General features: G+C 60.7%; 48 protein-coding genes (2 of these 48 only partly in view). 28 read left to right on the top strand and 20 right to left on the bottom strand.

Going from position 1 to position 57671, the window contains the following annotated elements:
* The 4 genes from ACZ5U1_RS17510 to ACZ5U1_RS17495 form a co-directional block, all read right to left on the bottom strand.
* Positions 1–604: the beginning of an FAD-dependent oxidoreductase gene (locus ACZ5U1_RS17510; RefSeq protein ID WP_464780406.1), read on the bottom strand. Its footprint begins 1025 nt before the window's first position; the window shows 604 of its 1629 coding nt (coding positions 1–604); it begins with the start codon at positions 602–604; the stop codon falls past the left edge of the window.
* A gap of 67 nt (positions 605–671) precedes the next feature.
* Positions 672–1535, bottom strand: coding sequence for a sugar phosphate isomerase/epimerase family protein (locus ACZ5U1_RS17505; protein ID WP_464780405.1), 864 nt, complete (start codon positions 1533–1535; stop codon positions 672–674).
* A gap of 60 nt (positions 1536–1595) precedes the next feature.
* Positions 1596–3221 carry an FAD-dependent oxidoreductase gene (locus ACZ5U1_RS17500; RefSeq protein ID WP_464780404.1) on the bottom strand — a complete coding sequence of 542 codons (1626 nt, stop codon included), beginning with the start codon at positions 3219–3221 and terminating at the stop codon, positions 1596–1598.
* 142 nt (positions 3222–3363) lie between these two features.
* On the bottom strand, positions 3364–4986 hold the full coding sequence (locus ACZ5U1_RS17495) for a GMC family oxidoreductase (protein ID WP_464780403.1): 1623 nt from the start codon (positions 4984–4986) through the stop codon (positions 3364–3366).
* Between the two features lie 235 nt (positions 4987–5221).
* Between ACZ5U1_RS17495 and ACZ5U1_RS17490 the strand changes: the two genes are divergently transcribed.
* The 4 genes from ACZ5U1_RS17490 to ACZ5U1_RS17475 all read left to right on the top strand — a co-directional run bounded on the left by ACZ5U1_RS17490 (position 5222) and on the right by ACZ5U1_RS17475 (position 9015).
* Positions 5222–5971, top strand: a complete 750-nt coding sequence (locus ACZ5U1_RS17490; RefSeq protein WP_464780402.1) for an SDR family NAD(P)-dependent oxidoreductase — start codon at positions 5222–5224, stop codon at positions 5969–5971.
* Between the two features lie 57 nt (positions 5972–6028).
* Entirely contained in the window at positions 6029–7714 is a 1686-nt protein-coding gene (locus tag ACZ5U1_RS17485; protein WP_464780401.1) for an FAD-binding protein, read from the top strand.
* Positions 7715–7846: 132 nt separating this feature from the next.
* On the top strand, positions 7847–8230 hold the full coding sequence (locus tag ACZ5U1_RS17480) for a VOC family protein (RefSeq protein ID WP_464780400.1): 384 nt from the start codon (positions 7847–7849) through the stop codon (positions 8228–8230).
* Between the two features lie 122 nt (positions 8231–8352).
* Positions 8353–9015: a TetR/AcrR family transcriptional regulator gene (locus ACZ5U1_RS17475; protein WP_464780399.1), complete on the top strand. Its 663-nt coding sequence runs from the start codon at positions 8353–8355 to the stop codon at positions 9013–9015.
* Positions 9016–9156: 141 nt separating this feature from the next.
* Here the strand turns inward: ACZ5U1_RS17475 and ACZ5U1_RS17470 are convergent, their stop codons facing one another.
* The 6 genes from ACZ5U1_RS17470 to ACZ5U1_RS17445 form a co-directional block, all read right to left on the bottom strand.
* Positions 9157–10611: an acyl-CoA reductase gene (locus ACZ5U1_RS17470; RefSeq protein WP_464780398.1), complete on the bottom strand. Its 1455-nt coding sequence runs from the start codon at positions 10609–10611 to the stop codon at positions 9157–9159.
* A gap of 25 nt (positions 10612–10636) precedes the next feature.
* On the bottom strand, positions 10637–12067 hold the full coding sequence (locus tag ACZ5U1_RS17465; protein ID WP_464780397.1) for a long-chain-fatty-acid--protein ligase: 1431 nt from the start codon (positions 12065–12067) through the stop codon (positions 10637–10639).
* Positions 12068–12121: 54 nt separating this feature from the next.
* On the bottom strand, positions 12122–13639 hold the full coding sequence (locus ACZ5U1_RS17460) for an FAD-dependent oxidoreductase (protein WP_464780396.1): 1518 nt from the start codon (positions 13637–13639) through the stop codon (positions 12122–12124).
* Positions 13636–14214, bottom strand: a complete 579-nt coding sequence (locus ACZ5U1_RS17455; protein WP_464780395.1) for a VOC family protein — start codon at positions 14212–14214, stop codon at positions 13636–13638. Before ACZ5U1_RS17455 ends, ACZ5U1_RS17460 begins: the two co-directional genes overlap by 4 nt.
* Positions 14214–16562 carry a TonB-dependent receptor gene (locus tag ACZ5U1_RS17450; protein ID WP_464780394.1) on the bottom strand — a complete coding sequence of 783 codons (2349 nt, stop codon included), beginning with the start codon at positions 16560–16562 and terminating at the stop codon, positions 14214–14216. Before ACZ5U1_RS17450 ends, ACZ5U1_RS17455 begins: the two co-directional genes overlap by 1 nt.
* 430 nt (positions 16563–16992) lie before the next feature.
* The gene (locus ACZ5U1_RS17445) at positions 16993–17841 is read right to left on the bottom strand and encodes a TetR/AcrR family transcriptional regulator (protein WP_464780393.1); all 849 of its coding nucleotides are present in this window, start codon (positions 17839–17841) and stop codon (positions 16993–16995) included.
* A gap of 288 nt (positions 17842–18129) precedes the next feature.
* Here ACZ5U1_RS17445 and ACZ5U1_RS17440 point away from each other — a divergent pair, with 288 nt between their 5' ends.
* From ACZ5U1_RS17440 to ACZ5U1_RS17405, 8 genes are all read left to right on the top strand, one after another.
* Entirely contained in the window at positions 18130–18894 is a 765-nt protein-coding gene (locus ACZ5U1_RS17440; protein ID WP_464780392.1) for an SDR family NAD(P)-dependent oxidoreductase, read from the top strand.
* Positions 18891–19217 carry a Rieske (2Fe-2S) protein gene (locus ACZ5U1_RS17435; protein WP_196227127.1) on the top strand — a complete coding sequence of 109 codons (327 nt, stop codon included), beginning with the start codon at positions 18891–18893 and terminating at the stop codon, positions 19215–19217. Before ACZ5U1_RS17440 ends, ACZ5U1_RS17435 begins: the two co-directional genes overlap by 4 nt.
* 209 nt (positions 19218–19426) lie before the next feature.
* Entirely contained in the window at positions 19427–21031 is a 1605-nt protein-coding gene (locus tag ACZ5U1_RS17430) for a GMC family oxidoreductase (protein ID WP_464780391.1), read from the top strand.
* A gap of 54 nt (positions 21032–21085) precedes the next feature.
* On the top strand, positions 21086–22708 hold the full coding sequence (locus tag ACZ5U1_RS17425; RefSeq protein WP_464780390.1) for an FAD-dependent oxidoreductase: 1623 nt from the start codon (positions 21086–21088) through the stop codon (positions 22706–22708).
* Between the two features lie 14 nt (positions 22709–22722).
* Entirely contained in the window at positions 22723–23331 is a 609-nt protein-coding gene (locus ACZ5U1_RS17420) for a CoxG family protein (RefSeq protein WP_464780389.1), read from the top strand.
* Between the two features lie 209 nt (positions 23332–23540).
* Positions 23541–24869 (top strand): aromatic ring-hydroxylating oxygenase subunit alpha, encoded by a 1329-nt coding sequence (locus tag ACZ5U1_RS17415; RefSeq protein ID WP_464780388.1) that lies wholly within the window; start codon positions 23541–23543, stop codon positions 24867–24869.
* A gap of 125 nt (positions 24870–24994) precedes the next feature.
* The gene (locus ACZ5U1_RS17410) at positions 24995–25555 is read left to right on the top strand and encodes a VOC family protein (protein ID WP_464780387.1); all 561 of its coding nucleotides are present in this window, start codon (positions 24995–24997) and stop codon (positions 25553–25555) included.
* Positions 25556–25571: 16 nt separating this feature from the next.
* Entirely contained in the window at positions 25572–26507 is a 936-nt protein-coding gene (locus tag ACZ5U1_RS17405) for an aldo/keto reductase (RefSeq protein WP_464780386.1), read from the top strand.
* A gap of 94 nt (positions 26508–26601) precedes the next feature.
* Here the strand turns inward: ACZ5U1_RS17405 and ACZ5U1_RS17400 are convergent, their stop codons facing one another.
* Positions 26602–26916: an NIPSNAP family protein gene (locus tag ACZ5U1_RS17400; protein ID WP_196227133.1), complete on the bottom strand. Its 315-nt coding sequence runs from the start codon at positions 26914–26916 to the stop codon at positions 26602–26604.
* A gap of 297 nt (positions 26917–27213) precedes the next feature.
* Between ACZ5U1_RS17400 and ACZ5U1_RS17395 the strand changes: the two genes are divergently transcribed.
* On the top strand, positions 27214–29598 hold the full coding sequence (locus tag ACZ5U1_RS17395; RefSeq protein WP_464780385.1) for a TonB-dependent receptor: 2385 nt from the start codon (positions 27214–27216) through the stop codon (positions 29596–29598).
* Positions 29599–29698: 100 nt separating this feature from the next.
* Positions 29699–30493, top strand: coding sequence for an SDR family oxidoreductase (locus ACZ5U1_RS17390; protein ID WP_464780384.1), 795 nt, complete (start codon positions 29699–29701; stop codon positions 30491–30493).
* A 460-nt stretch (positions 30494–30953) separates the two neighbouring features.
* On the opposite strand, the gene ACZ5U1_RS17385 is transcribed toward ACZ5U1_RS17390, so the two are convergent.
* Positions 30954–31505, bottom strand: coding sequence for a VOC family protein (locus ACZ5U1_RS17385; RefSeq protein ID WP_449468953.1), 552 nt, complete (start codon positions 31503–31505; stop codon positions 30954–30956).
* A 489-nt stretch (positions 31506–31994) separates the two neighbouring features.
* On the opposite strand from ACZ5U1_RS17385, the gene ACZ5U1_RS17380 reads away from it, so the two are divergent.
* The 6 genes from ACZ5U1_RS17380 (at position 31995) to ACZ5U1_RS17355 (ending at position 37785) form a co-directional block, all read left to right on the top strand.
* Positions 31995–32813, top strand: coding sequence for an SDR family NAD(P)-dependent oxidoreductase (locus ACZ5U1_RS17380; protein WP_460988924.1), 819 nt, complete (start codon positions 31995–31997; stop codon positions 32811–32813).
* A gap of 210 nt (positions 32814–33023) precedes the next feature.
* Complete coding sequence (locus tag ACZ5U1_RS17375) at positions 33024–34169, top strand: NAD(P) transhydrogenase subunit alpha (RefSeq protein WP_464780383.1); 1146 nt, start codon at positions 33024–33026, stop codon at positions 34167–34169.
* A 17-nt stretch (positions 34170–34186) separates the two neighbouring features.
* Positions 34187–34477, top strand: coding sequence for an NAD(P) transhydrogenase subunit alpha part 2 (locus ACZ5U1_RS17370; protein ID WP_196227069.1), 291 nt, complete (start codon positions 34187–34189; stop codon positions 34475–34477).
* Positions 34478–34480: 3 nt separating this feature from the next.
* Complete coding sequence (locus tag ACZ5U1_RS17365) at positions 34481–35875, top strand: NAD(P)(+) transhydrogenase (Re/Si-specific) subunit beta (protein WP_464780382.1); 1395 nt, start codon at positions 34481–34483, stop codon at positions 35873–35875.
* Positions 35876–36026: 151 nt separating this feature from the next.
* Positions 36027–36626, top strand: coding sequence for a hypothetical protein (locus tag ACZ5U1_RS17360; protein WP_464780381.1), 600 nt, complete (start codon positions 36027–36029; stop codon positions 36624–36626).
* Positions 36627–37065: 439 nt separating this feature from the next.
* Positions 37066–37785 (top strand): Crp/Fnr family transcriptional regulator, encoded by a 720-nt coding sequence (locus tag ACZ5U1_RS17355; RefSeq protein ID WP_464780380.1) that lies wholly within the window; start codon positions 37066–37068, stop codon positions 37783–37785.
* A 63-nt stretch (positions 37786–37848) separates the two neighbouring features.
* Here the strand turns inward: ACZ5U1_RS17355 and ACZ5U1_RS17350 are convergent, their stop codons facing one another.
* The 4 genes from ACZ5U1_RS17350 to ACZ5U1_RS17335 form a co-directional block, all read right to left on the bottom strand.
* Positions 37849–38523 carry a Ros/MucR family transcriptional regulator gene (locus ACZ5U1_RS17350; RefSeq protein ID WP_464780379.1) on the bottom strand — a complete coding sequence of 225 codons (675 nt, stop codon included), beginning with the start codon at positions 38521–38523 and terminating at the stop codon, positions 37849–37851.
* A 512-nt stretch (positions 38524–39035) separates the two neighbouring features.
* A complete protein-coding gene (locus ACZ5U1_RS17345) occupies positions 39036–39311 on the bottom strand; it encodes an HU family DNA-binding protein (RefSeq protein ID WP_097093579.1) in 276 nt (91 codons plus the stop codon).
* 200 nt (positions 39312–39511) lie between these two features.
* Entirely contained in the window at positions 39512–41128 is a 1617-nt protein-coding gene (locus tag ACZ5U1_RS17340) for a phytoene desaturase family protein (protein WP_464780378.1), read from the bottom strand.
* Between the two features lie 37 nt (positions 41129–41165).
* Complete coding sequence (locus ACZ5U1_RS17335; RefSeq protein WP_464780377.1) at positions 41166–42146, bottom strand: bile acid:sodium symporter family protein; 981 nt, start codon at positions 42144–42146, stop codon at positions 41166–41168.
* An 86-nt stretch (positions 42147–42232) separates the two neighbouring features.
* Between ACZ5U1_RS17335 and ACZ5U1_RS17330 the strand changes: the two genes are divergently transcribed.
* The 6 genes from ACZ5U1_RS17330 to ACZ5U1_RS17305 all read left to right on the top strand — a co-directional run bounded on the left by ACZ5U1_RS17330 (position 42233) and on the right by ACZ5U1_RS17305 (position 49392).
* Positions 42233–42991: an enoyl-CoA hydratase gene (locus tag ACZ5U1_RS17330; protein ID WP_464780376.1), complete on the top strand. Its 759-nt coding sequence runs from the start codon at positions 42233–42235 to the stop codon at positions 42989–42991.
* A 165-nt stretch (positions 42992–43156) separates the two neighbouring features.
* Complete coding sequence (locus ACZ5U1_RS17325; RefSeq protein ID WP_464780375.1) at positions 43157–44824, top strand: MFS transporter; 1668 nt, start codon at positions 43157–43159, stop codon at positions 44822–44824.
* 110 nt (positions 44825–44934) lie between these two features.
* Entirely contained in the window at positions 44935–45534 is a 600-nt protein-coding gene (locus ACZ5U1_RS17320; protein ID WP_464780374.1) for a TetR family transcriptional regulator, read from the top strand.
* Between the two features lie 133 nt (positions 45535–45667).
* Positions 45668–46579, top strand: a complete 912-nt coding sequence (gene cysD / locus ACZ5U1_RS17315; protein ID WP_464780373.1) for a sulfate adenylyltransferase subunit CysD — start codon at positions 45668–45670, stop codon at positions 46577–46579.
* 129 nt (positions 46580–46708) lie between these two features.
* A complete protein-coding gene (cysN, locus tag ACZ5U1_RS17310) occupies positions 46709–48622 on the top strand; it encodes a sulfate adenylyltransferase subunit CysN (RefSeq protein ID WP_464780372.1) in 1914 nt (637 codons plus the stop codon).
* An 8-nt stretch (positions 48623–48630) separates the two neighbouring features.
* The gene (locus ACZ5U1_RS17305) at positions 48631–49392 is read left to right on the top strand and encodes a 3'(2'),5'-bisphosphate nucleotidase CysQ (protein WP_464780371.1); all 762 of its coding nucleotides are present in this window, start codon (positions 48631–48633) and stop codon (positions 49390–49392) included.
* A gap of 218 nt (positions 49393–49610) precedes the next feature.
* Here ACZ5U1_RS17305 and ACZ5U1_RS17300 read toward each other — a convergent pair whose 3' ends face one another.
* Genes ACZ5U1_RS17300 through ACZ5U1_RS17290 form a run of 3 tightly spaced genes read right to left on the bottom strand, consistent with a single transcriptional unit; the run spans position 49611 to position 55257 of the window.
* Complete coding sequence (locus ACZ5U1_RS17300) at positions 49611–50975, bottom strand: efflux transporter outer membrane subunit (RefSeq protein WP_464780370.1); 1365 nt, start codon at positions 50973–50975, stop codon at positions 49611–49613.
* Positions 50972–54109, bottom strand: coding sequence for an efflux RND transporter permease subunit (locus ACZ5U1_RS17295; RefSeq protein WP_464780369.1), 3138 nt, complete (start codon positions 54107–54109; stop codon positions 50972–50974). Before ACZ5U1_RS17295 ends, ACZ5U1_RS17300 begins: the two co-directional genes overlap by 4 nt.
* Before the next feature lie 8 nt (positions 54110–54117).
* Complete coding sequence (locus tag ACZ5U1_RS17290; RefSeq protein ID WP_464780368.1) at positions 54118–55257, bottom strand: efflux RND transporter periplasmic adaptor subunit; 1140 nt, start codon at positions 55255–55257, stop codon at positions 54118–54120.
* A gap of 248 nt (positions 55258–55505) precedes the next feature.
* Here ACZ5U1_RS17290 and ACZ5U1_RS17285 point away from each other — a divergent pair, with 248 nt between their 5' ends.
* Positions 55506–56240 carry a response regulator transcription factor gene (locus ACZ5U1_RS17285; protein ID WP_464780367.1) on the top strand — a complete coding sequence of 245 codons (735 nt, stop codon included), beginning with the start codon at positions 55506–55508 and terminating at the stop codon, positions 56238–56240.
* Positions 56237–57607, top strand: a complete 1371-nt coding sequence (locus ACZ5U1_RS17280) for an ATP-binding protein (RefSeq protein WP_464780366.1) — start codon at positions 56237–56239, stop codon at positions 57605–57607. The genes ACZ5U1_RS17285 and ACZ5U1_RS17280 overlap by 4 nt, the downstream gene beginning before the upstream one ends.
* Here the strand turns inward: ACZ5U1_RS17280 and ACZ5U1_RS17275 are convergent.
* Positions 57588–57671, bottom strand: partial view of an ATP-binding cassette domain-containing protein gene (locus ACZ5U1_RS17275; RefSeq protein WP_464780365.1) — the end only. 552 nt of this gene lie beyond the right edge of the window; only the last 84 of its 636 coding nucleotides appear in the window; the start codon falls outside the window, past its right edge; the stop codon is at positions 57588–57590. The two genes, ACZ5U1_RS17280 and ACZ5U1_RS17275, sit on opposite strands and share 20 nt — an antisense overlap.

Here is a 57671-nt window from a genome sequence, read left to right as displayed (position 1 = left end):
CGCTGGCGGTTAGCCCCGCCACAAGCGCGTTACCGACGCCCACTAGGCCCTTTTCCAGCCGATCGCCGATTATGGCAGGGTCGAAGATATCGACGCCATCCTCAAGGTCGTTGCTCGACACCGGAATGGGAAAGGTCAGGCTGCTCCGTAATCTCGGCCGTAACTCCCCCAACTTGTTGCCAGGAAACAGCCCTGCCGACAGGGATCGTCCGAATGTTCCGCCGGGAAGCTCGGGATGATAGTCGGGCCATTTCAGCGCCCGAAATCGAATGTCCGTCTGCGCTTCGATGAACTTGATGACGTCCGCGCCCTGATCGACATAGGTTTCGATCATCTCGTCATCCATGCGGCCCAAGGACTGGCGGCGCATGTAGGTGAGGGCCGCCTCGCGGCTGTCGCTGGTTCCGACTTCATGCATATGGTGATTGCACGGAATCCAGGGAACGCCCCCTGACATCGCGGTGGTCCCGCCGAGTTTTTCCGAACGTTCCAGAATGACGACATCTGCTCCCGCATGACGGGCACTCAGCGCCGCAGCGAGTCCCGCAGCGCCCGAGCCGATCACGATGACGTCGGTTTCTTCAATCCCATCCTGCTCGGGCACCCTGTCCTCCTGAAACTGTCATATGGTCCTTGCAGCGGCGCCCGATTGAAGGCGCTGCCACGGCCGATCAGGCATTTTCCCGTGCCAGCGCGAACTGGCGCGCGATGGCGTCGAAGGAACGCTTCGCCGCTTCCTCCGGCTCAAGGGCGCGGAATTCGTGCGACAATATCTCGATCCCGTAGCAGCCGTCATATCCGGTCGCCGCGATGGCTCGCAGAAATGCCGGTACATCGAAGCTGCCTTCGCCCGGCAGCAGCCGATTGTCCGTCGAATCGTCGAAAAGACCGCCAACGACTTCGGCCGCCGCGTCGTCCAACTCGACATGCTTGATATAGCTGGCAGGAAGGGCAGCTACCTCTTCATACGGTATACCCGGACGCGTCATGTGCCAGATGTCGATCAATAGCCCGCCATTATCCGTCCCGGCCATTTCGATAAGTTGCCGCCCCGACTTGAGGTCGCGGATATTCGCCAGGGGAAAGACCTCGATCGATACATGGGCGCCCACCTCCGCAGCCTGGTCGCAGAGCAGCCGGAAGTCGGCGGCCATGGTTTCCATCGATACGCCGCTGTCGCCCATGTCCCCGACGATCTTGATATGCTTGGTCCCGATCTCGACGGCGGTGTCCAGCCATAGGCGACGCATCTTGTCAGAAGCGGCCCGGGCCTCCCCTTGAGCAAACCAGTCAGTCAGGCACTCAATTTCCAGGAACTGGATACCGGCGTCGTCCAGGATGCGGCGAATTCCCGCCGTACCATGCAAAGCGACGTTCGTGGCCAGATCATCGCCTGACAGGCCCATGCCGTAATAGCCCGCAGCAACCGCCGCCGCAGCGCGCCGTTCCAGCGGAAAAGGGCTGGCGACCGGCGCACCGGGATAAGCATCGCCCGCGATCGTGTAATAGGTTGCTACAATTTTCGGATCATTCATGATGGAATTCCTTCGTCAACATCGCAGGAAGAGGGAGGCCGCTTCCGCTCGACAGGGTGTTCAAAAGCGGTTTGATCCGCGCGCGGCTTCACGGCCAGCAATGTGGCCAAAGGTCAGCGCGGGGCCGAGCGTCGCACCGCCGCCCGGATATGCCATGCCCATGATGCTGGCCATGGCATTGCCCGCCGCGTAAAGGCCGGGGATGATGCCGCCCGACAGGCTCATCACTTCGGCCCGCTCGTTGGTGCGCGGGCCGCCCTTCGTTCCAATCGTTCCGATCTTGGTTTCGACCGCATAATAGGGACCGCGTTCGAGTGGCCCCAGCGTCTTCGCGGCGCCCTCTGCGCTCGCATCGCCCCAATACAGTTCATAGACGCTTTCACCGCGATGGAAGTCGGGATCGACGCCTTTGCGGGCATTATCATTGAAACGCGCGACTTCCGCCTCCAGCCCGGCAGGATCGACCCCGATCTTGCCCGCCAGTTCGGCCAGCGTGTCCGCACTCACCATCCAGGACGGAACCGGATCGCCCGGATAGCGCGTCAGGAAGGGGAAGCGATCCATATAATCCTGGCTGACGATGTGCCAGGCGGGCAGGTTGGGATAGTCGAAGTTGACTGGATCGAAGGCCTGGAACACGCGCCCGATATCATTGTAGTTGCAGGCTTCGTTGACGAAGCGGCGACCTGTCCGGTTGACGATGATCGATCCGGGACCGCAGCGTTCGATGCCCGTCAGCCGGACGAGCGGCCGTCCGTCATATTCTTCGCCCGGTATCGTCACTGATGGCTGCCACCATGCCTCGGACATGTTGCCGAGCGACGCGCCAGCCTGGATCGCCATCTTCAGCCCATCGCCTTCGTTCCAGGGCGGGCTGTGCGGACCATGCATCGGGCCGCGCAGGAACTGCCGGGTCATGTCCTCGTTCCACTCATACCCCCCGCAGGCCAGGATCACCCCTTTGCGCGCGCCGATGCGCAGGGGCTTGCCGTCATTGTCCGCCTCGATGCCGATCACGACGTCGCCTTCCTGCACAAGCCGCAGCACGCGAATATTACGCCTGATCTGGACGCCATGATCCATCGCGCCCTTGAGCAGGCCCGCCATCAACGCGCCGCCCATGCCGACCATATCTTCGTTGAGGCGGCCGCCGATAATCTCGGAATCCAGCACGTTGATGCCGTCTTCCACATCGGCGATGGAAATGGGAATAGGGAAATGCGCGCTCGCCCGCAGCGCAGGCCGCAATTCGCCAAGCTGCCCAGCGGGGAAAATGCCTGCGGTCACCGAACGGCCGATATTGCCGCCGGGAAATTCAGGATGATAATCGGGCATCTGGAGCGCGCGGAAGCGAAGATCGGTCTCCTTTTCGAGGAACAGCAGCATCTGCGGCGCCGTGTCCACGAAGGTTTCGATCATGACGTCGTCCATCTTGCCCAGCGATATGCGGCGAAGATAGGTGAGGGCCTGCTCGCGGGAATCGCTGCGGCCGATCTCCTGCATATGATGGTTGTTGGGTATCCACGGTACGCCGCCTGAAACGGCGCTCGTGCCCCCCAGCTTGTCCGTGCGTTCGAGCAGCAGCACCTCTGCGCCCGCCGTCCGGGCGGCCAGCGCCGCAGAGCAACCGGCGGCGCCGGAGCCTACCACCAGAACATCTGTTTCCTCATCCCATTGGGTCGTCACGATTATCTCTCCTGCATTCTATCCTATGGCTGGCCGCGCACGCCCTTTGCGGGTCTTGCTCGCGGCTGCCCTACGTCGCCCTAACCCTTTGTTTGCCGCGATTTCTTAACCAGCGATCGATCTCGATCGCTTGGAAATCGCTCTAGCGCGCGTCTTCCAGGATCAGCGAAGACGCATGCCAGGCCATTGCCATCACCGGTGCGTTGGTGTTGCCCGAGGTCAGGTTGGGCATGATCGAACAGTCGATCACCCGCAGGCCGTCCACTCCGCGAACGCGCGTGCGCGGATCGACCACGGATTCATCATCGCTGCCCATCCGGCACGTTGCGACGGCATGGGTTCCGCAGCTCAGATGACGGCGTACGGCGGTCAATATCTGGTCGTCGCTATCATTACCGTTCAGCCCCGGCGCGATTTCGCGCGTCACGAAGGGCGCGATGGCAGGCTGGGTCATCAACTTGCGCACGAAACGCACCATCGCGACCGCCGTCTCGCAATCCTCCTGCGTCGTCAGCCAGTTGGGATGGATGCGCAAAGGATCGTCGGCATTGGGCGACGTAATAGTAAGACAACCCTCGCTGGTGGCTCGCAGCATCGCCGTGGCGATCATCATGCCAGGCGTCTTGTTGACGCCGTTGGTCGGAACCGCAACATCCGCCTCGCCCTGCGCCAGAGTGACGCCACCAACGAAGCACTGGAGGTCCGGGCGGGTTACGCTTGGACGGCTGCGGGCAAAGATGCCGACCTCCTGCGGGACCGTCGCCATCGGGCCGCCCTTGAACAGGAAATATTCGGCCAGGCTACGGGCCAGACCTAGGCCACGATAGCGATGGTTCAGGCCCTTCTCGCCCTGCAAGTCGTAGTTGATGCCGTAAATGGGATGCTCCTGCATCCGTCGGCCTACGTCCGGGCTGTCCACGATGACATCGACGCCTGCGGCTTTCAAATCCTCCGCTGGCCCGATCCCCGAAAGCTGGAGCAGCTTGGGGGATGCGATGGCGCCTGCCGACACGATGACTTCGCCCCGGCACCGGAACTCCGTCTTGCGCCCGCCGATCCTGCACAGGACGCCCTTGGCCCTGTGCTGTTCGATGATGATGCGGTCCACCTGTACGCCCGTCCGGATCACCAGATTGGGCCGATGGCGTATCGGGTCCAGAAAAGCGACCGCCGCGCTCTGCCTGCGCCCGTTCTTGATATTATAATGATAATAGCCGACGCCTTCCCGGCTTCCGGCGTTGAAATCATCGTTGCGCGGCAGGCCCATTTGCTTGCCCGCCTCGATCATCCGGTCTGCAAGCGGGTAATGGAATTTCGCGGTCGATACATGCACCGGACCACCCGCGCCATGCTCGCCTGACGCGCCGAGTTCATGATCCTCGATGGCGTTGAACGCGCGCAGCATGGTGTTCCAGCCCCATCCCTTCGCGCCGCGCTCTTCCCATTGCTCGAAATCCTCGGGCTGGCCCCGGATATAGATCATTCCGTTAATGGCGGAAGATCCGCCCAGGCCTCTGCCCCGCAGCCAGATCTCGCTCGCGTCCAGTCCTTCTTCACGTGGCTGTTGGACCGGGAAATATTGCGCGAATGTCGGGTCGCCGACCAGCTTCGCCACGCCTTTTGGCATGCGAACGAACATGTGCTTGTTCTCGCCACCGGCCTCCAGAAGCAGCACCCGATTCGATGGATTTTCGGACAGCTTGTTGGCAAGTACGCAACCGGCGCTGCCTGCGCCCACAATGATGAAGTCGAACTCCTCAGCCATGACCTCTCCAGAAATTAAATGACATTCGTCTTATATACGCTTCTATGACACGGCGGATTGGCAGACACAATGGCCTTTCCCCCCTCTGTCAGCCCGACCGCATATCAAGGACATATGCGGGCAGTATTGACAGTTTGTCAGACATTAGTCACGTAATGACACCGTAAGACGCCGTCTTGTGAAGACGGCTGGCTCGGCCTCAAGCGTCGGGCAATTGATTGGGAGAGGTGTGAAGATGGCTGTATTGAACGGGAAGGTTGCGCTGGTGACCGGCGCCTCGGGCGGCATTGGTCGGCAGATCGCCGTTGCCTTGGCGCAAAGCGGCGCACGGATCGTCGCGCACTATTCTTCCCGACGTGAAAGCGCCGAACAGACGGCAGCCGCAGTGCGCGAAGCAGGCGGTGATGCAGTGATTGTGCAGGCGGACCTAAGCCATTCCGAAGGAGTCAGGCAGCTGTTCCAGCAATTTGACGAACAGGCTGGAGGGCATCTTGATATTCTGGTCAATAATGCTGGCGCGGGACGAACCTCTCCAATCACCACGATCGATGAAGAAGAAATCGACAGCATGTACCGGGTCAACTTCAAGTCGCCGATACTGGTCACTCAACAGGCGTTGAAAAGACTCAATGATGGTGGCGCGATCGTCAATATCTCGTCGATGAGCGGACTGATGGCGCAGCCGCCCGGCTTCGCCTACGCGATGAGCAAGGCGGCGGTGAATTCGTTCACGGTTTCGATGGCGGTAGAGCTTGCGCCGCGCAATATTCGGGTCAATGCTGTCGCCCCTGGACCGGTCGATACCGACCTCATCAACGGCTATCGGGACAGTGAGGAGGCAATGCGCATGTTCAAAAGCATGGCCGCGCTTGGTCGCATCGGCACCGCCGATGACATTGCGCAGATCGTCCTCTTCCTCGCATCCCCGGCCTCCGGCTGGCTCACCGGGCAGATTATTCAGGCGAGCGGCGGCATGAGATTGTAGTCGAACGCGGACAGATAAGGGATGGCCGGAGAAAATATTTTCGAAGGAAATGATGGCGTGAGAGATGAAATGATTTCCCAAGATGGTCAGCCGGTGATTTCCATCGAAAATGCGGACATGTTCCAATGGGACGACACGGCTGACGTCGTCGTGGTCGGCTATGGCGGCGCGGGAATTTGTGCCGCGCTGGAACTGGTGGAAAACGGCGCCAGCGTGATTGCCATAGACCGCTTCAATGGCGGCGGCGCAACGGCCTTCAGCGGCGGCGTCGTCTATGCGGCCGGGACCGACATTCAACGGCAAAACGGCGTTGAGGACGATCCCGACAACATGCTGAAATATCTGCGGCTGGAAGTCGGCGATGTCGTTCAGCCGGAAACACTGAAACGCTTTTGCGATCAAAGTGCAGGCAATCTGCAATGGTTGCAGTCGCATGGCGTTGTGTTCGGGACAAAGCTTTACACCGGAAAGACGACCTATCCGCCGGAAGGCTATTTCCTGCAATATTCCGGCAATGAGAAAGTAGAGGCCTATTGCCGCGACGCCAAACCCGCACCGCGAGGGCACCGGACGCTGGGGCGCGGCTTCACAGGCAACAAGCTGTATCGCGCCTTGCGCGAGACCGCCGATCGGTCAGCCATTCGCAAGAAGCTGCATACGATCGTGCAGAGCCTGATTGTCGATGGTGATGGGCGCGTCGTCGGCGTCGCTGCGCTGGAGCTTCCGGCCGCCAAGCATGCCGAGCATCAGAAATATTACGACAAGTTCCCGCCTACCGCTCCCTTCAAGGAGAGCAAGGCCGAAGCCGCGAGCGGTGCAGCGCGCGTCATGGAGCGAGAGCATGGCCAGCTACGCTATGTAAGAGCGAAGACCGGCGTCATCCTTTCGACGGGCGGTTTCGTCTTCAACCTCGACATGCTCGGCCAACATGCGCCCATGCTGAGCAAGCATTACAAGACCATGATGCGCCTCGGCACCCTGGGTGACGATGGCACGGCCGTGCAGCTCGGCACGGCGCTGGGCGCGGATACCGTGGGCATGGACGCGATGTTCGTTGGGCGGGTCCAATCTCCTCCCGCCGCGCTGCTGGATGGCATTCTTGTCAATCAGACAGGGGACCGGTTCGCCAACGAAGCCGTCTATGTCGGCACTCTGGGCCGCGCCATTGCCGATCAACCGGAGGGCAAGGCGTGGCTGATCATGTCCACCAAGGACATTCGCAAGGCGATGCGCCAGGTGGCAACGGACGGTCTGGACGCGTTCATGCGTTTTGGCGCACCCGCCATGCTGAATCTCATGCTCGGCGGCACCAAGCGCGCGAGGGACCTGGACGTGCTTGCGGAAAAATGCGGCATCAACCCCAATCGCCTGCGCCAGACTGTACGGCGCTATGAAGACATGGTCCGCAACCGGCATGACGATGACTTTTCGAAGCTGAAGGATCATCTCAAGTCGCTCGGCAACGGTCCCTATGTCGCAATGAACGTGTCCCTCGCCAACCGCTATAGCTTCATCACCTTCCATACTTTGGGAGGGTTGGCGCTCGAAGAGGCGACAGGCGCGGTGCGGCGCGCCGATGGCAGCACCATAGCGGGCCTTTATGCTGCGGGCCGGGCTACCGGAAGCATACCATCGCGCACTTATATCAGCGGCCTTTCCCTGGCGGATTGCGTGTTCACAGGGCGCAGGGCCGCTCAGTCCTGCTTGCGAGAGGCGGAGCAGGACGCGCTCGCTCCCGCCTGAACAACGGATTGACGGACATCTGTCAATCTACAGTCCGTGCTGTTATTGACATATGTCGTTTATTTCGAAATATACCCAGCTCCCATCTGCACATTCCCGCCCGCAAGGGTGATATTTTATGGAGAGAGTTTCATGTTTTCGCACATCGTGCTTGGCAGCAATGACATAGAAAAATCAAAGCGTTTCTATGACGCGACGCTTGGGGCGCTGGGCGGCGCGCAGGCCTTCGTCGATGATAACAGACGGCTGATCTACATGCACAACGGTCTGTCGCTGCTGATTACCAAGCCCATTGACGGCCAGCCCGCGACGCATGCCAATGGCGGCACGATCGGTTTCGCCGTTCAGGGACCTGAGCAGGCGGACGCATGGCATGCGGCAGGGGTAGCCAATGGCGGCGTTTCCATTGAGGACGCTCCGGGCGTGCGCGAGGGGCCGATGGGGGCTCTGTACCTTGCCTATCTGCGCGATCCGGACGGTAACAAGCTCTGCGCGCTGCACCAGATCGCTCAGTAAGACAAATCGATCCATGAGTGAGGCGCGCCGCTGCCACCTTCCGTAGCGGTTGCGCCTCTCTTCCTTTCATGGGACAATGTCGGCGGGAGTGACTGCATCGATACAGTGATGGAGAGATACCCATGACGAACGCAGGCGACGCCCGCCCTGACGCAGCTTCTGCGCGTGGTCGGCCGACGGTCTCCGACCACCGCGAAGTGTCGAACGAACTGCTCCATGCGATGGAGCATGGCTTGCGGAACAAGAGTCATCTGGATCTGACGACGCGGGAAATCGCGTCCGCCGCCGGGACCAATGCCGGCATGATCCACTATTATTATCACGGCAAGAACGGCCTGATCGACGCGGCACTGGATAATCTGAGCAGCGACATCGCGCAGATACTCAACGATCTCAATAGTTTGTTCCTGACTGACTGTCAGGATGCCACGCGCAAGATTGTCAGTGCCTGGATGAAGGTGTTGGAAACTCACCGGGGCACGGCCAGCGTGGTCCTGATCGAAAGTTTCCGCCCCTACTCGACCGTATGGAATTCCTATCGGCAGAAGAAATCGCAGGGCAGCTTCATCCGGATGCAGGAATTGGTCCGGACATTGGTGAGTCAGGGATATTATCGGGCGGATACCGATCCGCAAGTTGCTGCTTTTTCAATCACTTCCATTGTCCTTTCCCCGATGCTGGTGGGCCAGATCATGTCAGAGATCGGCCACCAGATCAGTCACATATTGGACAATTGGGAAGAAGAGGCCGTCAAGCTTATCGACGAGCGCTACCGCCAAATCTAATGCGGGGCGCTGCCTCGCCGGGTGCCAAAAAAAGGAAGGGGAGCTTTGACCGGAGCCGCCCGATCGGGGAAGATCGTAACATTGAGCGGCCAATCGGAGAATCTATGATCCCGCTCCCCTTCATGCAATGTGACCGCCTCGTCAGGCGGCGCACATCATCCCGGCGCCCGCTTCCGCAATGGCTGCGTCAAATTGCTCGCGAACACCCCAGCGGGCGAGCCTGCGCATGATTTCCATGGCGTCATGCGGATAGCCCAGTCCTTCATAAGCGATGCAGCCGAGCGGTGAGAGGCGTTGCGCGCCCCGCAACATGCATCGGTCGGCAATTTCCGCCTGCGCCGCATTGGGATAGATGCCGATGGTCTGCGTGTGGATGGTAACGGCGGCCACTGCGGCGTCGAGGTCCGGCACGGGAATGATATTGATGACGCGCCCACCGATCCGGTCACTGAATTCGACCGCCTCGGCCTGCTGCGACACGATGACGCCGCCTTCATTCGCTTTGACGCCGAACACGCGAAAATCGTCGGAATAGCGGATGCCCTCTATCTCGTCGCGCAACACGGGGTCGAACGCGGGGTGGGGGGAGCTATAGGCCGCGGGCAGGGCCTGCAACGCGTCATGCACCATTCGGCCGAAGCTGTTCAGCTTGTCGAGCGAGCGATCGTCGTCGCCGCACACGACATAGGCGAGGCGGCTGTTGCCGCAGCCTTCCTGATTGAAATAGCCGAAATCCTTGGCCAATTGCTGCGCAACCCAGCCCATCTGCTCCTCCGATTCCAACGCCTCCGCGCCAATGATCGAGGCGCTGACCTTGGGATCGAGCGCGATCAGGTCGAGGCCGGAGGTCAGATGCTGGCGGATGTGGTTCATCGACGCAGGGCCACCCCACGCAACGATCTTGTCGATGTTGCGCGTGTCATACAGCTTCTTCTCAAAGCCCAGGTCGCCGCCCTTCCAATAGGCGACCGTCATGTGGCGGGTGATGGGATGATCGGGGTCCATCGCGATCATCGTCTTGGCGATCGCGACGGCGGTGAAGGGGTCGTTCGACGGGCTTTTGACGATATTGTCACAGCGCAGCACCGCCCCGTTGATCACCGCGTGCAAGGCCACATTGGGCGCGTTGCCTGCGTTCAGGTGAACGATGCGCGATCCAAAGGCGCGCACCATCGCGTCGCGGTCATGCAGTGGCCTCGCCTTCCAGCCTTCCAGATAGTCGCGGCCGATATTCTGATCGACGGCTTCCTCGACGATGGTCCGCCGCAGGTTCGCGGCAAAGGAAACATAGGCGGTGCGCAATATATCGGGCGACTGGCCCGACGACTGCATATTCATTTCCAGCGCCAACCGAATGTCGGGATTGGTGTCCGGGTGCAGCCTGCGGCCCAATTCCTCCAGGAAGTCGAGGATATTGTCCAGGCTTACGGAATAATAATCCTGAAGGTCAGCGCCATTGCGCAGGACGATCTGGTCCAGATATTTGTTCACGTCGGGGGTCAGGAACGCGATTTCGCCCCGGCGTCCTTCAAAGCGGACCAGGTCATCTTCTATGATGCGGCCCCGGATGATGAGCGGGATAGTATATTCTTTCATCTTCGATACTCCGAGACAGATTGGGTCAGGACGCCTTGGCCAGGAAATCTTCCAGGCTCTGGAAGGCCTGCGGCGTGCGGGCGCACACGATCTTGTCGTCGCCGCCATTCAGTTCCGAAATGCGGTTGATGTCGTTGTCCATGAACGGACCCTTGCGCCCGCATGCGCATCCGCCGTCGAAATGGACCGTCACCTGATCCCCCGTGATGACCCCGGCCCAGAAGGTGGTTGGCATGGGATCGAACACCACCATGCGCCCCGTCTGCGTGCCCGTGCGCGGCAGTGATTGGCCGGTTGCCGGGTCCATCAGGTGCGTGATGCCCCAGGGCAGGGGATGCAGCTTGTCATGGGGGCAACAGACCGCCGTCGAGCTGGATTCGGTCATGCCATAGACTTCCTTGACGCGCCCCGGCACATGGTGCGGGAAGCGTTCGGCGACGACATCGCGCCATCCTTCGGGAAAGCTGAATCCTTTAGTACCGCCACCGGTCATGATCATGGAATCGGGATGCCATTCGACGAAGATGTCCATTTTCCGGCAGGCTTCGGCCATGAGATAGAGATTCATGCTGGCCCCGTAGAACATGACCTTTTGGCCCTTTAGGCCAATCACGGCATTTTCGATGAAGCGGGTCCACCGTTCGTCCGCATTGGCCGCGCGGGTTGAGAGCGCAGTGGCGATCGCCTGCTCGGCGGGGCTCAGTTCCAGCTCCTCACCCAGCGCCTGTGCGCGTTGAAGCCGTCCGTTCAGCCACATTTCGTCTGCGGTCAGCGTGCCATCGTCCAGCGTGATGAACATGTCCTCCCGGCCGTCGTAGCAATTTTCCTTCAGGACACGCATGATGAGCGGGATGTTGTGGCGGCCGTAGCGGGACGGCCACGGACAGACGAAAACATATTCTCCGCTTTTTGCGTTGATCCCCGGCTCGTCACGATAAGGTTCGACGATATAGGTGTTCTTGTCGACAAAAAGAGTTTCCTCGACCGTGCTCAGGGGGAAGAGCGAAATCTTGCCGCTGGTCCCTGACGAGGTGACGGGCCGCAATGGCGTCACCCGCTCGACTTCCAGCAGCCATTGTTCGATCGATTCACAATGTTCGGCATGGACCGCCGACAGGTCGTGCGTGGTAAGCGCCTGAAGCCAGCGGGTCAGCTTGTCGAAGCGCGCTTTCTGCACGTCCAGCGCGGAATAGGATTTGAACATGGTGTGCGGCATTGCCAGACGCGTCAGGTCATCGAACCCGCTGATTTCCTCTAGCCCCACTTCTTCGGCCAGACGCTGGAGCGCGCGCAACTTGGGCTTCAAATCCCGGAACCGCCGCTGGAACAGGGCAAGCTGGATCTTTTCGACTTCGGCATAATCCAGGTCGAACAGTTCCTCCTGGCTCAGTTCCAGGAAGCGCCAGGGATCTTCTTCCAATCTATCGTAGAGATTGGCCGTCGGGGTGGATGTCATGAAATGCTCCTGAAATGATAGGTATATGAGGGGCGGCCGATCACTCGCGCGTGATCAGGCGACATCTGCCGGTAATTCGGGGTGCTTCGATCCGGGATCGAGAGCGTGGCGGACAGGTTCGGCGGCGGCAGCCTTGCCTGCTCTGCGCCCGAAAAAGGTCGCGCCGCCGATCAACAGACCGCTCGCATAGCCCCAGCCTTCGACCGACAGATTGGGGGCGACCTGACCGACCGCGTAAAGGCCGGGAACAGGCGTGCCATCGGCTTTCAGCGCGCGGCCATCGACGTCAGTATCAACGCCGCCCAGGCTGATGCAGCAGAAATAGGCCGAACCTACCGAACAATCGATCGCGGCATAGGGTATCTCCGAAATCGGGGCGAGCCATTTGGGGTTCTTGCGGAATTCCTCGTCATAGCCCGTCGCGGCATAGCGATTATAATTGCCGATCGTCTCCACCAGCGCCCCTTCAGGCATGCCAAGGTCGGCTTCCATTTCGGGTATGTTGTCCCAGGCATCGACGACCTCATGCTTGCGCTCGGACCTGATGTCGCCCAGCTCTGGCCGCCCGAAATTGACATTGTCGCAGATCAGGTAAGCCTTGCCCTCGGGCTGGTTCAAAATCGCGTCGGTGGACCAGGCGTGATAGACATCCTCCGCCACGAAACGGCGGCCTTCGCTGTTCACCAATATGCCTTTGACCAGGCTGGCGGGGGGATAGAAGGGCGATGTGATCATGCTCTGATCCAGCCCGACGGTCGCCGCGTCCATGCTCTGGCCCAGCGCTATGCCCGATCCGTCAGCAGTCGGCACGCCCAGTGGAGCGATGCCCTCCCGCCCAGCTTTCGATCCATGAGCAAGGCCGAGTTCCCGGTCCCACTCGCAACCGCCGGTCGCCAGCACCACGCCCTTGCGCGCTGCCACCGCCATGTTGCGGCCTTCCTGCCGATACTGGACGCCGACGACCGCGCCTGCCTCGTCCCGAACCAGCGCGTTGACCGCTGCATCGTAGACGACGCGCACCTTGAGTTCATGCAGGCGCTGGAGCAACCGGTCGAACAGCAGGTGCCCGACAAATCCGCCGCCCGGCTTGTGACCACGCGGGAAAGGCTCTGCCGCTTCAGACAATGGCCAGCAGGCTTCGCTTCCGGTCCACACCAGCGTTTCATCGCTATGGGGGTGGAAATGCTTGCCGTCGAAATAGCGTTCGTTGAACGTGACGCCCAGCGACATCAGCCAGTCATAATGGCCGACGCTCCCCTCGCAATAGGCTTCGATCTTGTCCACGGCCGCCTTCGGCTGCGTGGCCTTTAAAAACCGGGCCATATTCTCCGGCGTATCGGCAAAGCCATTGGCCTTTTGCGGAGGCGTGCCGCCGCCCAGATAGATGAACCCACCGGACATAGCGGTGGAGCCTCCCCCGCCAGAGGTTCTTTCGATGACCAGAACCTCTGCGCCCGCTTCGGCCGCAGCAATCGCGGCGGAAGCGCCAGCCCCTCCCAGCCCCGCGATTACAACATCCGCCGTCGTCGCGAACGTAACTTCGTCCAGCGCCTTGGCTGCCTCTGTCTTCACTGTAATCCTCCCACTTGTGCGGCCGCGCCGTCTTTGAGTTCCAGCATGCGGACGGGATCGTGCCCGTCCCAATCTTGCGCAGCTTCGGCCACGTCGCGGAACAGGTTGATCAACACCGGCTCTGCGGGCACCAGTTCCAGCATGCAGCCCAGCTCGTTGCGGGTGTCGGCATAGGCGACCTGCGCTCCGCCGACCGACCGGAACTCGCTCGCCATCTCTATGCCTCGCGCTCTCAGGCGCCCGATTTCCTCGCCGACATTGTGCACTATCCGGCACATGTGATGAAAGCCGGTCTGGCCTTCGGGAACCATGTCGCGATAGGCGGATGGCCCCTTGCTCGTCTGCTGGATCAGTTCGATCTGAACCGGCCCCGCCTGCGCCAGCGCCGCCTTGAAAGCGAGCGGCTCGGGCCGCCCGCGATACAATGCGTCAGGATAGTCGGAGTCGCGCCGGAAAAACGGCCCGACCCCCATGGACAGCCACCGCTCCATCGCATCGTCCAGGTCCGCCACGACCCAGCAATTCTGCAACAGCGCCATCCTCTCATTGCGCGGGATGAGTTCTTCCAATCCCATCAGAAGTCTGCCGCCAGAGACACGCCCCAGGTCCTGCCGACCGACGGGATCGCGAAGTCAATGAACGACCCGATCGTGTTGCTGGACGTGAACCCGTCATAAGTGGTGTTGTTCGTCACATTCTTGACGAAGCCAGTCAGCGTCAGGTCGAGTTTGTCATGCACCGGGAACTGGTAACGCATGGCAAGGTCGATCTTGGTCACAGGGGGAATGGACCCGCGCGGGTCATTGAGAACGCTCGTCTCATAACGCGACGTATGATAGAGGGCGGCGTTCAGCCCCGCTCGCCCTGACCCCAGGTCGAAAGCATAGTCGGAGATCAGACCCGCAGTCCATTTGGGCGTGCGGCGCAGCTTCAGGTCCGATAGGTCCGCAAGGCCCTGACCGGCGAGATTGCCGACAAAGCTCAGATATTTCGCGTCCAGATAGCCCGCCGATCCCGTGATCGTCCATCCGGCGACAGGGACCACTGCCAGTTCGGCCTCCACGCCCTTGTACCGCGCCTTGGCGGCATTCACCGTTGCCGTAACAATGCCCCCACCGGCTGCGACCGTCAGGACATCTTCCTGCTTGTCCTTCAGCGTATTGTGGAACGCCGCGACGTTCAGGCGAACCCGCTTGTTGAACCATTCGCTCTTGAAGCCGACTTCATAAGCATCCATGATTTCAGGACGATAGGGAATGACGGCGTTGACGATGCTTCCTGCGCGACCATTAAACCCGCCCGCATTATAGCCCCGGCTCCAATTGGCGTAGACGAGCAGGTCGGGCTGAACCTCATATTGCAACCCGATGCGCGGCGTCAGTTCGTCGAACTTGACCGTAGCGCTCACCGGACCTTGCTGCGGGCCAAGTACGAACTGATCGCGGATCGGCTGCTGTAGCCTTCCCCAAAGCGTGAAGTTCGTCTGCTTGCGATCCCACGTTTGCCGCGCACCGGCCGTCAGGCGCAGCTTGTCCGTGATGTCCCAGTCACCCTGAAAGAAGACCGCGAAGGAACGGCTTTTCTGCCGGATGCGATAGGCGTTGAGCGAGTTGAAGTAGGCCGTGCCCGGCGCGGTAGTCGCCGACAGCCCGGCAAAATCGACCGACGGGAACTGGCGCGCCGTGAACGCATATTCGATGAAGAAAGCACCCGCCACGAAGTTGATCGGGCCATCGAACTGCGTTTCCGCACGCAACTCCTGCGAAAACTGCCAGGAACTTTCCCGCTTGTCGTTACGCTGTATCGCAAATCGGGTCGCGTCGAAGTCGCCGAGCTGATCTTCTTCGTCCTCACGATAGCCCGACAGGCTGACCAACTTGACGCCATCGAGTTCGTGCGCGACTTCCAGCGTTACTGCATTAAGATTGTAATAGGCCGGAAACTGCGTCGTCTCGACATCATTACGCTTCTTGCTGAGCGGCCTGCAAACGATCGAGGTCGCAGGATTGAGACATTGTATGTTTTGTCCCGACACATAAGTCGGATATCCCAGCGTGCCCAGACCATTGGCCGTCAGCAGCTTGGGGCCGGTCAGTGGAATGAGGTCGGGGGTAAGGACCGGCACATAGGGCGGCACTTCGCTGTCATCTTCCATCCGCTCGAGCGAAAGGTAGATGCTCGTCCGGTCTGAAGGGGTAGCGACCAGCGACAGCATGTAATCCCGCATATCGCGTTTGCCTTCGCGATCGCCGGTGATGCTGTTGCGGAACTCGCCCTTATGCTTCTTGATCGCGATCGCGCCCTTGACCGCCAACAGGCCGGGGATGATCGGCGCCATCACGACACCTTCAAAGTCCGTTCGTCCGAAACTGCCCACCGTCGCGCGCAGCCTGCCGCTTGTGGGAGCGTCGGGATCGGGACGGGAGCGGATGACGTTCACCGTTCCGCCCGTCGTGTTGCGGCCAAAGAGCAGGCCCTGCGGACCACGCAAAATCTCCAGTCGTTCGATGTCGAACGCATCGAGCAGCGTACCCCGCTGAAATGCCAGCGGAATGCCGTCAATGGTGAAGCCGATGCCGGATTCGACGGCGCGGTTGGGATCTTGAAGCGAGATGCCGCGCAAGCTGATCTGCGGCGTGTTGAGCGCAGCGCCAGAGCGTGAGATCGTCATGCCCGGCACCATGCCGCGCAGCCCGGTCAATGCATCCAGGTTGGACGCGCGCATGGCCTCGCCGGTGAAAGCCGTCACGGCGACGGGGACATCCTGCAACGGCACGGCCCGTTTCTGGGCGGTGACGATGATGTCCGCCAGTTCAGCCGACGAGGACTGTTTTGAGTCCGCCGAAGCTTGCGCTAGGGCGCTGCCGGGTGCCATCACGCCCAAACTGAGCGCCAATAGCGAAGTTCCTGTAAAGGTCCGCATGTTATCCCCTCCATTTATGTCTGTTGTCGGTCTTCCGTTTGTCGCGTCATTTTTCGCGCGACTATAAATCTGATTACCGATGGCTCGTCCTGGGACAGCCACGGATCATATGAAAACCCATTCCGGACATAATGGAAAGTTGGATAATAGGCCGTAGGACCAAGCCGGTGATCGCCAACCAATATCTGACGCCTGTCGGACGTTGAAAAGCAAGAACAAAGGGGGGTGACAGGGGAACCGCGCCGCCGCTCACCGCGTCGGCGTCATGGGCGCGGAACAATGCCGTAATCGGACGAAGGCCGGGTTACGGAAATGCGGAGGTGATGGGGAGGCGAACGACTCGTCCTTCCCCGCCACCCGCCCAGCAGTCGTGTACGCTGGGCCGGGGAGCTTCAGCGAAAGTGCCGACGCAGCGTCGGCATTGCCCAGTTCAAGCTTTCTTGCGACGCCTCGCCGCTGGCTTGGCCGCCAATTTGGTGACCGTGGACGCGAGCAATTCGATCTGCGCCGTGGCCATCTCAATGAGCGCCGGGTCGTCATGCGCGGCCAGGGTTCTGGCGGCCGCCATTATCCTGTCTTCCAGCGTGGGTTCTGCGGGTGTGGCTTCTTCCGGCGCTGCACCGTAACGCGCTTCGGCCCGAGCGAGAAAATCCAGCGCGACTTCTGTCGCCTGCTTTACCGCAAGATCCGTGATCTTCCCCTGCTGCTGGATGCTTGCTTCGAAAATGGCTGACTGGATGATGACAAGCGTGCGGAACGGGTCTTCTTCCGACAGCGGTTCGATCGCCCAGCCCGTATGCCACAAGGTATGGTAGGGCAGGGCAGCAACTTTGTCGAAATCCCGCACCAAATGGCGGGACTCGAACGGAATGTGACGGGCCAGGGCGCCCGGCTTCGCTGGATTGGGTTGGTTGAAATAATCCTGGATTCCCTTGATCATCAACGTGACCAGTTGCTCCAGGCTTTCCGGCTTGCGTCGCCGAACATAGCGTTCCACTTCGACGCCAGTCTGCTGGACAAACCGGATCGCGATCTGGCCCAATATCTCCTCGACGCTGGCGAAGTGGGAATAGATGGATGTCCGGGTGATGCCGCCATGGTCGGCGATCATGGCGATGGAGATGTCAGCTGGCTTATGCGCCTTGAGCAGTTCAATCGTCGCTTCGATGATCCGATCGACGCGGGCTCTGCCCGGCGCACGCTGCCCCAGCTTCTCCCGTTCGGAAAGCAACTCGCTTTGAAGAAACTGAAGGGTATTGGGCTCGGAATCTGTTTTCAAACTGTGAGGTTTGATCTTCGCCGATATTTTCTCCGCTTTACCTTTGAGCGGCGCCAGTCCCTGTTTTTTCATCGTTGAACCATATCATAGCGGGGTGAGGTTTCAAGTGAAGTCGGTTCGACAATGGCTGTCAACTCCGATGTCGCAAAAATAGTATCCTAGCGCACGATATCGCTTTACAGCTTTCCGTCGGCGCGATAGATGGTCCTTATATGACATTTGTCTGTCTCTGAAAGGCCGTGGTGGTCGATCACGCCGGGTATGGAGCAGGCTGTAGGGAGAGGTGCGTTGGGCGGTCGACTGTCTGGCAAGACGGCAATTATCACAGGCGCTGGCTCGATGCACGGCATGGGCGCGGCAACCGCCCGTCTGTTTGCTCGGGAAGGCGCGTCGGTGATCCTGACGGACCTTGACGAAACGGGCGCTGCGGCGGTGGCGGCTTCCATCACGCAGGAAGGCGGCGTTGCGTCGTCCCGATCACAGGATGTCCGTCAGGAAGAGGGATGGCAGGAACTCGCCGCCGACGTCCTCAAACGGTTCGGGCGCATCGACATTCTTGTGAACAATGCGGGCATCTATCATGCGGCATATGTTTCTGACACACCCGTCGCCATGCTCGACCGCCTTTTCGAAATCAATTTACGGGGCGCTTTCCTGGGCTGCCAGGTGGTGATCCCTCACATGCGCGCCAATAGCGGCGGCGCCATCGTCAATATCTCGTCAATCGCCGCATTGACGGGCGTTCACAGAAGCGCTGCTTATGCTGCTACCAAGGGGGCTGTTCGTTCGCTGACCAAAAGTGTCGCGCTCGATGAAGCGCCCTACGGCATCCGGTGCAATTCGGTGCATCCCGGCACGATCGAAACGCCGATGGTCGATCAATTGCTTCAGGGCGATCCGGCCGCTATCGACGCGGCGACTGCGCCGATCCCGCTCGGTCGCTTGGGTCGGCCGGAAGATGTCGCGAACATGTCGCTGTTCCTGGCATCGCAAGAAGCGTCCTATGTGACGGGTGCCGAATTTGTCGTTGATGGAGGCTTGACCATAGCATGAGCGCCGATTTCCTTCCCGTCGCGGCGGCAGCCGACCTGCCGAACAACAGCAGCAAGCCGATAACAGTCAACGGTTTGGACCTTCTGTTGTGTCATGCGGACGGAGAATTTTTCTGTGTGCAGAATGAATGCACGCATCGCGCATTTTCCCTGGCGGCCGGACGCATCAGGCGCTGCATGGTGCTGTGTCCCGAACATGGCATGCCCTTCGACCTGCGCACCGGAAATCCCAAGGGTCAGCTGACGGACAAGCCGCTCCGCACGTTCGAAACACGTGTCGTGGATGGCCAGGTAGAGGTCGCGGTGCCTGCGGAGGTAAGTTGAGACAGCTGCGATCGGCCGCCATTGCGTAATGTGACAAGGGTCGCATAAGGTGCGGCAGGGCGCATAAGGGCGCCAGTGGAGAAATTGGGGCGGAACAAGCGCCTTGAAGGAGTAGGATCGTTGCAAGCTCATTTGCATTTCCGCCACTGCGCGCTGGTCAGCCATTGCAGCGGGACCTCCGCTGATAATGCGCAGGCCTCATTCCCGGAGTGCGGCCATTGAACGCGGACTATATCGTTGTGGGCGCGGGAGCGGCGGGCTGCGCCGTCGCCAACCGTCTGTCGGAAGACAGCCGCCACAAAGTGATCCTGCTTGAGGCGGGGGGCACTGACCGTGATCCCCTCATCCATGCGCCCGGCGGGCTGATGCCGCTTTTGACGTCGGGCAAGCATAGCTGGAACTACAGGAGCGCGCCGCAGGAAGAGCTGAACGACCGCGTCCTTTTCCTGCCCCGTGGCAAGGTTCTGGGCGGCGGCAGCTCGATCAACGGCATGATCTATGATCGAGGCACGCCGAGCGATTACGATCGGTGGGCGGCGCTGGGCAATTCCGGCTGGTCCTATGAGGACGTGCTACCCTATTTCAAGCGGGCCGAAAGTTACGAGCCGGGCGGCGATGCGCGGTGGCACGGTCACTCCGGGCCGGTCAGGATCAGCCGCCCCGGCGTCCACAATCCACTCGCCAAGGCGTTCCTGCAAGCCTGCGAAGAAGCTGGCTACCCTTATAATGACGACACCAACGGCGCGGTTCGCGATGGCGCCGGTCCCGTCGACATGTTTGTCAGCCGGGGCCGCCGGTGGAGCGCGGCGACCGCCTACATAAAGCCGTTCCGCTCGCGCTCGAACCTGGAGGTGCGTCTGGGCGCGCAAGTGCTCAAGATACTGGTCGAAAATGGCCGCGCTGTTGGTGTTCGCATCCGTGAAAAAGGGCAGGAACTGGACCTTCGTGCAGGAGGCGAGGTGATCCTCTGCGGCGGCGGCATCAATTCGCCCCAGCTTCTGATGCTGTCCGGCATCGGTGACGCTTCGGCCCTGTCGCAGGTCGGCGTCGACCCGGTCCATAATCTGCCCGGCGTCGGTCAGAATCTTCAGGACCATCTGTCCACCTATGTGAAGCAGGCGGTGACGCAGCCAGTATCCCATTATCAATATGTCAGCCCGCTGAAGGGGGCGCTGGCCTTTGCGCAATATCTGGCTTTCCGCACGGGGCCGCTCGCCAGCACCGGCATGGAAGCGGTCGCCTATGTGCGATCGCAACCGGACCTCGCTGAGCCGGACATAAAGCTGTCGCTCGTGCTGGCGCTGATGAATGACACGCTGACAGGCCTGATGCCGCGTCATGGCTTCATGGCGCATGTCTGCGTCGTCCGGCCCCACAGCCGTGGCCATGTGACGCTGGCCTCGCCCGACCCGCAGGCCGCGCCGGTCGTGGATCACTGCTACCTCAGCGATGCCCGCGACATGGTCGATTTCCGCAATGGCATCCGCGTGTGCCGCCAGATTTTCGGACAGGCCGCCTTCGATCCCTATCGCGGCGATGAATTGTCGCCGGGCGCGTCCGTACAGACCGACAGCCAGATCGACGCCTTCATCCGTGCCAACGCAAGTGCGGATTATCACACGGCCGGTACGTGCAAGATGGGATCGGACGATGATAGCGTCGTCGATGCCCGCCTGCGGGTCCGGGGCATTGGCGGGCTAAGGGTCGCCGACACGTCGGTGATGCCGACGCTCGTCGGCGGGAACACTAATATGCCCGCCATCATGATCGGCGAAAAGGCCGCGGACCTGATCAAGGGACGCAGCCATGCGTGACAAGTGCAAACGACATAGGAAGCGGCGCGAACCGCGAGCGACTGGAGAGCTATAATGCCGGTATGGGATGAGGTTTTCGACGTGGTGGTCATGGGCTCCGGCGCGGCGGGCGTGTCGGCGGCGATCGCGGCACAGCATCGCGGCTGCAGGACGCTGGTGCTGGAGCGCAGCGACAAGCTGGGCGGGACGAGCGCCGTGTCGGGCGGCGTGCCGTGGATCCCCAACAATCACCACATGCACGAGGTTGGAACGACCGACTCGCGCGAACAGGCGCTCACCTATCTTCGCAGCCTTTCGCTCGGCAAAATGGACATCGAACTGGCCGAAACCTATGTCGATGAAGCGCCAGGCGTGTTGCGTTACCTTGAGCAAGAGACCCAGCTGGCGTTCCGGGCGCTCAAGACGCCGGACTATCACCCGGAACATCCCGGCGGCACCTTCGGCCGCTCCGTAAGCCCCGGCCTCTTCCCGGCGGGCGAGTTGGGGGAACTGCGCGCGCACCTGCGTTCGGCCCCTTGCTTCCCGCTTCCTGTCGCGATGACCGACATTGATGACGGGACCAACATGCTGGACCCCGAGATCATCGGCGACCGCCTCGCCAAGGGCATGGTGGGCACCGGCATGGCGCTGATGGCTGGCCTCATCAAGGGCGCGGTGGACAAGGGCGTGGAGTTTCGCCGCAACGCCCGTGGCCGCCGTCTTGTGATCGACGATGGCGCCATTGTCGGCATTGAGGTCGAACAGGATGGCCGCATGGTTAGGATCGGCGCCCGTCGCGCCGTCATTCTGGCAAGCGGCGGCTTTGAATGGAACAAGGACATGGCGACCGACCTGATGGGCGCTCCCATCGAAGGTCCGCTCAGCCCCCCTTTCAATGAGGGCGATGGCCTGATCATGGCGGCCGAAGCGCAGGCGAGCATGGCCAACGCCCATGAAGCCTGGTGGATGCCGATGATCCGCATTCCGGGTGACGAATATGAGGGGCAGCAACTCAATCGCATGGTGGTCGGCGAAAGGGCCTCCCCCGGATCGATCATGGTCAACCGCGCGGGCAAGCGCTTCGTCAACGAAGCCCATAATTATAATGACGTTGGCCGCTCCTTCCGCAATTTCGATCCCGTAGCGTTCGACTATCCGAACCTGCCCGCCTGGATCATCCTCGATTCGACTTTCCTCGACAAATATCCGTTCGGCACGCGCTATCCGGGCGATCCGATTCCGGCATGGCTCGAATCCGCGCCGACGCTACGTGAACTGGCGGAGAAAATCGGCGTAAACCCCGATGGCCTTGAAGACACGGTCACGCGTTTCAACGCCAATGTCGAACGGGGTGAGGACCCCGACTTCCACCGCGGCCGGAGCAAATATGACCGTCATTATGGCGACCCGTCACGCGAAGGGGCACTCCAGTCGCTAGGACCGATCCAACAAGGCCCCTTCTACGCCTGCCGGGTCTATTCCGGCGTTCTCGGCACAAAGGGCGGTCCAAAGATCAACGCCAAGTCAGAAGTGGTGAATGTCAGGGGCGGCCGCATCCCCGGCCTTTACGCGGCGGGGAACGTCTCCGGCGGCTTCACCGGCATGGCCTATCCGGGCGCCGGGGCCACGATCGGGCCGGGCCTGGTATTCGGCCACATCGCCGGGCGCGAGGCGGCGTCCAGCGTCAACAGGTTCTGAAAAAGGAGGCGACATTGCCCGAAGTCGAACATACCACAACGGTCACCGCCTCCCTGCCTCAGGTCTGGAATTTCGTCGAGGACATGGACAATTGGGCGCCGTTCCTCACAGGGTATCAGCGCCACGAGAAGATCAATCGCGATGAATCCATCTGGGTTGTGAAGGGCGAACTGGGCGGCCTGACCCGCAGCGCAGAGTTCAAGGTTCAGGTCACGGAATGGAACGAGCCTAGCCGCGTGACCTTCGTGATGCAGGGCTTGCAGGAGCCTGTCACCGGTTCGGGCGAATTTCTGGCGATCGACCTGGGGGGAGGCATGCCCAATGCCGTGCCACCCGCCGCCGTCCCCGCACATTCTCCTTCCGGCGGTTGGCTCAGCAGATTGTGGGAACGCTTGTCCCGCTGGCTATTGCGGCGCGTCACCAACAGTGCCGATGTGCAAGCGGCAGCGCCCGTGGCAGATGCGGGCGATCCGAACACGCAGATCACTTTCCGGCTGAATGTTCAGGCGGGTGGAGCCACAGGTCCGGTTCTCAACCTGCTGCTGGGACCGATGCTGAAACCGGTTGCTGAAGATCTGGCGATGAAGATCGCCCAGGCGGTGGACAAGCCGTCGCAAGGATAAATCTTGCGCGGGGTCTGCCGTGAAGGTGCGGACTCCGCGAAGGAAGGATACTCCGCTATTGACGGACAAATGTCCGTTATGCATGATCGTCCGGAACCTGGCCGCCCTTTGCCCAGTGCGCGTAAAGCGGGCCGTTGGATGTAGCTGGACGATTGGAAACAGGATCAGCGCGCCGGGATGCGCCTGGATTGAATCGACAGGAGATGGAAATGACGGAAAATCTGGTCGCCGACGCAGGAGCCGGACGTTCTTCGAAACTTCAGGGCTGGCGCTATTTCGACCGCGACTTCGCGGGGCGGGAATGGGATGCGGTCTGGACCAAGAGCTGGCTCGTGGTTTGCCGCGAAGACCAGATTCCTGAGCCGGGTGACTTCCTGGTGGAAGAGGTTGGTACGGAATCCATCCTTGTGGTGCGTCAGGAAGATGGCGGCATCAAGGCCTTCTACAATGTCTGCCAGCATCGCGGGAACAAGCTGGTGTCCGTGGCGGAAGGGTCTATGCCATCCTTCACCTGCGCCTATCACAGCTGGAAATGGTCGTTGGAAGGCGAGTGCATCGGCGCGCAGGACCCGGAGGATTTCAGTGCAGGCTCCCCATGCGGACGCAAGCGCCTCGCCGAGATCAACAGCGAGACCTTCGCCAGCTTCGTCTGGGTGAACATGGACGCCAACCCGATGCCTCTCAAGGAGTATCTGGGCGAACTGTACGAGCCATTGGCGCGCTATCCCTTCGAGCAGATGCACTGCACCCAGGCCATATCGGTGCGGATGCCCTGCAACTGGAAGATCATTTCGGACAATTTCCGCGAAACATATCACATCCCCACCGCGCATCCGGAGGGGCTGTATGTGAACGAGCCCTATTATGTGACGGCTGTCATCGAAACGCTGAAGAACGGGCATGCGCGCCTTGTGACGCCGGGCAGCCAGCCTTCGCGCTATCTGCCCGATGGCAAGCTGGCGATCGACGAATATCTGATCCAGGATCTCAAGACCTGGGAATTGCAGCCGGAAGATTTCAAAGACAAGCCGCTGGCGATCCGCGAAGCGATCATCGCGCAAAAGCGGAAGCTGGGCGTCGAGCGCGGCCATAGCCATTATGACCGGATGGAAGACGCGCAGCTGACCGACACCTTCCTCTATTCGATCTTCCCCAACCTGACGCTGACCTGTTTTTCGGATGGCATGCTGTTCCTGCGCGCCTGGCCGCACCCGACCGACCCGGAAAAATGCACCTTCGACACCTGGTTCTATGCGACGGGTTCAGAGGATTTCTTTACCAAGATGCTGACCTCGGCCGGCGGCGTGGCCGACACCGTGCGGGCGCCTGTAGAACGCGAATGGCGCAACTTTGGCGAAGGAAGCCTTGGTATCACGCTCGACGGCGATGCGGGTATCATGGAGGCGCAGCAGCGCGGCATGCATTCGCGCGGGTGGAATGGCGCGGAACTCGCCGGGCAGGAAAAGCGGATTTCCCATTATCACGACCGCATTGATCAACTGATCGCCGAAAATGGAATGTCCATCGCCGCTGAATGACGAACGGCGCTGCGGCGTACGCGTCCGCAGCGCCTTTGGTGTAACGGATGTCGTCCGGTAACTGGCGAAACGCAAGACGTGCGCCCGCATCTTCGGGCGGCGCTCTAAAGACAAGGAGAGGCTCGATGTTCCTGGACCCTGTTTCAGGCCAACTCAAAAAGGTACGGCAGATCGCATTCGTTGTACCGGACGCGATCGAATGGGCGCGCCGACACATGGCCCGCTTCGGCTCCGGCCCCTTCTTCGTGCTCGCGCACCTTCCCCATAACCTGCAAACCTATCGCGGCAAGGAAATCGACCTCGATACGACAGGTGTCGTCGGCCAATGGGGCGATGTGATGGTCGAACTGGTGGAACAGCATTGTGACACGCCATCGGCCTACAGCGAACTTTATCCGACCGGCGGTCCCGGCCTGCACCATATGACGGTGTTCGTTGACGACATTCACGCGGCGATAAAGGATTATGAGAGCAAGGGCTTTGATAACATCCTCTATTCCGTCGTCTCACCGCTCGGCGACTCCAAGCCCAGCCCTTATGCGATGATGGACACGCGCAAGGAGTTCGGCATGCTGACCGAATTTTATGAAGAGGCCGTTGTCAGCGACTTTTACAAGATGGTGCGGGATGCCGCCGACGGCTGGGACGGGTCCGATCCCATCCGCTACATATATGGCCAACCCTGAAGGGGATATTCTCGACATGGAAAAGCGTAATCTCGGGAAATCCGACCTTAAAGTCTCTATCGCTGGTCTTGGCTGCAATAATTTCGGCTGGTTCCTGGACAAGGAAAAATCCCTTGAGGTGATCTCGGCTGCGCTGGACGCCGGGATCAACTTCTTCGACACCGCCAACAACTATGGTTTTCCTCCGGGGGAATCGGAACGCATCCTCGGCGAAGCCTTCCGAGGCCGTCGGGATTCCGTCATCATCGCCACGAAAGTCGGCGACAAGGTTGGCGACAGCGACGATAATCAGGGCGCTGCCCCTGCCTATGTGCGTCAGGCTCTGGAAGAGAGCCTGGCCAATTTGGGCACCGATTATGTCGACCTCTATCAGCTGCATTATCCCGATCCGAAGGTGCCGATCGGCGAAACGCTGGCCGCATTCGACCAGCTGATTCAGGAAGGCAAGGTGCGCTATGTCGGCTGTGCGAACCACAGCGCCGCGCAACTGGCTGAAGCACTGGACGCGGCGGGAGCCACAAATCGTGCGGCTTTCATATCATGCCAATCCGAATATAGCCTGCTGGCACGCGATGTCGAAAGCGAACTTGCGCCCCTGATGGTCGCCAATGGTGTCGGGTTTCTGCCCTACTTCCCTCTCGCCAACGGGCTGCTGACCGGCAAATATCTGGGTGGCGACGACAGTTCGGGCCGTCTGGAAACCCTCAAGCAGATACCTTTCTTCGACAAGTTCCTGACACCCGAAAGATTTGAGAAGGTCGGCCGTCTCGGGGAGATTTCCCGTAAATCCAGCATTCCGATGGTAAAGCTGGCCCTCGGCTGGCTCGCCGCAAAGCCCTTCGTCTCATCCGTGATCGCCGGGGCGACCAAGCCCGAACAGGTTTACGCCAATGCGCAGGCCTGCATGACAGTCTTGCCGCAAGATATAATGGCGGAGCTGGATCAGCTGTAATTTAGGACGGCCCCCAGTCACTGTGGCCGGGGGGCGCCAGTATAAAAACGGCGGGAAGCTCTAAACCTCCCGCCGTTTCATTTTCAGCTTTGCATCAATGCGCCGGTGAATAGGGCGCTGCATCAGCGAAGATCAGCGTTTCCTTCGCACCGCTCCGGCAGATTTCCTGATAGATTTTGCCACCTTCAGGCGCGCTCGCCATCGCCTGGATACCGGCATCGAAAGCATTCATGTCGGGCAATTTCCAAAGATGGATGACGGTGTTGGCCCGCCCGATCTTGGTGACCAGCCCGGCGATCATCTCCCACCCCGCGCCTTCGGCGATGCGCTTCATCTCAGGAACTATGTTCAAAAAGACGGGAAGCGTCTCATAATCGAGTTCCAACGTTGCCTGAAGATAAACGCTCATCTGATATCCACTCCTTGCGATCGCGGTCGGAGCCTGGCTCTCACCGCATAACCTCACGATAAATGACGAACGTCTGATATTCAAGCGACGACGTGATGCATCAAGGACCGGCGCGGGACAGGAAAAAAATAAACGTCATATGTCAGATAAAAAGCTCATGAGCGCTTGTTGCGGCCCCTTCACTGTTGACCCTCCGGCGAAAAGCAGTTAGCTAGCACACTTGTGTGGCGACAAGTCGATTCAGAAAGAGTCGCGGCCACATCGGATCAAAAATCAGCGTTGAAATGGGGAGGGCATATGCGAGGCTTGGCATTTTCGTCGGCGATAGCGATCGCAACTGTGTTGGGCGGCTTTCAGGCGGCATTGGCCGCAGAGCCGCAGCAAGCGCCGGACGCGACCGCAGCCAATCAGCAGCAGCAGTCCGAAGGACTTTCGGACATCATCGTCACCGCGCAAAAGCGCGCCGAGCCACTTCAAAGCGTGCCTGTCTCCGTTTCCGCGTTCAGCAATGACACGCTTCAAAAGGCCCGCGTCGACGGCCTGACCGGCCTTCGCGGCCTCGTGCCAGGCATGACCGTCACACGTTCAGGCGCAGCGGTTGATGTTCCGCAGCTCAGCCTTCGCGGCATTTCGATCCAGGACGTGCTTCCCAGCGTCGAGGCCGGTATCGGCATCACGCTCGATGGCATTCCGATCGCGTTCCAGCGCGGCGCGCTCATCGATGCGTACGATGTCCAGCGCGTGGAGGTTCTGCGCGGCCCGCAGGGCGTTCTGAACGGCAAGAACACGACCGGCGGGGTGATCAACGTGATCCGCCTGCGGCCCGACCCGTCGGCGGACACGACGGGCAAGGTGCGCTTCACGGTGGGCAGCTTCGGCCAGAACGACTACGAAGGCTACATCATGGCCCCGGTGATCAAGGACGTGCTCGCGGTCAAGGCGACCGTTTCGGTGCGCAAGGACAATGGCCAGTTCCGCAACATCGTGACCGGCGGACGGGAGGGCGATCGTGATGTCCGGCAATACTCGCTCGCCGCTGTTGCAACCCCCACCGATCGCCTGAACATCTATTTGGCATTCGACCGGCTGGAAAACGACAGCCAGATTCCGCCCTATACGCCCCTTAACGTCCCCGATTTTATCCCCTATCCGTTGCCGGGCTATGTCGGTGGCGCAAACGCGACCTGTTACAATCCGGCGACGAGCATCGTCTGCGGCCCGCTTGCCAATCTCGACAAGGGCAAGAATGTCGTCGAAACGACCCAGCTTCCCGCATCTCTGCGCATGACTGCGGTGACCGGTGAAGTGTCGTACGATTTGACCGATCAGGTCAAATTCGTTTCGCTGACCGGCTATCGCGAGTTCCACGAACGGCAGACCAGCGATTTCGACGCAACCCGCTTTGCGCTGTTCCGCGACAAGGCGCGGGTCGATGCCAAGCAGTTCTCGCAGGAGGCCCGCTTCGAAACGTCGTTCGACGGGCCGTTCAACGTCGTTGCCGGTGCATTTTACATGAACTACTCCTATACGGAGGTGCAAGATCCGTCGCTTGACGTGTCGATGCTGCCCGACGGGTTTCTCACCACGGGGAGTCCGATCCTCACGAACGGCTTGCCGACTTTCTCGACTCCGCCGGGCGTAGGCTTCCTCAATTCACTCAACCGCTACGATACGCATCAGACCAACAAGACCTTCGCCTTGTTCTTCCAGGCGGATTATGACATCACCGAAAAACTGCAGTTGTCGGTTGGTGCCCGTCAGACCTGGGACAGGAAGACGACTGCCTATAGTTTGTGGGGTCCCGTATTTTCTACCGTGCGGGACAATGATGTTATCGGGCCGCTGGTCGGAAGCGTTGCAGGGCGCGCAAAGTTCAAAAAATTCACGCCGAAGGTGAACCTGCAATATAAGTTTACGCCCGACGTCATGGCCTATGCCCAGTACAGCCGTGGTTACAACACCGGCGGCTTCAACGGTCGTCCTGGCAACCTGGTTACCGCAACACAGGCCTATTTGCCCGAAACGATGGATGCGTTCGAGATCGGCCTCAAGACCGAATTCCTCAATAACCGGGTTCGCCTGAACCTTTCCGCGTTCCACAACACGCTGAGCGACAAGCAGGAAAATATCCTTCAGGTCGTCGGAACCACGAACGTCACCAACACCCTGAACGCCGCCAAGGCTCGTTATCAGGGCATCGAAGCCGAATTGGCCGTTGCGCCGATGCGGGGGTGGACGATCTCCGGATCGCTCGGCTATCTTGAAGCGAAGTATCTGAACTTCATCGGCAATCTTGGTCAGGGAGAAACGGACCTTTCCGGATTGAAGCTGCGGCGCACCCCGAAATGGACCGGTGGTCTGATTTCGGACTACAGCTTCGACGCCGGTCCGGGGACCATCGGCCTGAACGCGGCCCTGTTCCATACGTCGCGGTACCAAACGGACGTGATCAACGATCCGCGTGCGTCGATCCCGCCGGTGACAAAGATCGACCTCGGCGTACGCTACGAGTTCCCGGTGAGCGGCAACACCACGCTCGAGGTCGCGGGCTTCGTCAAGAACGTGACCGACAACACCACGTACGACGGTTACACGTCGGGCGAGGCGGTATTCACCTTCATCGACTGGGCCAACCCGTCGCCGGGCCGGACCTGGGGCGCGTCGCTGACCGCGCGCTTCTGACACGACATGGCGGGCCGCCTCGTCAGCCTGGCGAGGTGGCCCGGTCTTTTTCGCTTTTCATCAGGCTGCGGTGGACGCCGGACAAACCCAGGAGTTGAATATGAGGCTTGAAGGAAAAGTAGCACTGGTCACCGGCGCTGCGGGCGAACAGAACATGGCCCAGAAGATCGCCGAGCGCCTCGCTCAGGAGGGCGCGAAGGTTGTCGTGACCGGTCGTCACGAAGAGCCGTTGCGCAAGCTAGCGGCAGAGATCGGCGGTAGCTACATATTGATGGACATTACCAGCAAGGCCGATGTCGAAGCCGCCGCTGACTTTGCCGTCAAAACCTATGGCAAGCTGGACGTCGGGGTGAACGCAACTGGCTGGGGGCTGATGAAGCCGACCCATGAAACGACGGAGGCCGATCTCGACAAGATCATGGACATCCAGTTCAAAGGTCCCTTCTTCTTCATCCAGGCGATGTTGCGGGTCATGGGGCAGGGCGGATCGATCATTCAGATCTCTTCCGCCACGGCGACCATCATGCTCGAAAATCACGCCGCCTATATGGGCACCAAGGCCGGAATCGACCATGTGATCCGTACTGTCGCCAACGAATATGGGGCGCGCGGCATTCGGGCGAACTCCATCTCGCCGGGCCTCACCGAAACGCCAATGGCTGGCGACAGCTTCAGCGTGAAGGAACTGATCGACGCCTTTGCGAAGGAATATCCGCTCGGCCGCCTTGGCACGCGCGAAGATATTGCCGCTGCTGTCGTGTGGCTGGCATCCGACGAATGTTTCATGACCGGCCAGAATCTTCAGGTGAATGGCGGGCTCACGCTTCGCCGCAACCCGATCCTGTCCGAACTGGGCGAAGTGGCCGCGCGCGCTACGGCGCATCTGAGCAGCTGACGACGACAGAGCGGTGCGGGCGGGGGCATTGCTCCCGTCCGAATGGCGCAGGGAATAAAGAAAGGGAGGGTAGCGCTGGCTACCCTCCCTTTTTCGCTGCTGGCAGTATTTGGATGGCCCGGCGTGTCGCGGCTGCGTGGGCGTATATCAATTAGAGCATCGTGCCTTTTATCTGGATCACTCAACCCCGTTCGGGCTGTCCGAAAGAGCCACTCGCCTCATTCGGATGTCGAAGCCCTTCCCTTTCTCAAAGAAGAAAAGCCGTTGGCTTCGTCGGCCTTCGGCTCGACAAGCTCAGGGCGAACGGTAACAGAGGGCGATTCTGATTTAAGGCACCATGCTCTGGCCGCATTCACGGCTCGGATTTGAATCTGGCGGGGAAGTAGCCGCTTGCACAATCCGTTTGCCACATGCAGGAGCCGCCCCGACCTGTCAGCTGTCGGGGCGACTCCACCTCGTCTTAAAGGTCGGTGAACTGCATCCGGCGGATCGGATCGGTTCCATCAAATCCTTCTGCGGACTTCTTCATATGGTCGTAGAAGGGACGGGTGCCTTCTTCTTCATAAAGTTCAGTCATCACGCCAAGTTGTTTCGACGTATCCATGATAGCGTAGCGGCCCATACCATTAGGGAAGGTTTCGCCATAAAGAGCAGCCTCACAGCCTTCAGCTTCATATTGCGCCATCCGCTTGTCCAGATCATCGACGAACATGGCGAAATGATGAATCCGCGACTCGCCCTTCTTCACCAGGTCGCGATAGGCGGACGGTTCATCATCATGCTGCTGCACGAATTCGGCGGTGATATTGCCCCACTGACCATAGACGGAGGTAACGTCGATGACGCTGTCCTTGCCGCGATAGCGATGCACGTGAAGCGGATAATGTTCGACTGCCCAGAACGGCCCCGATCCATAACGGCGGGAATGGGCGCGGGCGGCTTCGATGGCGTCCGGCACCACAAAAGCGATCTGCGTGATAGCGAGGGCGGGTGTGAAGATAAAATCACTCATGGCGTTGCTTCCTTCAAAGACAATTGTCAGATGCTTGATTCGACGGTGAGGGTAATCGCGCGAGGGATCCGATCTTCGCCGACGGCATTGGACCATGTCGGCCGCGGGTGGCCAAGGACATGCCGCAGGTCCGAAAACCGGCGTATTTCCTGGCCCTTGAGCGAGCTGGCCCTCCGCTATGCAGCGCTTTTGGTGACCTTTTGATGATCATTCATCCTCTACCCGGAGCGGCGCATGCCCTGCTCCTCCGTCGCTGATTTCTCGACAAACGACAAATGTCTGCTAACGAATATGCCTTCATTCGTCAAATTGATAAATGGCGGCACCGACTAAATGGGGCGGGGGAGGCGGCCCATTGGTGGCGGCACAGCGCATTGGTCATTGACTAAATGAACGACAACCGTCAGGTAATATGCAAACACCTTTGGCACTGACGGGCGTTCGCTGGCGGATTGGGTGCTTGCAACGCGGACTTATGGAGAGGAAGAAATGACCTATAATTTGACGGTGCGGCGCGAAGGTGCCGTGTTCATCATCGGCGGAACCGGCGGCGCGGGGTCGGCGATCGTGCGCGCCTTTGCAAAGACTGGCGCCAATATCGCCTTCACCTACAACAGCAATGAAACCAAGGCGAATGCGTTGGTGAATGAACTGGAAAGCGAAGGGGTAACGGCATCAGCCAGCAAGCTGGACATAACCGACTTGCAGGCTGTCGAACAATGCATCAGCGGCGTGGTGAAGCGTTTCGGCCATATCCACACGGTCATCTATGCGTCCGGGCCGATGTGGGACAACACTCTGCAACTGGCCGACGTGAAGCCGAGCTTCATGGAATTTCTCGTCAAGACCGAACTGTTCGGTTTCTTCAATGTGATCAGCGCGACCAAGGAACAGATGCGCGCCAACAAGGGCGTCATCACTGTTTGCACCAGCTTCGGCAACGCCCGTCGCTTCGATCGCGACGGTCAGTCGGCGGTGCCAAAGGCGGGTCTGGAAAGCATGGCGCTTTATCTGGCGGCGGAAGAGGCTGTCTATGGAGTGCGCGCGAATGTCGTCCGCCTGGGCTGGTTCAACTTCGGCATGGGCGCGATCGACAAGACGGAGGCTTCGCTCGATGATCCGGGTCGTGCCATGACCGGCGGCGACGCTGGGGCCGAAGCGCTGGAATGGATGACCAGCCGCATTCGCTTGGGCAATCGGCCGGGTCGGGGCGAGGAGCTTGCCAGCATGGTGCTCTACCTTTCGTCCGAACAGGCGTCCTATGTCACCGGCCAGATCACCTGCGTCGACGGCGGCATTTCGCTTTGAACCTTTGGGCAGGCGCCAGTCTTCATGACGGCGCCTGCTCCATGACTGCCCGCTGCGCGATCGCGCGTGGGTCGCGTTGATAATTGACATATGTCAGATAACATGTATCACTGACGCGCCCCCCGGGGGCTGAATCGGGCTATTCCCGCATCGCGAGGCACATCAGCTGCGGTGAGCGTTGCCCGGCTGACTGAGGCAGAGAGAGGATCGATGGTAAATATTTCCGTCCTGGCCGACCAGGTGGCTGGTGAGCATCGCGTAGCCATGACGCCCTCGATCGTTGCGCGATATGCAAAGCTTGGCCTGTCGACGCTGGTTGAGCGCGGTGCAGGTCTTGCTGGAGGCTTTTCTGATGACGCCTATGCCGCGCAGGGCGCCCTGATTGCGGATCGCAAGGAAGCGCTGGCGCAGGCGGATGTCGTGGTCACCGTGCGTCCTCCGGCCGCCGCCGACCTGTTCGGGGTTCGTCGGGGAACGAAGCTGGTCGGTGGCCTGGCACCCTTTGCCGATCCGGCCAGGATCGCGGCTTATGCCGATTTGGGAGTGGAAGCGATGGCGCTTGAACTGCTCCCGCGCACCACCCGCGCGCAGGCGATGGATATATTGTCCAGCCAGGCCAATCTCGCTGGTTATCATGCTGTCGCGCGGGCCACGACCGAACTTAATCGCTGCCTGCCGATGATGACCACGGCCGCAGGCTCGATCGCTGCCGCCAAGGCGTTCGTCATGGGCGTGGGCGTTGCGGGCCTTCAGGCGATCGCGACCGCACGGCGACTGGGCGCGGTCGTATCCGCCACCGATGTGCGGCCCGAAACGCGCGAGCAGATCATGTCCTTGGGCGCCAAGCCCATATTCGAAGAGATTCAGGACGGCGACCAACTGACCGCAGCGGTAGGCGGCTATGCCGGGGAAATGAGCGAAGCCTATCGGCAGCGTCAGGCGGCGTTGGTCAGCGGGCATATCGCCGGGCAGGACATGGTCATCACGACCGCCCTCATCCCCGGACGGCCCGCCCCGCGCCTCATCAGTGACGCGCAGATCGCAAGCATGAAGCCGGGCAGCGTGATCGTCGATCTGGCGGCAGAAAACGGCGGCAATGTCGAAGGGGCCGTCGCCGGGGAAATGGTGCTGCGTCATGGGGTCAAGCTCATCGGGCTTGTCGATGGGGCGGCGAAGGTCGCCGTGGACGCGTCGAACCTGTTCGCGCGCAACTGCTATAATTTCATCGAAGCCTATTGGGACAAGGCCGAAGGCAGGTTGACGATGCCCGCCGATGACGCGCTGGTCGAAGCGGTGACGCTGACCCGCCATGGCGAAATCGTCCACCCGCGCTTCGTGCAGGCAGCGGCGGCCTGAATACAGGGGATAAATCAGTGAACGCTTTCAATGCAGATTATCTGTTCGTCTTCATATTGGCGGCTTTTCTTGGTTTTCAGCTGATCAAGAAGGTATCGCCGCTTTTGCACTCGCCGTTGATGTCGCTGACCAATGCGATCGCGGCGGTTGTGATTGTGGGGGCGATCACGATCACGGGTGAGGCGGGGGCGACGCCGCTGGCCAAGACACTGGGCTTCATCGCGGTGTTCTGCGCGACGGTGAACCTTGTGAGCGGGTTCATGATCACCGATCGCATGCTCAAGATGTTCAAGCCGCGGGGGAAGTAACAGATGGACGCTTTCGTACCCTTCGCGGCGATTGTCGCGTCCGCTTTGTTCATCCTGTCGCTGATGTGGATGAGCCATCCCTCGACCGCCCGTCGCGGCGTGCGCGCGGGCGAGATCGGCATGGTGATCGCGATCATCGGCGCGCTCGTTAGCCATGAGGTGGTTGATTACAACCTCATCATCATCGCGATGATCGCGGGCGCGGCGGCGGGCATTCCGATGGCGCTGCTGATGCCGATGACGGCGATCCCGCAGCGAACCGCCATCTCCCACGCCTTTGGCGCGCTGGCCGTTGGCCTGATCGGCGCGGCCGAATATTATAAGCATGCCCATGCCGAATATGCGGGCGGCTTCATCATGTGGGCGCTGATGTTCGAAATGCTGCTGGGTTTCCTGACCTGCACGGCCTCGATCATCGCCTTTGCCAAACTGCAGGAACTGATGGGCAGCCGTCCTGTGTCCTTCCCCGGCCAGCGCATCGTCAATGGCGCGGTGGCGCTGGCGACGGTGGCGATCGGCGTGACGCTGGCGCTTGACCCGACGCAGACCTGGCTGTTCCCGGCCTTCGCCGCGCTGGCGCTGCTGTTCGGCATATTGCTGGTGATCCCGATCGGCGGCGCGGACATGCCGACCGTGATCGCGCTCTTGAACAGCTATGCCGGTCTTGCTGCATCCGCCATGGGCTTTGCGCTGGGCAACAAGCTGCTGATCGTCGCGGGCGCGCTGGACGGGGCGTCGGGCTTCATTCTGGCGCTGGTGATGTGCAAGGCGATGAACCGCAGCTTCGCCAATGTCATGTTCGGTGGCTTCGGCAAGGTGGTCGCGGGCGTTGCGGGCGGCAAGGACGACCGGGTGGTGCGCTCGGCGTCTGCCGAGGAAGCCGCGATGCAGCTGGAAAATGCCAGCAGCGTGGTCATCATTCCCGGCTACGGCATGGCGGTCGCGCAGGCGCAGCACAAGGTCAGCGAGCTGTACCAGGCGCTCACCAAGAAGGGCGTGGACGTCAAGTTCGCGATCCATCCGGTGGCGGGGCGCATGCCCGGTCATATGAACGTGCTGCTGGCCGAAGCCAATGTGCCCTATGAGCAGCTGGTCGATCTGGACGACATCAACCCCGAACTGCCGCAGGCGGACGTTGCGGTGATCATCGGCGCGAACGACACGGTGAACCCGTCGGCCCGGGACGATCCGCAGAGCGCGATCGCGGGGATGCCGATCATCGAGGCGGATCGCGCCAAGTCGGTGTTCGTGATCAAGCGCTCGATGAACGCGGGCTTTGCCGGGATCGACAACCCGATCTACTATAACAGCAACACCCAGATGCTGTTCGGCGATGCCAAGGACATGGTCGGCTCCATCGCCAAGGAACTGGCGGGGGGTGGTTCAGGCCTCCACTGATCGCCGTCCTCTTTCCGTCAACTACCCCACCGACCAAAGTGCCAACAATGACACTTTACCCTCGGGCAAAGTGTCATTCGCGACAAAAGCGACCAATTCCCAACACAAGGGATTCACATTGGCCTCCACCTGTGCTTGATTCGTCCCCGCTATGTTTCACGGTTCGATCAAGCCTCGTTCTTCGGCCAGTGGCGATTTGTCTGCCCTGCTGGACCGGCTTGCCCATGTCAGCACGCGGCCCCGCTACGCCTTCATGCTGCTGACCCTGATTGCCGAAGCGGCGCGCCCGGACGGCAGCGCCGGCCCGTTAGTGGCGAAAGAGGGCGGCTTGCAGCCCCTGCGCGACTGGCTGTGTGACGCATTGACCCCCATGGGCGGCCGTGATCCCCGCCGCATGGCGCTGACCGCGCGCGTGCGAGCCGAACTTGCCGCACAGGGGCGCCTTCCCGCCGATCCCGACGCCGCCAGTCTCGCGGTCGAAGAGGAGGTGAAGCTGCGCGTCCGCGCCTCGGGCAAGACCAACCTTAGCCGCGCCGTATCGGAAATGGTCGCGGCGGGATTGCTGCGCCGTCATTATCAGGGCTACCGCGTCGATCACCATAATCGCGGCGCACAGCGACAGGCCGTCTATACGCTGACCGGCCTCGCTCGCATTCTGATAGCATCCGCCGCCATTCCGCCCATGCAGCCGCCGCTTTCCCCGCCAATATCGGCGCCAGTGCGCCCGCGACAGGGGGAACTTGGTCTCTGACCGCCCCGACCGCATCACCGATGGAACAGGCCCACGGAGTCCGTCGATACTCTACCTAATTCCCCGCGTTCGATGCTTCTTTGTCACCCCCCAATGACGCGCATGTACTGACGCGGGTAATGCTCCATCGCCCGCGACGCCATCGGGCGAATGCCAAACTCCATTGGCAGGCTTAAGACGAACCGGTCCAGGTTGACCACCACATGTGGACCCTTTCGCCTCCAACATCGTTTCCCATCCGTTCATATTAACCTTTGCAGGCAAAATCGATGCTTCTGGAGGTCCGTGAAATGGGACAGGCATTCCCAATGAAGTACTTGCCGCTATCCATGACAATTAGGGACGGCTCGCCGTCCATTGGCGCGCCCCGGTTCGGAAAGCGGTTCGCGATGGGGCAGTCAATCGGTGAACCCGCCGCCACCAACCCGGTCGCCCGGCCATGACCGTCATCACCCGCCTGTCCGCTCCGGCGCGCCCCGCCATCCGCAGGCTTTCCGCGCTCACCCCTCTCGATCAGGATGCGGAGGCGGCGCTGGCCGATGCCGCCCTGCGCAGCCGCATATTGAAGCCCGCCCGCGAGTTGATCGCGGAGGGCGCGCCTGTTCTGAACCCGCTGCTGATACTCAATGGCTGGGCCGCTCGAACGCGCTTCCTGCCCGATGGACGGCGGCAGATCATGAGCATAATCCTGCCCGGCGACCTCGTCGGCAATTGCCATCACGACCGCCCCTTGTCGGTATCGACCGTCGTCGCGCTCAGCCAGCTGACGGTCTGCGCCGCGCCCTCCATCGGCTCCCCGGCGCTTCAGCAGGCTTACCGGATAAGCCACGCCCTGGACGAAGCCTATCTGCTTGCCCAGATCACGCGCCTCGGCCGCCTCAGCGCGGAGGAACGGATCGCGGATCTCATGCTGGAATTGCGCGACCGTCTGGCGCTGTGCGGCCTGGTGAGCGAGGGCAGCTTTGCATGGCCGCTGACGCAGAACGCTCTTGCCGATGCCCTCGGCCTGACGTCCGTTCACGTCAACCGCACATTGCAACAGATGCGGCGGCGTGGCGATGTGATCCTGCGTTCGGGCCGCCTGCAACTGACCGATGCGGCCGAACTCGCCAAGCGGGTGGGCCATGTACCGGTGCGCGTGACCGCCAGGGACGACTGACGAAGAACGGGCCATTGCGTCGACCGCAACGGCCCGTTCCTTATCTCGAAAAGGAAGGAAGCGTCAGCTCTTGGCTTCTGATCCGGCCGCTGCCGCCTTTGCGCGAGGCTTGCGTGCTGCCTTGGCCGCCTTGGGCTGCGCGCCGTCAGCCGCCTTTGCCGAAGCGGCGGCAGGCTTTGCGGCGGGCTTCGCCGCTGCCTTGGCGGGCTTTGCAGCCTTCGCCGCCTTGCCCGCGGGCGCCTTGGCGCTTGCTGCGGCACCGGCTGCCTTCGGCGCCGCCTTGGTGCCTGCATCCGCCTGCGCGGGTGCAGCTGCCTTCACGCCATTGGCGGCTGCGGGCTTGCGTCCCAGGCCGAGGCGCGTGGCAACGGCGCGGCGCGCTTCGGAATAGCTGGGCGCAACCAGCGGATAGGATTTGGGCAGATTGTAGCGCTGGCGATATTCGTCTGGCGAAAGACCATTCGTCGCCAAATGGCGCTTCAGCGTCTTGTACGGCTTGCCGTCGATCATGCTCAGGATGTGGTCGGGTGACGACAGGCTTTTGCGAACGGAAACGGCCGGTGTGTAAGTCGCTGCCTGCGCCTCGGCAGACTCCGCAGCCGGATCTTCAGTCAAGGCGATCCGGGTTGTCCGGATAAGCTCGGCGAGCCCCTCGCTCGTAACCGAATTGTTGGAGACAAACGCACTCAAAAGCTGAACCGTGAGCGTCGTGATGTCGGGCTGCGAATTTTCAGACATTGGCACGCTTCTCCGCACTGAATAACTGTGGCGACCTTCTGCGCGCTTTCAACTCAAATGTAAATCGCCTTCACTCTTCTAGTGTGGCGATATCTGTCCCTATGATGGACGCTTCTGATGTTCCGCTGCTGCGGCGTCCTTAGTAGAGGGCTGATCTTGTCCCAGATCGTTATCGACATGATGGGTGAAGATGTTGATTGAACGTGGCTCTGCCCACAATTTAGGCCGTAACCATCTTGTGTATCGTCGCTGGGGGAGGAGCGCGGAATGCGCATCCAAAATACGCTGCCATCGCCGAAAGTAACCGGCCGTCGCGTTGCGGACCAAAAAAAAGGGCCGGTCCAAAAAGGACCGGCCTAATGAGTTTTTAGGAGAGGATGCCTGAAAGGCAGGGCGGCATTTGCCGCCGCGATCCTCTCCTGACAATTGTTTAGATTGGCATGTCGATTGCACGTCATGCAATCGTAACATTCGCGGCGCCCCGTTCCTTGCCGGAAGGGGCGCCCGGCCTGTTAGCCGTTCAGCTGATCCTTGACCGCCTTTGCGGGCGTGAAGGTCAGCTTCTTCGATGCTGCAATCTGGATGGTTGCGCCGGTCGACGGATTGCGGCCTTCGCGTGCCGGCTGATCCTTGACCTTGAACTTCCCAAAGCCGCTCAGCGAAACTTCGTCACCCTTGGCAGCGGCGCCAGCGATAGCGGCAAACACGCCGTCCACATATTTGCGGGCGTCGGCCTTGGTCAGGCCATGCTCGGCTGCAACTGCTTCGGCGAGTTCGGTATTGTTCATCGATCGTCTCCCTTTCGTGGACGACGGGTCTTAACCTGTCTCATCGCCCGCAACTAGGGGTGTTTTTGCCCATTAACCGATATTTTCGTGCCGGATTCGACATATTTAGGGGGTTGGTGAGGTCCATGCGCCTGTTCGTGCCGCGCGAATCTCTCTCCGCGCCCCTTCATGCCGCAGACTCGATGCCCCTACCGGCAGGCTCAATCGGCACGCTTCCGCCGCCACAGCCGTCCGCCCAGCGCCATGTCCTTCATTACCGCCCGCGCGGCATTATGTCCCGGCGCGCCCGTCACCCCGCCGCCCGGATGGGTGCCCGCGCCGCACATATAAAGCCCCTCGGCAGGTCCGCGGTAACCCGCATGGCCCAGCACCGGCCTTGCCGCCCACAATTGGTCCAGCGTCATCGCGCCATGCATGATGTCGCCACCCACCATCCCGAACTTCCGCTCAAGGTCCAGCGGCGACAATATGTCCCGGGCGATCACGGATGCAGCAAAGCCGGGCGCATAAGCGTCCACCGTCGCGATCACATCATCCGCCGCTTGCCTCCGCGCCGCGTCCCAGCTTCGGCCATCGGGCAGCTGTGGCGCGAATTGCTGGCAGAACAGGCTCGCCACATGGCATCCCGGCGGCGCCAGACTGTCGTCGATGATCGACGGGATCAGCATCTCGACGATCGGCGCGGATGACCAGCCCTTCACCTTCGCATCGGTAAAGGCGCGGTCCATATAGTCCATGTCCGGCGCGATGATGATCCCGGCCTGCAAATGCTCGCCCGGTCCCGGCAGGCAGGAAAAGTCGGGCAGCGCCGACAGCGCGACATTCATGCGGAAACTGCCCGATGCCGTCCTGAACCCCCGAATGCGCTTGCGGAAATCGGGTGGCAGATCAGCCGGGTCCATCATCCGTTCGTACAGCAGCTTGGGGCCGACATTGGCGATCACCGCCGCCGCCATGACCTCCTCCCCGCTTTCCAGCCTGACGCCGACGGCCCGTCCGCCGTCCACCAGCACCCGGTCGACCGGCGCCTCCAGGCTGATCTCCACGCCCATCGCGCGGACGACCTTCGCCATGATCTGGGTGATCGCGCCCATGCCACCGACACAATGGCCCCATGCGCCCTTCTTGCCGTTCACCTGCCCCATGACGTGGTGCAGCAGGACATAGGCGCTGCCCGGCGTATCGGGCGATGCATAATTGCCGACCACCGCGTCAAAGGCGAAGGCCGCCTTCACCGCCTCGCTTTCGAACCAGCCGTCCAGAAAGGCGCGCGCCGATTTCAGGAACAGGTCCAGCATGTCGCGCTGCTCGTCCAGCGACAATGCGCCCAAGCGCCGCCCCTGCGACAATGCCGCCGTCAGCATCGACAGGCCATCGCCCGCGTTGGGCGGGGCCTTCAGCATCATGTCGCGCAACAGGTCCGCTATCGCCTCCAGTGCGTCCTGATAATGGGGCAGGGCGGCCGCGTCCTTCGCGCTGAACTTTGCGAACTCCGCCTGCGTCTTTTCGATGCCGCCGCCCACCTTCAGATAGCGTCCGTCCGGCTGCGGCAGGAAATTGGCGATCGGCCGCTCGATCACGCGATAGCCATGGTCGGCCAGCGCCATGTCCGCGATGACCTTGGGATGCAGCAGGCTTACGGTGTAGCTGGCGACCGAATTGCGGAAACCGGGATGGAACTCCTCCGTCACCGCCGCGCCGCCTACGACGTGCCGCCGCTCCAATATGCGGACCCGGTAACCCGCGCGCGCCAGATAGAATGCGCACACCAGCCCATTATGCCCACCCCCGATAATGACCGCGTCATACTTATACATATGTATAACAACTCACGGACTTTCGGAAAATCCCGTTCTATTCACCATTTCCTTCACGACTTCCATAACGCCGCGCCAGTCCGGCACAAACCATCAACTGAATCTGGTGAAACAACATCAACGGCAACAATATCGGCCCCACCGCACTCGCCGGAAACAAAACCCCGGCAATCGGCACCCCCGTCGCCAAACTCTTCTTCGACCCGCAAAACTGCAGCACCACCGCATCTTCCCGCGACAATCCCAGCAAGCGCCCAAGACCCCAGGTAAACAGCAGCACCAGCACCAAAATCGCAATCGACAACAGCGCCAGCAACAACAATTCTGCCCGCGACACCTTATGCCACAGCCCCTCGACCACCGCTGCGCTGAACGCGGAATAGACGATCAGCAGGATCGATCCGCGATCCACTCTTCCCAGCATTGCCTTGTGCCGCGACACAAAACCACCAATCCACGGCCGCGCCAGATGCCCCAGCAGGAAAGGCAGCAGCAACTGCAATACAATCCCCTCCACCGCCGATAGGGAGATCAGACCGCCGGTCGTCCCCCCGACGCTCTTCTGCATCAGCAATGCCACCAGCACCGGCGTCAGAACGATCCCCAGCAGGTTGGAGAAGGACGCACTCACCACCGCCGCCGCGACGTTGCCCCGCGCTATCGCCGTGAAGGCGATCGACGATTGCACCGTCGATGGCAACAGCGTCAGGAACAACAGCCCCGCTCGCATCTGCCCGGGGATCGCTTCCACCTGCTGCGTCGCCAGACCGATCAGGGGAAACAGAGCGAATGTCGTTCCCAGCGTCGCCAGATGCAGCTTCCACGCCGTCGCCCCGCTCCAGATCGCTTCGCGCGATAGTTTCGCCCCATGCAGGAAGAACAGCAGCACAATGCCCGCATCCGCAAGGATGCCAACGATATGCGTACCCTCGCCCCGCGCGGGAAGGAAGGAGGCCAGCGCCACCATGGCGATCAGCAACATCAGGAAGGGGTCGGCAATTTCCCGGATACGGTTCATGCCGCGGCTGTAGGCAGTCCAATGGAAAAAGGATAGACGCCCGACCGATCGACACATTAGTGGGCGCTTAGGAAATGGAGGCGGTCATGAACAACGGGATCGAAATCATCGAACAGGGCGGCGTCCTGGAAATCCACATCGATCGGCCCGATAAGAAGAATGCGCTCACCGCAGCCATGTACGACAGCATGACCGCGGCCCTTGCCAACGCGTCGGCGCGGAGTGACATCGGCGCTGTCCTGATCGCAGGAAAGGGTGATGCCTTCTGCGCGGGCAACGACCTTAAGGACTTTACGCAAGGACCGCAGGGTGGCGCGGCTGCATTCGCATTCATCCGCGCCATTGCGAGCTTCGACAAACCGCTGATCGCTGCCGTCCAGGGCCTGGCCGTGGGTGTGGGCACAACGATGCTGTTCCATTGCGACCTTGTCTATGCGGCGCCCGACGCGCGCTTCATCATGCCCTTCGTCAATCTGGGTATCGTGCCGGAAGCTGGTTCAAGCCTGCTAGCGCCCGCGACGCTGGGCCATGCAAAAGCAGCGGCGATGCTGTTGCTGGGCGAGCCAATGGACGCCCAAACGGCTGACCGGTCAGGTCTGGTGACAGCTGTCATACCCACCGAGGAACTGCTTGGTCACGCTCGGGCGAAGGGGGCGGCCCTCATGAAGAAGCCGCCCAAAGCGCTGGCGGCCACCCGGCGGCTGCTAAAGGGCGATCCTGCTGTGCTGCTCGGCAGGATCGAGGAGGAGGCACGGCTTTTCGAACAGATGCTGGAATCCGAAGAGGCTCAGGAAGCCTTCGCTGCCTTCTTCGAAAAGCGCGCCCCTGTATTCTGTCGCGATTGAACTTAGCGGGAGCCGTCTCTCGGTCGTCTGATAGTCACAAGGGTATCTAAATTGAAACCCTTGCTGGAAAACTTCAAGACGTTCAGCAATATTCTGTCCCGGTGCCCGACAAGACAAATGTTCAGCGTGAAACGAGACCAAGGTAGATGAGCGACAAGGCCGGCCATGGCTGAATCTTCCCCTTCACCGGCAGGCCGCTTCGCCCTTCTGGAGCCATTGCGTCAGCGGACCTACCGCACCATCTGGATCGCCAGCCTGTTTTCGAACTTCGGGCAGCTGATACAAGGCGTCGGCGCGGCCTGGCTTATGACGCGGCTGAGTTCATCGCCGCAGATGGTCGCGCTGGTGCAAACGGCCCTCATGCTGCCGTTGATGCTGGTCGCTCTGCCCGCCGGGGCGATCGCGGACATGTTCGACCGGCGCAAGGTGGCGCTGGCTGGTCTTGCCTTCGCTTCGCTGATGGCGATCTGCCTCACGCTGCTTGCCGGTGCGGAACTGCTATCCCCCTGGACATTGCTGCTCTTCTGTTTCCTGATCGGCACGGGGGTCGCACTATATGGCCCTGCCTGGCAGGCCTCGATCGGCGAGCAGGTAAGTGGTGAACATCTGCCCGCAGCGATCGCGCTGGGCACGATCAGCTATAATGTGGCGCGCAGTTTCGGCCCCGCGATCGGCGGCATCATCGTTGCCTCATTGGGGGCGATGGCGGCCTTTGCAGCCAATGCTTTCTTCTATCTGCCGCTGATCCTCGCCTTCCTGATGTGGCAGCGTGAACATAAGCCATCGCGTTTGCCCCCGGAAAGGATCGATCGGGCGATCGTCTCGGGGGTCCGTTATGCGGTGCATTCGCCTCCGATTCGGGTCGTACTCATCCGCACCCATGTCGTGGGTCTGGCCGGTGCATCGGTCTCCGCACTCACGCCTTTGATTGCAAAGGACCTGCTGCACGGGTCGGCAAGCACCTATGGCTTGTTGTTGGGCGCCTATGGCGTGGGTGCGGTGCTGGGCGCCACGGGGCTTGATCTCGTGCGTCGGCGCCTTCGGCCTGAGCAGGCTGCGCGATTGCTGTCGGTTTTGCTGGGCGCGATGATCATTCTCGCCGGGATCAGCAGTTACACCCTCCTGACTTGCGCGGCACTGCTGGTCGCGGGCTTTGCCTGGATGATCCTGGTCGCGCAGTTCAACGTTGCTGTCCAAATGTCAGCGCCGCGCTGGGTCACGGCCCGCGCGCTTGCCTGCTATGGCTCGGCGTTGACGGGTGGGCTCGCTCTGGGCGCGTGGCTGTGGGGAGCGGTCGCTACTGCTCTAGGAACAGGTGAAGCGATGATGATGTCGGGGGCAGCGATGGTGTTCAGCACTATTCTCGGCCTCTTCTTTCCGTTGGCACGATCGCTCCCCGATGGATTGGAACAAAGCATTCTCAGTCATCAGCCGCAGGTTGGCCTTGCACTGACCTCGCGCAGTGGTCCCATCGTCGTGGAAATCGATTATCGGGTAGATACTGACAAGGCGCGCGACTTTTATGCCGCGATGCAGAAGGTGCGCAGCGCCCGCCTGCGAAGTGGTGCCTTTGGCTGGTCCGTGGCACGTGACATCGCCGATCCTGAACTTTGGACCGAACATTATCATTGTCCAACCTGGGGAGATTATCTGCACCAACGCGATCGTATGACGATGGGCGACCGTCAGATCGAGGACGCCGCCAATATATTCCACATGGGTCGCAGCGAGGGGCGGGTACGGCGGCGCCTTGAACGGCCAACCGGATCGGTGCGGTGGCGGGCGGACACGCCTGACCGCCGAGACGAGGCGATCGATATAATTTATCCATAGATCAACCAGTTCGTGCAAGAATGTAGGGAAACGTTGTCAATATAAACAAGTGCGCTAGAATCGCTTTGAAATCGAATTTGGAGAGCGGAATGCCAGGGCAGGCGAAACGGATGGTAGGGCGTCCCCGAAGGCTGACGCTGGAAATGATTGTCGGTGCCGCCTGCGAGGTCGGTATCGCCAAGCTGGAAATGAGTCTGGTTGCCGAAAGGCTGAATACCGGCGTCGCTACGCTATATGGCTATGTGCGGGGGCGGGAACATCTGCTGCAACTCGTGGCACAGCGTCTAGTAGGGCAAGCGCTGATCAAGGATGAAGGGCAGAGTTGGCAGGATATACTGCGCGAACATGCGACAGTTACCTATCGTCTCTTCCGGTCCCTGCCTCACCTCATCACCAATCTGATTGGAAAAGAACCTGAACAGCATTCGTTCGACTATTCGCAGAGGGTACTCACGATGCTGGAGGCGAGGGGGCTTCCTCCCGCTGTGGCCCTGAACGTCTATATCGAGATAAATCAGGTCGTGATCGGTGCTGCGATCAGCATGATGCGGAGGGAGGTGCTGATCCAACTCCCTGAGTACGAGACCGACAATTGGGGACCCCTGCCGGACATCCTTGGCGATTATTGCACAACACTGGAGCGGATCATCTCTGGCTATGAGGTGGAACTGAGGTTGGGTGAAGACGAAGCGTCGCCTCAGAATGCCTGAAAAGTCGGCTCGCGCTCTTGCAGCTGATTAAATTTTCGTCGTGCGGCGATGGAAGAAATATCTCTCTCCCATCTGGGAGGTTTGATGATTCGCGCCTTCTGTCATCTGGGTCTGCGAAAGGCTGGACAAGACGATGACAGATACAAAAACGCTCACCCACCTGGCGCGCCTGGAAGCGGAGAGCATACATATTCTGAGAGAGGTTGTGGCCGAGGCTGAAAAGCCAGTCATGTTATACAGCGTGGGCAAGGACAGCGCGGTGATGCTGCATCTCGCCCGCAAGGCATTCTATCCCTCGCCGCCGCCATTTCCGCTGCTGCACGTCGATACGACCTGGAAGTTCCAGGAAATGTACAAGCTGCGCGACCGGATGGCCAAGGAAAGCGGTATGGAGCTGCTGGTCTATCACAATCAGGAAGCCAAGGATCGCGGGATCAATCCGTTCGACCATGGTGCGCTCCACACCGACATGTGGAAGACCGAAGGTCTGAAGCAGGCGCTCGACCTGTATGGCTTCGACGCAGCCTTCGGCGGCGCACGTCGCGACGAGGAAAAGAGCCGCGCCAAGGAGCGCATCTTCTCCTTCCGCACCGCCTCGCATGGCTGGGACCCAAAGAACCAGCGCCCGGAACTGTGGAACCTCTACAACGCCAAGAAGAACAAGGGTGAAAGCATCCGCGTCTTCCCGATCAGCAACTGGACCGAGCTGGACATCTGGCAGTATATCCACCTCAACAATGTGCCGATCGTGCCGCTTTATTTCGCCGATAAGCGCCCGACCGTCGAGCGTGACGGCATGCTGCTGATGGTGGATGACGAGCGCTTCCCGCTCAAGGAAGGCGAAACGCCGGTGATGCGGTCGATCCGCTTCCGCACGCTGGGCTGCTACCCGCTGACTGGCGCGGTGGAGAGCGAGGCCAAGACGCTTCCCGAGGTCATCCAGGAAACGCTGCTGACCACCACGTCCGAACGTCAGGGCCGCGCCATCGACAAGGATGCAGGCGGCGCCGGCATGGAGAAGAAGAAGCAGGAGGGGTATTTCTGACGCGCCACGGAATGCGCAAGCGTTCCGAAGCGTCAGCCCCAGCGCAGGCTGGGGTCTCGTGCCTCCAGGCCGAACCTTCCCCCAGATCAACGAGATCCCAGCTTTCGCTGGGATGACGGGATTAGACCAATGACCGACACTCTCGACGAACCCATTTACAAGACCGATGCCCTCATTGCGGAGGATATCGACGAATATCTGAAGGTGCATGAGCACAAGACGATGCTGCGCTTCATCACCTGCGGGTCGGTGGACGATGGCAAGTCCACGCTGATCGGCCGCCTGCTCTACGACAGCAAGATGATCTTCGAAGATCAGCTCGCCGCGCTGGAGGCAGACTCCAAGAAGGTCGGCACACAGGGCCAGGAGATCGACTTCGCTCTCCTCGTGGACGGCCTCGCCGCCGAGCGCGAACAGGGCATCACGATCGACGTCGCCTACCGCTTCTTCGGGACCGAAAAGCGCAAGTTCATCGTCGCCGACACGCCCGGCCACGAACAATATACGCGCAACATGGTGACCGGCGCATCGACCGCTGATCTCGCCGTCATCCTGACCGACGCGCGCAAGGGCGTGCTGACCCAGACGAAGCGGCACAGCTATTTGGCGCACCTGATCGGCATCAAGAACATCGTGCTGGCGGTGAACAAGATGGATCTGGTCGATTATGACCAGGCGGTCTATGACAGCATCGTCAAGGACTATACCGAATTCGCCCGTTCGATCGGTATCGAACATTTCGTGCCGATGCCGATTTCCGGATTCAAGGGCGACAATATCACCGGCCCGTCGGACAACACGCCCTGGTACAAAGGCCCGGCCCTGATCGAGCATCTGGAAACGGTCGAAGTCAACAGCGCGACCGACGCGGAAAAGCCGTTCCGCATGCCGGTGCAGTGGGTGAACCGGCCGAACCTCGACTTCCGCGGCTTTTCGGGTCTGATCGCCACCGGCACAGTGAAGCCGGGCGATGCGATCCGCGTGCTGCCTTCGGGCAAGACCAGCACCGTCACCCGCATCGTGACGCTGGACGGCGATCTGGATCAGGCTGTCGCAGGGCAGTCGGTGACGATCTGCTTCGCTGACGAAATCGACTGCTCGCGCGGCGACGTCATCGCGCTGGCGGACAATCCTCCGCAGGCCGCTGACCAGTTCGAAGCGACCATCGTTTGGATGGCGGACGAGGAAATGCTGCCGGGCCGTCCTTACTGGCTGAAGATCGGCACGCAGACCGTGACCGCGACGGTGCAGCACCCGAAATATCAGGTGAACGTCAACACGATGGAGCATCTGGCGGCCAAGACGCTGGACCTCAACGCCATCGGTGTTGCGAACCTGTCCACCGACAAGCAGATCGTGTTCGAGCCCTATGAGCAGAACCGGACGCTCGGCGGCTTCATTCTGGTCGACAAGATCACCAATGCGACGGTGGCGGCAGGCATGCTGCACTTCTCGCTGCGGCGCGCGCAGAATGTCCATTGGCAGGCGACCGATGTTACCCGTGAGTTCCATTCGGGCCTCAAGAACCAGAAGCCGGCTGTGCTGTGGTTCACCGGGCTCTCCGGTGCGGGCAAGTCGACCATCGCCAACCTCGTCGAAAAGAAGCTGGCGCGCATGAACCGCCATACCTTCCTGCTCGACGGCGACAATGTGCGTCATGGCCTGAACAAGGATCTTGGCTTCACTGACGCCGACCGTGTGGAGAATATCCGCCGCGTGGGCGAAGTCGCCAAGCTGATGACCGACGCGGGCCTGATCGTGATCACCGCCTTCATCTCGCCTTTCCGTTCGGAGCGCGAAATGGTGCGGCAGATGATGCAGCCGGGCGAGTTCATTGAGGTCCACATCGACACGCCGCTTGCTGAAGCAGAGGCACGGGACGTCAAGGGGCTCTACAAGAAGGCGCGTGCCGGGGATCTCAAGAACTTCACCGGCATTGACAGCCCCTATGAGCAGCCAGAGGACCCGGAAATCCGCATCGACACAACGGCCATGACCGCCGAGGAAGCTGCTGACGCCATCGTCGCCAGGCTGATCCCATGAGCGGCGGCATGAGCGACGCCGACCTCGCGGCGCATCTTGCCGAAACCGCTGGACGCATCCTGCTTGAGGTGCGCGCCAGCGGCATGTTCAGCGCCAAGGCGCTGGGCAAGGCGGGCGATCAAACGGCCAACCAGTTCCTTGTTCACGCCCTGCGTGAACAACGGGGCGAGGACGGGTTGCTGTCTGAGGAAGAGAAGGACAATGCCGAGCGGCTGAGCCAAAGCCGCGTCTGGATCGTGGATCCTGTCGATGGCACCCGCGAATATGGCGAGGAGCGATCCGATTGGGCGGTCCATGTCGGTCTGGCGATCGATGGGCAGCCGGAGATCGGCGCTGTAGCGCTGCCGGGTCTTGACCTGACCGGAACAGGGAAGGGTACAATAGTTCGGTCGGATCAGCCGCAGCCGATCCCGCCTGCACCCGAAAAACTGCGCATGGTGGTCAGCCGCACTCGCCCAGCCGCCGAAGCTGTCGCGGTCGCGGAAAAGCTGGGTGCCGAGCTTGTTCCGATGGGCTCGGCCGGCGCCAAGGCGATGGCGGTGATATTGGGGCAGGCAGACATTTACCTGCATTCCGGCGGCCAATATGAATGGGACAGTATGGCACCTGTCGCCGTGGCGAAGGCGCATGGCCTGCACTGCTCGCGAATTGATGGCAGCCCCCTGATCTACAATCAGGCAAATGTGTATCTGCCTGATCTGCTCATTTGCCGAAAGGAACATGCTCAGCAGTTATTGGCCCTTATCAGCGAAGTTCAGGTCAGCGCCTGATAATCAAAGCTGAGGACTGCCAATGCCTGTTGAGTGAGGGTCGAGCCATGCCATGCAGCACGCGGCGTGGCTCGAAGCTCATTTCGTCAAAGAAAACTGTACGGAAAATGTCGCACCCAAATTCAATTCGCCCGGCTCCACCGAACTTGGTTGAGAGGGAGGCGGCGGGTGCTCCAGCCATACGGCCCGTCACGGTTAGGGCTGAACCGAGTAAACTCCTAAAAATCGGCACCGATTGCGCGATAGAGGGATATACGGTTTAGCAGCAGTTCGAGGTCCGTCGCGATCGCGCTTCGTCGGGCGGAATAGAGCGAGCGTTGGTTCACAAGTGTGGTCAGGAACGGATCAATTCCCGCGCGATAACGCTGTTCGGACAAGGCATAAGCGTTCTCATTTGACATGACCAGAGCTCGCTGAGCCTGCTGCTGTTCGCCTATGGTGCCTGCGCGTGCCAGGGCATCGGCGACTTCACGAAAGGCGCTCTGAATGGCGTTCTCATAGCTGGCAATTGCTGCCTGCTGTTGCGCCTTACTATATTCGGCATTGCCTTTGACACCGCCGCCGAAGATGGGAAGGCTCGCCGATGGCGCAGCCGTCCAACTGAATGCGCCGCCCGTGAAAAGCGACGACAGTGCTGAACTGGCGACACCGATCGCTGACGTCAGGCTGATCTTCGGGAACATCGCAGCCCGTGCGGCGCCGATATTCGCATTTGCAGCCTGCAAACGGTGTTCGGCCTGCAGCACATCTGGCCGCTGGAGCAGGACATCTGATGAAATCCCGGCAGGGACTTGCGCAGTCGTACTGATCAGCGTGGAGAGCGACAGCGGGAGAAGGACTTCTTCCACCGGCACCCCGGCGAGCAGGTCCAGCGCATTGCGATCTTGCGCCACCTGCGTGACCGAGGCCGCGACATCGGAGCGCGCCTGTTCGACGATCGTTTCCGCCTGATGGACGTCGAGCTTGCCGGAAAGACCGACGCCGTTGAGCGATCGTGTAAGCGCCAGCGTTCGTTCGGCGCTGCTGAGCGTATCGCGAGCCACGGTGAGCAATTGCTGGTCCGCAGCAAGCGTCGCATAAGCGCTGGCCGTCTCCGCGACGAGCGCGATGCGCGCGGCGCGGGCGCCCTCCTGACTCGCGAGATAGGATTGAAGGGAGGCTTCACTCAAGTTGCGCAGGCGGCCGAACAGATCGATTTCGAACGCGCTAAAACCGATGTCGGCGCTGTAGCTGTCCTGACGTTGGTCATTCCGACGCGTGAGCGTTGCGTTGGCATCCGCCGTGACCGTAGGAATCTGCGCGGCCCGCTGAATGCGATATTGGGCGCGCGCCGCGAGAACGTTGGCCAGCGTTACGCGAAGATCCCGATTGTTGATCAGCGCCCGATCAATGATGGTCCGCAGCCGTTCGTCGCCGACCAAAGCGGTCCAGGGCAAACCTGCCTTTTCTGTAGGAAGGGCGGCTGAATATGCGGATCCATTTGGCCAGGCCGGCGGAACGGGCGCGGTGGGCCGCTCATATACGGGCGCCAGATTGCAGGCGGTCAGCGTCACGGACAGGCCGAGGGGGAGCAAGCGCCTCATGCGGGCACCTCCGATCCGGTGACAGATGAATGGTCCTTGCGTCTGAAAAGCCGCATGATCGTGAAGAAGAACAGCGGCACATAAAATATCGCCAGCAGGGTTCCAGTCAGCATGCCGCCTGCGACAGCCGTGCCGATGGCGATGCGGCTCTGTGCGCCAGCGCCATGAGCGAGCGCCAGCGGCATAACGCCTGCAATGAAGGCGAGCGAGGTCATTATGATCGGTCGGAAACGGAGTTTGGCTGCTTCGATCGCCGCGCTCATCGCGTCCTTGCCATCGCGATAGGCAAACTCGGCGAATTCAACGATCAGGATTGCGTTCTTGGCCGCCAACCCCATCGTGGTGAGGAGGCCTACCTGAAAGAATACATTATTCTCCAGCCCACGCGCCCACACCGCGACGACTGCCCCGATCAGGCCCAGCGGGATTACGAACAATACTGCGAGCGGCACCGACCAGCTTTCATAAAGCGCAGCGAGGCAGAGAAAGACAACCAGTACGGAGAGAGAATAAAGCAAGGGCGCCTGTCCGCCGGACAATTGTTCCTGGTATGAAAGGCCGCTCCAGGCATAGCTGGTTCCGGTCGGCAATTGCTGCTGCAAACGCACCATTTCATCCATGGCCTCTCCCGAACTCGCACCGGGTGCCGCCTGTCCCTGTATTTCATAGGAGGATTGGCCGTTGAAGCGCGATACTGTTGTCGGACCCATTTCCCAATGGGTGGTGGCGAAAGCGGCGAATGGAACCATTTCGCCCGTGGCGGCAGAGCGTACCTGCCAGTTTTCAATGTCGGTCGGCAAAGCTCGATAAGGCGCGTCAGCCTGCATAAAGACACGTTTCACGCGTCCCCGATCAATGAAGTCATTGATATAGCTACTTCCCCAGGCGGAACTCAGCACATTGTCCACATCATTTTGTGTAAGTCCAAGCACAGCCAGCTTTTCATTATCGATATCGACCTTCAACTGAGGCGTGTCCTCGAGCGTAGCGGCGCGCACGCCCGCGAGCATAGGGCTTTGCGAAGCTGCAGCGAGTAGCTGGTTGCGCACGGCCAGGAACTTGTCTCGGCTGAGGCCGCCTGTGTTGAGCAGCTCGAAGGTGAAGCCGTTCGACTGGCCCAGGCCACGGATGGCGGGCGGCGTCATGGCCAGAATTTTCGCATCACGTATGGCTGCGAGCTGCTTTGTAGCTCGGTTCGCGATCTCGGTTGCGCTGTTCGCCTCACCCTCCCGGTCTTGCCAGGGGGTGAGATTGATGAAGCCTTGCGCGGTATTTTCGCCCTGTCCTGCAAAACTGAAACCTTGGGCTATGAATATATTACCGACGTTATTTCCTTCTTCGCTTTGGAAGTAGTTGCGAACACTCTCGACCACTTGCGCGGTTCGCGTGGACTTGGCGCCAGCGGGAAGGGTCATCTGCACCATGACCTGCCCCTGATCCTCTACGGGGAGGAAGCTGGTCGGCAAGCGGACGAAGATCAGCGCAAGGACGCCCAATATCAGCAGATAGATCGTCCAGAAGACGGCGCGCCGATGCATGATTGCCTCAAGCCGCCGCATATAGCCGCTGGTCACGCGCCCAAACCAGCGGTTGAACCGGCCCGCCCATCCCTGCTGACGGCGCTCTTCACTGGCCGATTTCAACAATGTGGCGCACAGGGCGGGCGACAGGATGAGTGCAACCACCATGGACAGAAGCATGGAGGACACAATGGTGATGGAGAATTGCCGGTAAATAACCCCCGTCGAACCGCCGAAAAAGGCCATGGGCAGAAGAACGGCTGAAAGGACGAGCGCGATGCCGACCAGCGCGCTGCTGATCTCTTCCATTGACTTGATCGTGGCGGTTCGCGCGTCAAGTCCCTCGTCATGCATCAACCGCTCGACATTTTCGACGACGACGATCGCATCATCGACCAGAAGGCCGATGGACAACACCATGCCGAACAGGGTGAGCGTGTTGATGGAATAGCCGAAAAGGGCCAGCACGCCGAAGGTCCCGAGCAGGACGACCGGAACTGCCACCGCAGGGATCAGCGTCGCGCGCCAGCTTTGTAAAAAGACGAACATGACCACGACGACCAGCCCGACGGCTTCGATAAGTGTCTTGATGACCTCATCCACGGAAAGCCGGATGAAGGGTGTCGTATCGCGCGGGAATGCGATGCTGTACCCATGGGGCAGGTTCGTGGACAGCTCAGCGACCTTTGCCTTGACGAGTTCGGCGGTCTTCAGAGCGTCGGCGCCGGGAGCGAGTTGGAGCGCGATGCCAGATCCGGGATGTCCGTTCAGCGCGGCTGAAGAGGTATAACTTTCATTCCCAAGTTCGACCCGAGCAACATCGGAGAGGTGGACGACGGACCCCTCGCTTTGAGTCTTTACGATGATGTTGCGGAATTCTTCGGGAGTCTGGAGGCGTGCACGCGCGCGAACGGTGGCATTCAGTTGCTGTCCGGCGGGCGCCGGATCAGCGCCGATCTGACCGGCGGAAACTTCGACATTCTGGGACCGGATCGCGCTTTCAACGTCTGACGGCATGAGCTTTACCGTCGCGAGTTTATAAGGATCCAGCCATATGCGCATGGCATATTGCGATCCAAAAATCTGAACGTTGCCGATACCTTCCAGACGCGAGATGGGGTCCTGAAAATTGTTGACCAGATAATCCGAAATATCAGTCTGAGTGGTTCGATCGGTGCGATCGTACAGCGCGACCAGCATCAGGAAATCGGTCTGCGATTTAGTGACGGTCAGGCCCTGCTGCTGAACGGCGTTGGGCAACCGGCTTAACGCCTGCTGCACCTTATTTTGAACCTGTACCTGTGCGGTATCGGGGTCGGTGCCCTTATCAAAGGTGACAGTGATACGCGACTGGCCATTGGCCGTAGATGTCGATGAGAAGTACATCAGGCCATCGATGCCAGTCAGTTGCTGCTCGATGACCTGCGTGACGCTTGTCTCTACAGTATCGGCCGAAGCACCCGGATAATTTGCTCTGATGTTGACCGCAGGTGGCGCGATATCTGGATACTGAGCGATAGGCAGCGACAGCATGGCGCCAAGTCCGGCCAGCATGATGCCGATCGCGATCACCCAGGCGAAGATTGGCCGATCGATGAAAAAGCGGCTGAGCATCGGAGGACCTAGCTCCCTTGACCGATGGCTGCGGCGCGGACAGTGTCGCCCGGCTTCACCTTGTCCGTTCCTTCGACGATCAGCCGATCACCGGACTTGAGGCCTGCGGTCACGAGCCATTTGTTGCCTATCGCCTGAGCCGTAGTGACGGTACGCTGCTCGACTTTGTTTGCGCGATTGACGATAAGCGCCGTGGCATTGCCCTTGGGGTCACGGCTGATCCCCTGCTGGGGCGCGAGTATGCCATTGGGGACGACGGCCTGCGGGGCCACGACGCGGACGAACATGCCGGGGAGGAGGAGACTGTCAGGATTGGGGAAGCGCGCGCGCAGGGTGATCGTGCCGCTATTGGGGTCCACGATGGGCTCGGCAAATTCTATTCGGCCTTCAAGCGGATAGTCGCTGCCGTCGTCCAGTTTTAGCCGGATAGTGGCACTGGCGGGCAGTGCTTTACCTGCGGCCAGATTGCGGCGCAGCGCGAGGAGCTGCGCGCTGGACTGTGTGATATCGACGAAGATAGGATCAAGTTGCTGGATCGTGGCGAGGGGTGCAGCTTGACTGGCTGTGACCAACGCACCCGGCGTTACAGAGGAACGGCCAATGCGCCCGCTGATTGGCGCCCGAACTTCGGTGAAGCGCAGGTTTATGCTGGCAGTCTGAAGTGACGCGCGCGCTTGTTGAATGGCGGCGCTTGCTTGCCGCGAAGCCGCGACCACATCGTCTCGTTCCTGCGCGCTCACAGCCTCCGTCTGCCCGAGCGCTTGATAGCGACGGGCCTTCGCTTGCGCCGCAACCGCTGTCGCCTGCGCATTGGCTAGCGCAGCTTGCGCTTCATCGCGAGAGGCGCGGTAGAGGGATGGATCAATCTGATATAATGGCTGGCCCGCATGCACATAGGAGCCTTCGGTAAAGAGGCGCTTTTGAACGACGCCAGCAACTTGAGGCCGCACCTCAGACATCAGCGTCGAAGCGGTGCGTCCGGGGAGTTCGGTCGATACAGTGACATCCTGCGCCTGAAGCGTGACCACGCCGACCTCAACCTGCTTCTTCTCTGGCGGCTTGCTCTGGCTGCACGCGGTCGCGAGCAAACAGAATGCCGCGCCTAATTGAGCGTAGCGGGATGAGGAGAGTGCAAAGCGCGACGGCATGGCGGCAGGCGATCCAATGGCGGGGTTTAGCAGTGGGAAGCTTCACCCGGCGCAGGGGGAGGGGGAGCGCCGGGTGAAGGACGGGCCAGCTATTGACCGGCTCCGACACCCCCTCTTCGCTTCTTGGCAGGCGTTTGAAAAGGCCGAACATGTGCCATTGTGCATCGCAATATGTCGGAATGTATCAGCGGGTATCAGCGAGCATGACGAAGGCAGACTTTTAATGCCGAACACCGTAAAAGGACGCGATGCCTGACCAAATGAACAGCCGCCAAGCACGCCTGATCGTAGTCGATGATGACCCCGACATTCGGGACTTGATTGTTCGGCAATTGCGACAGGAACATTATGAGGTTGTGCCCGCAGGCAGCCTGGCAGAGCTTCATCAGGCCCTTTCGGTACATGCGGCCGACCTCATCGTGCTTGACCTCAACCTCCCGGACGGTGACGGGCTCACCCTGTGCCGGGAGTTGCGGGCCGAAGGAAATGACGTCCCCATCATCATGGTATCCGCCAGAGGCAGCGCGATCGACCGGGTGCTCGGGTTGGAACTGGGAGCGGATGACTATCTCACAAAGCCGTTCGAGCCACGCGAATTGCTCGTTCGCATACGCAACCTGTTACGCCGGTCCCATGCTGACGAACCCGACCGGCAGCGCGACAAAGGCGTGCGCATCGCCAGGCTCGGTCCCTGGCGTCTCGATCTCTTCCAGCGCAGGCTGATCGCTGAAGACGGGCGGCTGGTGATGCTTTCGTCAGCGGAGTTCCGTCTGCTGTCCCGGTTTATCGATGAGCCCAATGTGGTCCTCTCAAGGGAAAACCTTGTGCCTGAACGTCGAGCGACTGCTGCGTTCGACCGCTCGACCGATTTACAGGTGAGCCGATTGCGGCAGAAACTGGCGACCATGCCGGGGGGTGAGGAACTCATTCTGACGGTGCGGGGCGAAGGGTATGTACTCGCCAGTCCGGTGTCCTACGAATGATTGAGCGTCTTTGGAGCCGTGTTCGAGGCTTTCTGCGCTCACTGACAGGGCAGATATTCCTGCTGCTGACGATTGGCATGTCGTTGGCCGCGATGCTGGCTTTGCTGATCGCTGAACAGAGCAGGAGCCATGACTTTCAGCAATGGCGCATGCAGCGGGTGGTGGCGAGCGCCGAGGACATCGGCCATCGCCTTCAGCGTGATCCCAAGCGGGTGGAGGCCATGCTGGCGGCCCAGCAGATCATGGGCGCAGCGTTAGCACCGGAGGGCATCGCGGTGGCTGAACCGGATGCTGAGCTTGCAAAAGCGCTCAGGGCGCGGTTCGGCCCCGGGTCCAACCCGGAGGCTAGCCAGGTTCCTGCAGGATTTTGCTTTCCCCGCCTGCGTTATGATCCATCGGCGGGCGCGGCAGGGGTAGTCAACGCGCCGCGTCCGGCATGCTGGATCGTACGGTTTACCGATAGCACTGGTGCTCGGCGGTCCATGGCGCTCAACCTGCCGCGCATGGAGCGTCCGCCCAGCATGATGGCCAACCCGCTCTATATGCTCCTGATCATCATCGCATCTGCTGGTCTTGCTATCATCGTGTCCCGGATCGTAACCCAACCACTGCGGCGCCTTGAGCACGCGGCGGAGTCCTTCTCCCTGTCGCTCGACCCGGAGGAAATCCCGGAAAATGGGCCGGAAGAAGTACGTGCGGCGCTATCGACCTTCAACCTCATGCAACGGCGCGCACGTGCGGGTTTCGCCGAGCGTACGCAATTGCTGGCGGCCATCAGCCACGATCTGCAGACGCCGCTTACCCGGCTAAGGTTGCGGCTTGAACTCGTCGAAAATGACGAGTTGCGTGCGCGGCTGTTGCAGGACCATCAGGCGATGCAAACCTTGGTCAAGGAGGGGCTTGATCTCGCCGCCAGTACCGAGACGCAGGAAGAATGGTCCGTCATCGACATCGATTCCATGCTGGAAAGCATGGTCGAGGATGCGCAGGATCTGGGCGCTCCATTGCGGTTCGCGGGAGGGTGTGGCGGGACGATCCGGGCCAAACCCAATGCACTGAGCCGGTGCATCAGTAATCTGGTCAGTAACGCCATCAAATATGGTGGCGGGGCCGAAATCGGATGTTTCCGCCAGGGATGCAGACTTGTCATCCACATCAGGGACAAGGGGCCGGGCATACCGCCGGAACAACTAGATCAGATGTTTGAGCCCTTTACTCGCGGGGCGTCAGGGCAGCCGGGCGGGCGGCCCGGCACGGGCATCGGTCTGACTATAGCGCGGTCACTGGCGCTCACCTTCGATGCATCCGTCCGGCTGATGAATGCGAAAGGTGGCGGGCTGGTCGCCCTTATCGAAATGAAGGCGTAAGTTCGATCTTTCGCGTTGCCAGACGATCGGCTTCGTCTGGATTATGGGTGACATAGATTATTGG

The organism is Sphingobium sp. TomTYG72, assembly GCF_055394715.1.
This window is presented reverse-complemented; position numbering and strand designations above follow the sequence as displayed.

Excerpts from the sequence above, each read along its gene's own strand:
- ACZ5U1_RS17505 (WP_464780405.1), bottom strand. The coding sequence starts at position 1,535 with ATGAATGATCCGAAAATTGTAGCAACCTATTACACGATCGCGGGCGAT.
- ACZ5U1_RS17495 (WP_464780403.1), bottom strand. The coding sequence starts at position 4,986 with ATGGCTGAGGAGTTCGACTTCATCATTGTGGGCGCAGGCAGCGCCGGT.
- ACZ5U1_RS17490 (WP_464780402.1), top strand. The coding sequence starts at position 5,222 with ATGGCTGTATTGAACGGGAAGGTTGCGCTGGTGACCGGCGCCTCGGGC.
- ACZ5U1_RS17480 (WP_464780400.1), top strand. The coding sequence starts at position 7,847 with ATGTTTTCGCACATCGTGCTTGGCAGCAATGACATAGAAAAATCAAAG.
- ACZ5U1_RS17475 (WP_464780399.1), top strand. The coding sequence starts at position 8,353 with ATGACGAACGCAGGCGACGCCCGCCCTGACGCAGCTTCTGCGCGTGGT.
- ACZ5U1_RS17470 (WP_464780398.1), bottom strand. The coding sequence starts at position 10,611 with ATGAAAGAATATACTATCCCGCTCATCATCCGGGGCCGCATCATAGAA.
- ACZ5U1_RS17465 (WP_464780397.1), bottom strand. The coding sequence starts at position 12,067 with ATGACATCCACCCCGACGGCCAATCTCTACGATAGATTGGAAGAAGAT.
- ACZ5U1_RS17455 (WP_464780395.1), bottom strand. The coding sequence starts at position 14,214 with ATGGGATTGGAAGAACTCATCCCGCGCAATGAGAGGATGGCGCTGTTG.
- ACZ5U1_RS17450 (WP_464780394.1), bottom strand. The coding sequence starts at position 16,562 with ATGCGGACCTTTACAGGAACTTCGCTATTGGCGCTCAGTTTGGGCGTG.
- ACZ5U1_RS17435 (WP_196227127.1), top strand. The coding sequence starts at position 18,891 with ATGAGCGCCGATTTCCTTCCCGTCGCGGCGGCAGCCGACCTGCCGAAC.
- ACZ5U1_RS17425 (WP_464780390.1), top strand. The coding sequence starts at position 21,086 with ATGCCGGTATGGGATGAGGTTTTCGACGTGGTGGTCATGGGCTCCGGC.
- ACZ5U1_RS17415 (WP_464780388.1), top strand. The coding sequence starts at position 23,541 with ATGACGGAAAATCTGGTCGCCGACGCAGGAGCCGGACGTTCTTCGAAA.
- ACZ5U1_RS17410 (WP_464780387.1), top strand. The coding sequence starts at position 24,995 with ATGTTCCTGGACCCTGTTTCAGGCCAACTCAAAAAGGTACGGCAGATC.
- ACZ5U1_RS17405 (WP_464780386.1), top strand. The coding sequence starts at position 25,572 with ATGGAAAAGCGTAATCTCGGGAAATCCGACCTTAAAGTCTCTATCGCT.
- ACZ5U1_RS17400 (WP_196227133.1), bottom strand. The coding sequence starts at position 26,916 with ATGAGCGTTTATCTTCAGGCAACGTTGGAACTCGATTATGAGACGCTT.
- ACZ5U1_RS17395 (WP_464780385.1), top strand. The coding sequence starts at position 27,214 with ATGCGAGGCTTGGCATTTTCGTCGGCGATAGCGATCGCAACTGTGTTG.
- ACZ5U1_RS17390 (WP_464780384.1), top strand. The coding sequence starts at position 29,699 with ATGAGGCTTGAAGGAAAAGTAGCACTGGTCACCGGCGCTGCGGGCGAA.
- ACZ5U1_RS17385 (WP_449468953.1), bottom strand. The coding sequence starts at position 31,505 with ATGAGTGATTTTATCTTCACACCCGCCCTCGCTATCACGCAGATCGCT.
- ACZ5U1_RS17380 (WP_460988924.1), top strand. The coding sequence starts at position 31,995 with ATGACCTATAATTTGACGGTGCGGCGCGAAGGTGCCGTGTTCATCATC.
- ACZ5U1_RS17375 (WP_464780383.1), top strand. The coding sequence starts at position 33,024 with ATGGTAAATATTTCCGTCCTGGCCGACCAGGTGGCTGGTGAGCATCGC.
- ACZ5U1_RS17365 (WP_464780382.1), top strand. The coding sequence starts at position 34,481 with ATGGACGCTTTCGTACCCTTCGCGGCGATTGTCGCGTCCGCTTTGTTC.
- ACZ5U1_RS17360 (WP_464780381.1), top strand. The coding sequence starts at position 36,027 with ATGTTTCACGGTTCGATCAAGCCTCGTTCTTCGGCCAGTGGCGATTTG.
- ACZ5U1_RS17355 (WP_464780380.1), top strand. The coding sequence starts at position 37,066 with ATGACCGTCATCACCCGCCTGTCCGCTCCGGCGCGCCCCGCCATCCGC.
- ACZ5U1_RS17350 (WP_464780379.1), bottom strand. The coding sequence starts at position 38,523 with ATGTCTGAAAATTCGCAGCCCGACATCACGACGCTCACGGTTCAGCTT.
- ACZ5U1_RS17345 (WP_097093579.1), bottom strand. The coding sequence starts at position 39,311 with ATGAACAATACCGAACTCGCCGAAGCAGTTGCAGCCGAGCATGGCCTG.
- ACZ5U1_RS17340 (WP_464780378.1), bottom strand. The coding sequence starts at position 41,128 with ATGTATAAGTATGACGCGGTCATTATCGGGGGTGGGCATAATGGGCTG.
- ACZ5U1_RS17335 (WP_464780377.1), bottom strand. The coding sequence starts at position 42,146 with ATGAACCGTATCCGGGAAATTGCCGACCCCTTCCTGATGTTGCTGATC.
- ACZ5U1_RS17330 (WP_464780376.1), top strand. The coding sequence starts at position 42,233 with ATGAACAACGGGATCGAAATCATCGAACAGGGCGGCGTCCTGGAAATC.
- ACZ5U1_RS17325 (WP_464780375.1), top strand. The coding sequence starts at position 43,157 with ATGGCTGAATCTTCCCCTTCACCGGCAGGCCGCTTCGCCCTTCTGGAG.
- ACZ5U1_RS17320 (WP_464780374.1), top strand. The coding sequence starts at position 44,935 with ATGGTAGGGCGTCCCCGAAGGCTGACGCTGGAAATGATTGTCGGTGCC.
- cysD (WP_464780373.1), top strand. The coding sequence starts at position 45,668 with ATGACAGATACAAAAACGCTCACCCACCTGGCGCGCCTGGAAGCGGAG.
- cysN (WP_464780372.1), top strand. The coding sequence starts at position 46,709 with ATGACCGACACTCTCGACGAACCCATTTACAAGACCGATGCCCTCATT.
- ACZ5U1_RS17305 (WP_464780371.1), top strand. The coding sequence starts at position 48,631 with ATGAGCGACGCCGACCTCGCGGCGCATCTTGCCGAAACCGCTGGACGC.
- ACZ5U1_RS17300 (WP_464780370.1), bottom strand. The coding sequence starts at position 50,975 with ATGAGGCGCTTGCTCCCCCTCGGCCTGTCCGTGACGCTGACCGCCTGC.
- ACZ5U1_RS17295 (WP_464780369.1), bottom strand. The coding sequence starts at position 54,109 with ATGCTCAGCCGCTTTTTCATCGATCGGCCAATCTTCGCCTGGGTGATC.
- ACZ5U1_RS17290 (WP_464780368.1), bottom strand. The coding sequence starts at position 55,257 with ATGCCGTCGCGCTTTGCACTCTCCTCATCCCGCTACGCTCAATTAGGC.
- ACZ5U1_RS17285 (WP_464780367.1), top strand. The coding sequence starts at position 55,506 with ATGCCTGACCAAATGAACAGCCGCCAAGCACGCCTGATCGTAGTCGAT.
- ACZ5U1_RS17280 (WP_464780366.1), top strand. The coding sequence starts at position 56,237 with ATGATTGAGCGTCTTTGGAGCCGTGTTCGAGGCTTTCTGCGCTCACTG.